The sequence below is a fragment of the Bacillus sp. PS217 genome (assembly GCF_037963535.1).
GTDB classification, from domain to species: domain Bacteria; phylum Bacillota; class Bacilli; order Bacillales; family Bacillaceae; genus Bacillus; species Bacillus subtilis.
Genome location: NZ_CP150157.1, coordinates 35,001 through 92,671, shown reverse-complemented (window position 1 = coordinate 92,671; position 57,671 = coordinate 35,001). Strand labels below are relative to the sequence as shown.

At 43.2% G+C, this 57,671-nt stretch carries 59 protein-coding genes, 2 tRNA genes and 2 rRNA genes (2 of these 63 cut by a window edge); 1 reads left to right on the top strand and 62 read right to left on the bottom strand.

Annotation, left to right across the window (positions count from 1 at the left end; all coding sequences use genetic code 11):
* The 49 genes from NSQ83_RS00490 to metG form a co-directional block, all read right to left on the bottom strand.
* Positions 1 to 970, bottom strand: a 23S ribosomal RNA gene (locus NSQ83_RS00490) (it extends 1,958 nt beyond the left edge of the window).
* A 170-nt stretch (positions 971 to 1,140) separates the two neighbouring features.
* A 16S ribosomal RNA gene (locus NSQ83_RS00485) occupies positions 1,141 to 2,690 on the bottom strand.
* The 16S and 23S rRNA genes sit together here, the layout of an rRNA operon.
* A gap of 309 nt (positions 2,691 to 2,999) precedes the next feature.
* Complete coding sequence (gene lysS / locus NSQ83_RS00480; RefSeq protein ID WP_088467487.1) at positions 3,000 to 4,499, bottom strand: lysine--tRNA ligase; 1,500 nt, start codon at positions 4,497 to 4,499, stop codon at positions 3,000 to 3,002.
* A gap of 91 nt (positions 4,500 to 4,590) precedes the next feature.
* Positions 4,591 to 5,592, bottom strand: a complete 1,002-nt coding sequence (gene dusB, locus NSQ83_RS00475) for a tRNA dihydrouridine synthase DusB (RefSeq protein ID WP_014475588.1) — start codon at positions 5,590 to 5,592, stop codon at positions 4,591 to 4,593.
* Positions 5,593 to 5,615: 23 nt separating this feature from the next.
* On the bottom strand, positions 5,616 to 5,825 hold the full coding sequence (locus NSQ83_RS00470) for a helix-turn-helix transcriptional regulator (protein ID WP_003226678.1): 210 nt from the start codon (positions 5,823 to 5,825) through the stop codon (positions 5,616 to 5,618).
* On the bottom strand, positions 5,777 to 6,280 hold the full coding sequence (folK, locus tag NSQ83_RS00465) for a 2-amino-4-hydroxy-6-hydroxymethyldihydropteridine diphosphokinase (RefSeq protein WP_003242690.1): 504 nt from the start codon (positions 6,278 to 6,280) through the stop codon (positions 5,777 to 5,779). The genes NSQ83_RS00470 and folK overlap by 49 nt, the downstream gene beginning before the upstream one ends.
* Positions 6,277 to 6,639 (bottom strand): dihydroneopterin aldolase, encoded by a 363-nt coding sequence (gene folB / locus NSQ83_RS00460; RefSeq protein ID WP_014478613.1) that lies wholly within the window; start codon positions 6,637 to 6,639, stop codon positions 6,277 to 6,279. Before folB ends, folK begins: the two co-directional genes overlap by 4 nt.
* Positions 6,632 to 7,489 carry a dihydropteroate synthase gene (gene folP, locus NSQ83_RS00455; RefSeq protein ID WP_198879167.1) on the bottom strand — a complete coding sequence of 286 codons (858 nt, stop codon included), beginning with the start codon at positions 7,487 to 7,489 and terminating at the stop codon, positions 6,632 to 6,634. Before folP ends, folB begins: the two co-directional genes overlap by 8 nt.
* A complete protein-coding gene (gene pabC, locus NSQ83_RS00450; RefSeq protein ID WP_198879168.1) occupies positions 7,471 to 8,352 on the bottom strand; it encodes an aminodeoxychorismate lyase in 882 nt (293 codons plus the stop codon). The genes folP and pabC overlap by 19 nt, the downstream gene beginning before the upstream one ends.
* Positions 8,352 to 8,936 (bottom strand): aminodeoxychorismate/anthranilate synthase component II, encoded by a 585-nt coding sequence (gene pabA / locus NSQ83_RS00445; protein WP_044052655.1) that lies wholly within the window; start codon positions 8,934 to 8,936, stop codon positions 8,352 to 8,354. The genes pabC and pabA overlap by 1 nt, the downstream gene beginning before the upstream one ends.
* Before the next feature lie 13 nt (positions 8,937 to 8,949).
* Positions 8,950 to 10,362, bottom strand: a complete 1,413-nt coding sequence (locus tag NSQ83_RS00440) for an anthranilate synthase component I family protein (RefSeq protein ID WP_198879166.1) — start codon at positions 10,360 to 10,362, stop codon at positions 8,950 to 8,952.
* A 165-nt stretch (positions 10,363 to 10,527) separates the two neighbouring features.
* Positions 10,528 to 11,454: a cysteine synthase A gene (gene cysK, locus NSQ83_RS00435; RefSeq protein ID WP_015715109.1), complete on the bottom strand. Its 927-nt coding sequence runs from the start codon at positions 11,452 to 11,454 to the stop codon at positions 10,528 to 10,530.
* Positions 11,455 to 11,529: 75 nt separating this feature from the next.
* On the bottom strand, positions 11,530 to 12,423 hold the full coding sequence (locus NSQ83_RS00430) for a peptidyl-prolyl cis-trans isomerase (protein WP_024571698.1): 894 nt from the start codon (positions 12,421 to 12,423) through the stop codon (positions 11,530 to 11,532).
* A 46-nt stretch (positions 12,424 to 12,469) separates the two neighbouring features.
* The gene (hslO, locus tag NSQ83_RS00425; RefSeq protein ID WP_003226695.1) at positions 12,470 to 13,345 is read right to left on the bottom strand and encodes a redox-regulated molecular chaperone HslO; all 876 of its coding nucleotides are present in this window, start codon (positions 13,343 to 13,345) and stop codon (positions 12,470 to 12,472) included.
* Between the two features lie 11 nt (positions 13,346 to 13,356).
* Positions 13,357 to 14,133 carry a type III pantothenate kinase gene (locus tag NSQ83_RS00420; protein WP_010886388.1) on the bottom strand — a complete coding sequence of 259 codons (777 nt, stop codon included), beginning with the start codon at positions 14,131 to 14,133 and terminating at the stop codon, positions 13,357 to 13,359.
* A gap of 193 nt (positions 14,134 to 14,326) precedes the next feature.
* Positions 14,327 to 16,240: an ATP-dependent zinc metalloprotease FtsH gene (ftsH, locus tag NSQ83_RS00415; protein WP_003243881.1), complete on the bottom strand. Its 1,914-nt coding sequence runs from the start codon at positions 16,238 to 16,240 to the stop codon at positions 14,327 to 14,329.
* 97 nt (positions 16,241 to 16,337) lie between these two features.
* Complete coding sequence (gene hpt / locus NSQ83_RS00410; protein WP_003226700.1) at positions 16,338 to 16,880, bottom strand: hypoxanthine phosphoribosyltransferase; 543 nt, start codon at positions 16,878 to 16,880, stop codon at positions 16,338 to 16,340.
* Positions 16,877 to 18,295, bottom strand: a complete 1,419-nt coding sequence (tilS, locus tag NSQ83_RS00405; RefSeq protein WP_198879165.1) for a tRNA lysidine(34) synthetase TilS — start codon at positions 18,293 to 18,295, stop codon at positions 16,877 to 16,879. The genes hpt and tilS overlap by 4 nt, the downstream gene beginning before the upstream one ends.
* A 103-nt stretch (positions 18,296 to 18,398) precedes the next feature.
* The gene (gene prkT, locus NSQ83_RS00400) at positions 18,399 to 19,415 is read right to left on the bottom strand and encodes a serine/threonine protein kinase PrkT (protein ID WP_019712374.1); all 1,017 of its coding nucleotides are present in this window, start codon (positions 19,413 to 19,415) and stop codon (positions 18,399 to 18,401) included.
* Entirely contained in the window at positions 19,381 to 20,118 is a 738-nt protein-coding gene (locus NSQ83_RS00395) for a VWA domain-containing protein (protein ID WP_003243782.1), read from the bottom strand. The genes prkT and NSQ83_RS00395 overlap by 35 nt, the downstream gene beginning before the upstream one ends.
* An 84-nt stretch (positions 20,119 to 20,202) precedes the next feature.
* Entirely contained in the window at positions 20,203 to 22,686 is a 2,484-nt protein-coding gene (spoIIE, locus tag NSQ83_RS00390) for a stage II sporulation protein E (protein WP_015253002.1), read from the bottom strand.
* Between the two features lie 199 nt (positions 22,687 to 22,885).
* Positions 22,886 to 22,957: transfer RNA gene (locus NSQ83_RS00385), tRNA-Glu, on the bottom strand.
* A gap of 9 nt (positions 22,958 to 22,966) precedes the next feature.
* Positions 22,967 to 23,043 (bottom strand) — tRNA-Met (locus tag NSQ83_RS00380).
* Positions 23,044 to 23,211: 168 nt separating this feature from the next.
* Entirely contained in the window at positions 23,212 to 23,598 is a 387-nt protein-coding gene (locus NSQ83_RS00375; RefSeq protein WP_003218379.1) for a S1 domain-containing RNA-binding protein, read from the bottom strand.
* 80 nt (positions 23,599 to 23,678) lie between these two features.
* A complete protein-coding gene (gene divIC / locus NSQ83_RS00370; protein WP_003243211.1) occupies positions 23,679 to 24,056 on the bottom strand; it encodes a cell division protein DivIC in 378 nt (125 codons plus the stop codon).
* 17 nt (positions 24,057 to 24,073) lie between these two features.
* Positions 24,074 to 24,709: a spore cortex biosynthesis protein YabQ gene (gene yabQ, locus NSQ83_RS00365; RefSeq protein ID WP_014478604.1), complete on the bottom strand. Its 636-nt coding sequence runs from the start codon at positions 24,707 to 24,709 to the stop codon at positions 24,074 to 24,076.
* Entirely contained in the window at positions 24,706 to 25,008 is a 303-nt protein-coding gene (gene yabP / locus NSQ83_RS00360) for a sporulation protein YabP (RefSeq protein ID WP_003226714.1), read from the bottom strand. The genes yabQ and yabP overlap by 4 nt, the downstream gene beginning before the upstream one ends.
* Positions 25,009 to 25,086: 78 nt before the next feature.
* Entirely contained in the window at positions 25,087 to 25,347 is a 261-nt protein-coding gene (locus tag NSQ83_RS00355) for a S4 domain-containing protein (protein ID WP_003226716.1), read from the bottom strand.
* 2 nt (positions 25,348 to 25,349) lie between these two features.
* Positions 25,350 to 26,819: a nucleoside triphosphate pyrophosphohydrolase gene (gene mazG, locus NSQ83_RS00350; protein ID WP_017696371.1), complete on the bottom strand. Its 1,470-nt coding sequence runs from the start codon at positions 26,817 to 26,819 to the stop codon at positions 25,350 to 25,352.
* Positions 26,809 to 28,407, bottom strand: a complete 1,599-nt coding sequence (locus NSQ83_RS00345) for a polysaccharide biosynthesis protein (protein WP_198879164.1) — start codon at positions 28,405 to 28,407, stop codon at positions 26,809 to 26,811. The genes mazG and NSQ83_RS00345 overlap by 11 nt, the downstream gene beginning before the upstream one ends.
* 181 nt (positions 28,408 to 28,588) lie before the next feature.
* Positions 28,589 to 29,125 carry a stage V sporulation protein T gene (gene spoVT, locus NSQ83_RS00340; RefSeq protein ID WP_003218365.1) on the bottom strand — a complete coding sequence of 179 codons (537 nt, stop codon included), beginning with the start codon at positions 29,123 to 29,125 and terminating at the stop codon, positions 28,589 to 28,591.
* 135 nt (positions 29,126 to 29,260) lie between these two features.
* Complete coding sequence (mfd, locus tag NSQ83_RS00335; protein ID WP_198879163.1) at positions 29,261 to 32,794, bottom strand: transcription-repair coupling factor; 3,534 nt, start codon at positions 32,792 to 32,794, stop codon at positions 29,261 to 29,263.
* A gap of 69 nt (positions 32,795 to 32,863) precedes the next feature.
* Positions 32,864 to 33,094 carry an anti-sigma-F factor Fin gene (fin, locus tag NSQ83_RS00330; RefSeq protein ID WP_003243417.1) on the bottom strand — a complete coding sequence of 77 codons (231 nt, stop codon included), beginning with the start codon at positions 33,092 to 33,094 and terminating at the stop codon, positions 32,864 to 32,866.
* Positions 33,095 to 33,153: 59 nt separating this feature from the next.
* Positions 33,154 to 33,720, bottom strand: coding sequence for an aminoacyl-tRNA hydrolase (gene pth, locus NSQ83_RS00325; RefSeq protein ID WP_198879162.1), 567 nt, complete (start codon positions 33,718 to 33,720; stop codon positions 33,154 to 33,156).
* Between the two features lie 106 nt (positions 33,721 to 33,826).
* Positions 33,827 to 34,441, bottom strand: coding sequence for a 50S ribosomal protein L25/general stress protein Ctc (locus NSQ83_RS00320; RefSeq protein WP_003243443.1), 615 nt, complete (start codon positions 34,439 to 34,441; stop codon positions 33,827 to 33,829).
* Positions 34,442 to 34,525: 84 nt separating this feature from the next.
* Positions 34,526 to 35,479 (bottom strand): ribose-phosphate diphosphokinase, encoded by a 954-nt coding sequence (locus tag NSQ83_RS00315; RefSeq protein WP_003218353.1) that lies wholly within the window; start codon positions 35,477 to 35,479, stop codon positions 34,526 to 34,528.
* Between the two features lie 22 nt (positions 35,480 to 35,501).
* Complete coding sequence (gene glmU / locus NSQ83_RS00310) at positions 35,502 to 36,872, bottom strand: bifunctional UDP-N-acetylglucosamine diphosphorylase/glucosamine-1-phosphate N-acetyltransferase GlmU (RefSeq protein WP_015382564.1); 1,371 nt, start codon at positions 36,870 to 36,872, stop codon at positions 35,502 to 35,504.
* Between the two features lie 192 nt (positions 36,873 to 37,064).
* Positions 37,065 to 37,358 carry a septation regulator SpoVG gene (gene spoVG / locus NSQ83_RS00305; protein WP_003218346.1) on the bottom strand — a complete coding sequence of 98 codons (294 nt, stop codon included), beginning with the start codon at positions 37,356 to 37,358 and terminating at the stop codon, positions 37,065 to 37,067.
* A 194-nt stretch (positions 37,359 to 37,552) separates the two neighbouring features.
* On the bottom strand, positions 37,553 to 37,930 hold the full coding sequence (gene ridA / locus NSQ83_RS00300; RefSeq protein ID WP_128441282.1) for a 2-iminobutanoate/2-iminopropanoate deaminase: 378 nt from the start codon (positions 37,928 to 37,930) through the stop codon (positions 37,553 to 37,555).
* Positions 37,927 to 38,784, bottom strand: coding sequence for a pur operon repressor (purR, locus tag NSQ83_RS00295; protein WP_003218342.1), 858 nt, complete (start codon positions 38,782 to 38,784; stop codon positions 37,927 to 37,929). The genes ridA and purR overlap by 4 nt, the downstream gene beginning before the upstream one ends.
* Before the next feature lie 55 nt (positions 38,785 to 38,839).
* Positions 38,840 to 39,709: a 4-(cytidine 5'-diphospho)-2-C-methyl-D-erythritol kinase gene (gene ispE, locus NSQ83_RS00290; RefSeq protein ID WP_003226742.1), complete on the bottom strand. Its 870-nt coding sequence runs from the start codon at positions 39,707 to 39,709 to the stop codon at positions 38,840 to 38,842.
* 147 nt (positions 39,710 to 39,856) lie between these two features.
* Positions 39,857 to 40,042: a small, acid-soluble spore protein, alpha/beta type gene (locus tag NSQ83_RS00285; RefSeq protein ID WP_003218333.1), complete on the bottom strand. Its 186-nt coding sequence runs from the start codon at positions 40,040 to 40,042 to the stop codon at positions 39,857 to 39,859.
* A 159-nt stretch (positions 40,043 to 40,201) separates the two neighbouring features.
* On the bottom strand, positions 40,202 to 40,462 hold the full coding sequence (locus NSQ83_RS00280) for a Veg family protein (protein WP_003218330.1): 261 nt from the start codon (positions 40,460 to 40,462) through the stop codon (positions 40,202 to 40,204).
* Positions 40,463 to 40,672: 210 nt separating this feature from the next.
* Positions 40,673 to 41,545 carry a sporulation-specific protease PrtG gene (prtG, locus tag NSQ83_RS00275; RefSeq protein ID WP_014475574.1) on the bottom strand — a complete coding sequence of 291 codons (873 nt, stop codon included), beginning with the start codon at positions 41,543 to 41,545 and terminating at the stop codon, positions 40,673 to 40,675.
* A gap of 161 nt (positions 41,546 to 41,706) precedes the next feature.
* Complete coding sequence (gene rsmA, locus NSQ83_RS00270; protein WP_339238847.1) at positions 41,707 to 42,585, bottom strand: 16S rRNA (adenine(1518)-N(6)/adenine(1519)-N(6))-dimethyltransferase RsmA; 879 nt, start codon at positions 42,583 to 42,585, stop codon at positions 41,707 to 41,709.
* The gene (rnmV, locus tag NSQ83_RS00265; protein ID WP_015253010.1) at positions 42,578 to 43,138 is read right to left on the bottom strand and encodes a ribonuclease M5; all 561 of its coding nucleotides are present in this window, start codon (positions 43,136 to 43,138) and stop codon (positions 42,578 to 42,580) included. Before rnmV ends, rsmA begins: the two co-directional genes overlap by 8 nt.
* Positions 43,139 to 43,282: 144 nt before the next feature.
* Positions 43,283 to 44,596 carry a ubiquitin-like domain-containing protein gene (locus tag NSQ83_RS00260; RefSeq protein ID WP_029726392.1) on the bottom strand — a complete coding sequence of 438 codons (1,314 nt, stop codon included), beginning with the start codon at positions 44,594 to 44,596 and terminating at the stop codon, positions 43,283 to 43,285.
* Positions 44,597 to 44,751: 155 nt separating this feature from the next.
* A complete protein-coding gene (locus tag NSQ83_RS00255) occupies positions 44,752 to 45,519 on the bottom strand; it encodes a TatD family hydrolase (RefSeq protein ID WP_029726393.1) in 768 nt (255 codons plus the stop codon).
* A 79-nt stretch (positions 45,520 to 45,598) separates the two neighbouring features.
* On the bottom strand, positions 45,599 to 47,593 hold the full coding sequence (gene metG, locus NSQ83_RS00250) for a methionine--tRNA ligase (protein ID WP_014662479.1): 1,995 nt from the start codon (positions 47,591 to 47,593) through the stop codon (positions 45,599 to 45,601).
* Between the two features lie 493 nt (positions 47,594 to 48,086).
* Here metG and abrB point away from each other — a divergent pair, with 493 nt between their 5' ends.
* On the top strand, positions 48,087 to 48,377 hold the full coding sequence (abrB, locus tag NSQ83_RS00245; protein WP_003226760.1) for a transition state genes transcriptional regulator AbrB: 291 nt from the start codon (positions 48,087 to 48,089) through the stop codon (positions 48,375 to 48,377).
* Positions 48,378 to 48,425: 48 nt separating this feature from the next.
* On the opposite strand, the gene rsmI is transcribed toward abrB, so the two are convergent.
* The 13 genes from rsmI to csfB all read right to left on the bottom strand — a co-directional run.
* Complete coding sequence (gene rsmI, locus NSQ83_RS00240; RefSeq protein WP_019712967.1) at positions 48,426 to 49,304, bottom strand: 16S rRNA (cytidine(1402)-2'-O)-methyltransferase; 879 nt, start codon at positions 49,302 to 49,304, stop codon at positions 48,426 to 48,428.
* The gene (locus NSQ83_RS00235; protein WP_014475567.1) at positions 49,279 to 49,578 is read right to left on the bottom strand and encodes a GIY-YIG nuclease family protein; all 300 of its coding nucleotides are present in this window, start codon (positions 49,576 to 49,578) and stop codon (positions 49,279 to 49,281) included. Before NSQ83_RS00235 ends, rsmI begins: the two co-directional genes overlap by 26 nt.
* Positions 49,565 to 50,308 (bottom strand): tRNA1(Val) (adenine(37)-N6)-methyltransferase, encoded by a 744-nt coding sequence (locus NSQ83_RS00230; RefSeq protein ID WP_198879161.1) that lies wholly within the window; start codon positions 50,306 to 50,308, stop codon positions 49,565 to 49,567. Before NSQ83_RS00230 ends, NSQ83_RS00235 begins: the two co-directional genes overlap by 14 nt.
* Positions 50,309 to 50,366: 58 nt before the next feature.
* Positions 50,367 to 50,726, bottom strand: a complete 360-nt coding sequence (gene yabA / locus NSQ83_RS00225) for a replication initiation-control protein YabA (RefSeq protein ID WP_003218308.1) — start codon at positions 50,724 to 50,726, stop codon at positions 50,367 to 50,369.
* A 14-nt stretch (positions 50,727 to 50,740) separates the two neighbouring features.
* A complete protein-coding gene (ricT, locus tag NSQ83_RS00220; protein ID WP_003226767.1) occupies positions 50,741 to 51,568 on the bottom strand; it encodes a competence/sporulation regulator complex protein RicT in 828 nt (275 codons plus the stop codon).
* 2 nt (positions 51,569 to 51,570) lie between these two features.
* On the bottom strand, positions 51,571 to 52,560 hold the full coding sequence (gene holB / locus NSQ83_RS00215; RefSeq protein WP_003226770.1) for a DNA polymerase III subunit delta': 990 nt from the start codon (positions 52,558 to 52,560) through the stop codon (positions 51,571 to 51,573).
* Between the two features lie 11 nt (positions 52,561 to 52,571).
* Positions 52,572 to 53,012: a YaaR family protein gene (locus NSQ83_RS00210; protein ID WP_009966249.1), complete on the bottom strand. Its 441-nt coding sequence runs from the start codon at positions 53,010 to 53,012 to the stop codon at positions 52,572 to 52,574.
* Between the two features lie 12 nt (positions 53,013 to 53,024).
* A complete protein-coding gene (darA, locus tag NSQ83_RS00205) occupies positions 53,025 to 53,354 on the bottom strand; it encodes a cyclic di-AMP receptor DarA (protein ID WP_003242755.1) in 330 nt (109 codons plus the stop codon).
* A 73-nt stretch (positions 53,355 to 53,427) separates the two neighbouring features.
* The gene (tmk, locus tag NSQ83_RS00200; RefSeq protein WP_015715093.1) at positions 53,428 to 54,066 is read right to left on the bottom strand and encodes a dTMP kinase; all 639 of its coding nucleotides are present in this window, start codon (positions 54,064 to 54,066) and stop codon (positions 53,428 to 53,430) included.
* Positions 54,063 to 55,505 (bottom strand): aminotransferase class I/II-fold pyridoxal phosphate-dependent enzyme, encoded by a 1,443-nt coding sequence (locus NSQ83_RS00195; protein ID WP_198879160.1) that lies wholly within the window; start codon positions 55,503 to 55,505, stop codon positions 54,063 to 54,065. The genes tmk and NSQ83_RS00195 overlap by 4 nt, the downstream gene beginning before the upstream one ends.
* A gap of 81 nt (positions 55,506 to 55,586) precedes the next feature.
* Positions 55,587 to 56,747 (bottom strand): toxic anion resistance protein, encoded by a 1,161-nt coding sequence (locus tag NSQ83_RS00190; RefSeq protein WP_198879159.1) that lies wholly within the window; start codon positions 56,745 to 56,747, stop codon positions 55,587 to 55,589.
* Positions 56,748 to 56,765: 18 nt separating this feature from the next.
* The gene (locus NSQ83_RS00185) at positions 56,766 to 57,380 is read right to left on the bottom strand and encodes a 5-bromo-4-chloroindolyl phosphate hydrolysis family protein (RefSeq protein ID WP_198879158.1); all 615 of its coding nucleotides are present in this window, start codon (positions 57,378 to 57,380) and stop codon (positions 56,766 to 56,768) included.
* 119 nt (positions 57,381 to 57,499) lie between these two features.
* Positions 57,500 to 57,671, bottom strand: the 3' portion of a protein-coding gene (csfB, locus tag NSQ83_RS00180; protein WP_015482686.1) for an anti-sigma-G factor. It continues 23 nt past the right edge of the window; 172 of the gene's 195 nt are visible here — the last part of the coding sequence; the start codon falls outside the window, past its right edge; it ends in the stop codon at positions 57,500 to 57,502.

The window sequence follows — 57,671 nt, the reverse complement described above, 5'->3', positions numbered from 1 at the left end:
TGGCATTCGGAGTTTGACTGAATTCGGTAACCCGGTAGGGGCCCCTAGTCCAATCAGTGCTCTACCTCCAAGACTCTTACCTTGAGGCTAGCCCTAAAGCTATTTCGGAGAGAACCAGCTATCTCCAGGTTCGATTGGCATTTCACCCCTACCCACACCTCATCCCCGCACTTTTCAACGTGCGTGGGTTCGGGCCTCCATTCAGTGTTACCTGAACTTCACCCTGGACATGGGTAGATCACCTGGTTTCGGGTCTACGACCACGTACTCATGCGCCCTATTCAGACTCGCTTTCGCTGCGGCTCCGCATCTTCTGCTTAACCTTGCACGGGATCGTAACTCGCCGGTTCATTCTACAAAAGGCACGCCATCACCCGTTAACGGGCTCTGACTACTTGTAGGCACACGGTTTCAGGATCTCTTTCACTCCCCTTCCGGGGTGCTTTTCACCTTTCCCTCACGGTACTGGTTCACTATCGGTCACTAGGGAGTATTTAGCCTTGGGAGATGGTCCTCCCGGATTCCGACGGAATTTCACGTGTTCCGCCGTACTCAGGATCCACTCAGGAGAGAACGAAGTTTTGACTACAGGGCTGTTACCTCCTATGGCGGGCCTTTCCAGACCTCTTCATCTACCTCGTTCTTTTGTAACTCCGTACAGAGTGTCCTACAACCCCAAGAGGCAAGCCTCTTGGTTTGGGCTGATCCCGTTTCGCTCGCCGCTACTCAGGGAATCGCATTTGCTTTCTCTTCCTCCGGGTACTTAGATGTTTCAGTTCCCCGGGTCTGCCTTCTCATATCCTATGAATTCAGATATGGATACCACTCCATTACGAGTGGTGGGTTTCCCCATTCGGAAATCTCCGGATCAAAGCTTGCTTACAGCTCCCCGAAGCATATCGGTGTTCGTCCCGTCCTTCATCGGCTCCTAGTGCCAAGGCATCCACCGTGCGCCCTTTCTAACTTAACCGTTAAAAAGAATCACTATGTGATATCTTGTGTTACTAATTGAATGTGATGTCTACTGTTATCTAGTTTTCAAAGAACACGTTTCGAAGGAATGATCCTTCAAAACTAAACAAGACAGGGAACGTTCTGTTTATAAGACCCAAGGTCTTATATTCCGTATAATATCCTTAGAAAGGAGGTGATCCAGCCGCACCTTCCGATACGGCTACCTTGTTACGACTTCACCCCAATCATCTGTCCCACCTTCGGCGGCTGGCTCCTAAAAGGTTACCTCACCGACTTCGGGTGTTACAAACTCTCGTGGTGTGACGGGCGGTGTGTACAAGGCCCGGGAACGTATTCACCGCGGCATGCTGATCCGCGATTACTAGCGATTCCAGCTTCACGCAGTCGAGTTGCAGACTGCGATCCGAACTGAGAACAGATTTGTGGGATTGGCTTAACCTCGCGGTTTCGCTGCCCTTTGTTCTGTCCATTGTAGCACGTGTGTAGCCCAGGTCATAAGGGGCATGATGATTTGACGTCATCCCCACCTTCCTCCGGTTTGTCACCGGCAGTCACCTTAGAGTGCCCAACTGAATGCTGGCAACTAAGATCAAGGGTTGCGCTCGTTGCGGGACTTAACCCAACATCTCACGACACGAGCTGACGACAACCATGCACCACCTGTCACTCTGCCCCCGAAGGGGACGTCCTATCTCTAGGATTGTCAGAGGATGTCAAGACCTGGTAAGGTTCTTCGCGTTGCTTCGAATTAAACCACATGCTCCACCGCTTGTGCGGGCCCCCGTCAATTCCTTTGAGTTTCAGTCTTGCGACCGTACTCCCCAGGCGGAGTGCTTAATGCGTTAGCTGCAGCACTAAGGGGCGGAAACCCCCTAACACTTAGCACTCATCGTTTACGGCGTGGACTACCAGGGTATCTAATCCTGTTCGCTCCCCACGCTTTCGCTCCTCAGCGTCAGTTACAGACCAGAGAGTCGCCTTCGCCACTGGTGTTCCTCCACATCTCTACGCATTTCACCGCTACACGTGGAATTCCACTCTCCTCTTCTGCACTCAAGTTCCCCAGTTTCCAATGACCCTCCCCGGTTGAGCCGGGGGCTTTCACATCAGACTTAAGAAACCGCCTGCGAGCCCTTTACGCCCAATAATTCCGGACAACGCTTGCCACCTACGTATTACCGCGGCTGCTGGCACGTAGTTAGCCGTGGCTTTCTGGTTAGGTACCGTCAAGGTACCGCCCTATTCGAACGGTACTTGTTCTTCCCTAACAACAGAGCTTTACGATCCGAAAACCTTCATCACTCACGCGGCGTTGCTCCGTCAGACTTTCGTCCATTGCGGAAGATTCCCTACTGCTGCCTCCCGTAGGAGTCTGGGCCGTGTCTCAGTCCCAGTGTGGCCGATCACCCTCTCAGGTCGGCTACGCATCGTTGCCTTGGTGAGCCGTTACCTCACCAACTAGCTAATGCGCCGCGGGTCCATCTGTAAGTGGTAGCCGAAGCCACCTTTTATGTTTGAACCATGCGGTTCAAACAACCATCCGGTATTAGCCCCGGTTTCCCGGAGTTATCCCAGTCTTACAGGCAGGTTACCCACGTGTTACTCACCCGTCCGCCGCTAACATCAGGGAGCAAGCTCCCATCTGTCCGCTCGACTTGCATGTATTAGGCACGCCGCCAGCGTTCGTCCTGAGCCAGGATCAAACTCTCCGATAAAGTAGTTTGACTGACTACGCACATCGCTGTGCGATTTATAAAAATGAATTAACAGGTACGTTTTGTCTTGTTTAGTTTTCAAAGATCATTTTGTTCACTTCGTTCAAGCGACTTTATTATTATAACTCTTTGACTCAGTGAAGTCAATAACTTTTTTTGAAGTTCTTTTTTTCGTTATCGCCTTGTTTAGCGGCAACGAATAATAATATACCACCTAGTAAATAATAGTGCAATAGTTTTTTTGAAGAAATACTAAGGAATTTAAAAAGAGCGGCATCCTTTCCCTATGGAGGATACCGCTCTTCTTTATTAGCGTTGTCTCATTTGCGGGAATAACAGCACATCGCGAATAGAAGGGGCATTCGTCAGCAGCATAACCAGACGGTCGATACCGATGCCTAAACCTCCTGTTGGCGGCATACCGTATTCCAGAGCTTCAACAAAGTCTTCATCCATTAGATGAGCTTCATCATTACCGGCTTCACGCTCTTTTAATTGCGCTTCAAAGCGTTCTCTTTGATCAATAGGATCATTCAGCTCTGTAAACGCGTTGGCATGTTCACGGCCAACGATAAACAGCTCAAAACGGTCTGTAAAACGCGGGTCCTCAGGGTTTTTCTTAGCAAGAGGAGAAATTTCTACAGGATGCCCGTAAATAAACGTTGGCTGAATAAGCGTTTCTTCAATTTTTTGTTCGAAGAATTCGTTGATGATATGCCCTACTGTCATAGAATCTTTAATTTCTACACAATGTTCTTTTGCATATTCACGCGCCTGCTCAACAGTAACCTCTTCCCAGAAATCAACGCCAGTCGCTTCTTTGACTGCGTCAACCATATGGATTCTTTTCCACTCCGGTTTAAGGTCGATTTGCTCTTCCCCGTATTGAATCGTAGTTGTGCCAAGCACTTCTTGGGCGATATGAGCGACAAGGTTTTCAGTTAAGCTCATGATATCTTTATAGTCCGCATATGCTTCATATAACTCAATCATTGTAAATTCAGGGTTATGGCGTGTAGAGACACCTTCGTTACGGAAAACACGGCCAATTTCATATACTTTTTCTAAACCGCCGACAATTAGACGTTTTAGGTGCAGTTCGATAGCAATACGCATATAGAGTGGAATGTCTAACGCGTTGTGGTGAGTGATAAACGGACGTGCAGAAGCTCCCCCAGGAATGCTGTGCATTGTAGGTGTTTCTACTTCTAAGTATCCATGATCATCAAGGTATCTTCTCATAGCTTGAATGATCTTGCTTCGTGTAATGAACGTATGTTTGCTGTCTGGGTTTACGATAAGATCCAGGTAGCGCTGACGGTAGCGCTGCTCAACGTCTTTTAAACCATGGTATTTGTCAGGAAGCGGACGAAGCGCTTTTGTCAGCAATTCAAAGGAAGTTGCTTTAACAGACAATTCGCCTACATTTGTTTTGAAGACTTTTCCGGTTACGCCGATAAGATCACCGAGGTCAGAAGACTTGAAGATTTCATATTGGTCGTCACCGACACTGTCTTTTCTTACGTAGATTTGGATTTGGCCTTCTAAATCCTGAAGATGGGCAAAGCCGGCTTTTCCTTTGCCGCGTTTTGTCATCATGCGGCCTGCGATTGTAACTTCAATCGCTTTTTCTTCTAACTCTTCTTTGGTTAGATCTTGATATGCCGAAATAACTTCTTGAGACTGATGAGTTCTTTCAAAACGTGCGCCGAATGGATCGATGCCGTTATCTCTCAGCTGATTCATTTTATCGCGTCTGACTTGCAGCTGATCATTCAATTCTTCATGGTTATGCTCTTCTTGACTCATTGTTATCACTCCATTACAGATATTGTTTCATGAAAAAAGCAGAAAAACTGCCAGCGTAAAACTAGCAGTGAGCAGCAAATAGAGGTGAGTATTATCCTACTTTTGCATTTTGAAGCTCTTTTGCCTCAACTTCAACCGTAAATGCATCTAAAAGCTGTACAAACTCTTCTCTCGTCTCGCAATGATTGATTTCATTACGAACGTTCGCATTGCCTTTCACGCCTTTCAGATACCATGCAGCGTGCTTTCTCATTTCTCTTACCGCTACGTTTTCACCTTTTAAGTCAATCAGGCGGTCAAGATGCAGTTTGCATACGGCCATTTTTTCGCGTACTTGCGGCTCTTCTTTTAATTCACCTGTTTCAAGATACTGAACCGTACGGTAAATCATCCACGGGTTGCCCAATGCAGCGCGTCCGATCATGACCCCGTCTACTCCTGTCTCATCGAGCATACGCTTAGCATCCTGCGGTGTCTTAACATCGCCGTTTCCGATAACCGGAATCGATACTGATTGTTTTACTTCTTTGATGATATCCCAGTTTGCCGTTCCTTCGTACATCTGCACTCTAGTACGGCCGTGAAGCGCAACTGCTTTACCGCCCGCACGTTCTACAGCCTGTGCATTTTTCACTGCGAAAATGTGGTCTTCATCCCAGCCCATTCTCATTTTCACTGTAACTGGTTTATTAACAGCATCCACTACTGCAGAAACCATTTCGTAAATCTTATCAGGATCGAGAAGCCATTTGGCTCCCGCATCGCATTTTGTAATCTTCGGCACGGGACATCCCATGTTAATGTCAATGATATCAGCAGTTGTGTTTTGGTCTACAAACTTCGCCGCTTCCACAAGGGTTTCCTTTTTTCCTCCGAAAATTTGAAGGCTCAGTGGTTTCTCACGTTCATCAATATAAAGCATACCCATTGTTCTTGCATTGTTGTAAAGGATCGCTTTGTCACTGACCATTTCAGCGCATACCAATCCGGCTCCGAATTCCTTTACAGTCAATCTGAACGCAGAGTTGCAGACACCAGCCATAGGTGCGAGCACAACCCGGTTTTTCAATTGAATATCTCCGATTTTGAACAATTTTTCTCCTCCTTTCATTTGTTCTATTTTTCTGGCGGCGCCAATTCGTCCGCACTTATATTTAAAACATCTGCTGCATCTTGAATGATGGCAGCTGACGGCAATCGGTTTCCGCGTTCAATTTCGCCGAGAATAGAAACTGATATACCTAATGCTTTTGCAAATCCTTCTTGAGTATAACCTTTCAGCTTTCTGAATGCACGAATTCGTCTACCCCAGATTTCTGCTTCCATACTCTTACACCTTCTTGGTCTGTTTCGGCGCTTGTAGCCTCTTTTTCAACCTGCTGGCAAATTTCCGCAAGCGGCGCAAGGACAAACAAACGCTCATACATTCTCGGATGCGGAACAATTAGTTGCTCTGTTTCAATATTTTCACGATTAAATAACAAAATGTCAAGGTCTGCCGTCCGCGGCCCCCATCTTACTTCCCTTGTTCTGCCTAATTCATTTTCTATCTGCTGCGTCAGTTCAAGGAGTTCAAAAGGGTTCAGTGATGTCTTGATTTCAACAGCCATATTCAAAAATTGAGCTTGATCTTCGTATCCGACCGGGTCAGTTTCATAAATAGACGACACTTTAGTGACTGTCACCGCAGCATGCTGATGCAGTAAAGCCACTGCTTGCCTTAAATACGTTTCTCTATCTCCAATATTAGATCCAAGTGCAATATAAGCTATGTTGTTCATGACTTTTTTCTCGTAATTTCAATTGCTACTGATTTATAGTGTCCGGGAATTGGCGGGTCTGGCTTAATCACTTTCACCGTACATTGCTGAACAGGCTGAAATTTTTCGAGAACAGTGCCAGCAATACGTTCCGCCAGCGTTTCTACCAATTTTACAGGCTCCCCTTCCACGATATCTTTACATACGTGATAGAGCTCAGCATAGTTGATCGTTTGCTCAAGGTCGTCTGTTTGTCCGGCTTTGCTTAAATCCAGCTCAGCGGTTAAATCGACTTTAAACCGCTGGCCAAGTTTGTTTTCTTCTTTGAACACACCGTGATATCCGTAAAACTCCATACCTTCTACATAAACTTTATCCATGGTGCACCCCTCCCTTATTCAGCATCGCGTCCATCATTTTCGCCATTCTGGCAATTTGCTTTACATCATGGACCCTGACAATGTCACAGCCTTTTTGAATGCCGAGACACACAGTCGCGCCTGTGCCCTCAGCCCGCTCCTCAGGCGGAAGATCCAGAACACGTCCGATGAATCTTTTTCGGGAGGTTGCCAGAAGAACCGGATACCCCAGTCCGCTCAAAATCTCTAGTTTGTTCATCACTGCCAAGTTATCGTGATAGGTTTTCGCGAAACCGATACCGGGATCAAGAATAATGTTCTTCTCGTCTACTCCGGCCTTAACAGCAATTTTTACACTCTCCATTAAGTCCGTCAGCATATCCGGCAATAAGTCATTGTAGTTTCTTTCAGGGCGGTTATGCATGAGAACAATTGGAACATTATGTTCAGCTGCAACGGAAGCCATCTTCGGATCATGTTTGGCTCCCCAAATATCATTGATAATGGATGCGCCGGCTTTCACTGCTTCATCTGCGACAGAAGCCTTGTACGTATCTACAGAAATAGGAACACCAAGCTCTTTCGTAATCCGCTCAATCACCGGAATGACTCTGGACATCTCCTCATCCTCAGATACGCACTCAGCGCCAGGCCTTGTCGATTCCCCTCCGATATCAATGATATGGGCACCATCATCGATCATCTCTTTCGCGTGCAGCAGCGCCTTGTCCAAGCTGTCATATTTTCCGCCGTCCGAGAAAGAGTCAGGCGTTACGTTTAAAATTCCCATCACCAGCGTCTTCTCTTTATATGATAAAGCGCTGGGCTTAGTGTGGATTACTTGTGTTTGATCTATTGTGTGCTGCGCCATGCTCTTCCTCCCTTTTCATACATCATGTTCTTTATTTCTTTTTTGTATAACAATTGAAGAGCGGAGGTTGCATCTCCGCTTTGGCTTCCATAGTTTACTTCTTCTATTTTAGTAAACGGGATGATTTCAAGAACCGAGTTCGTCATCCACGCTTCGTCAGCTGTCAAGAGAGCTTCTAGCTCATATCGGCCCGTTTTGAGCTCCAGGCCGATATTCTTTGCATTTTCTATGATAAAACGTCTCGTGACGCCGTCCAGAATACCGGTATCAAGCGATGGCGTATAGATACAGCGACCTTTTCTCCAGAAGACATTAGATATGATACCCTCTGCAACAGCTCCATCCTCCGTTAAGAAAATTCCCTCGACACGCGGATCATTTCCAATTTCCCGTTTCGCATACATATTATTTAGATAATGATGAGATTTTAACCGGAACGATCCCTCTGGAGTGTTTCTCCGTATCGATAAAACCTTTCCTTCTTTTTGCAAAGGAAGACTTTCTGGTTTCAGCTGATTCACAAAGCATAAAACGGTGGGCTTATCGTACGTCTGGGCGACAAAGCCTTTATCGCTGATTCCCGCTGATATGTTCAGTCTGACGCGGGCATTGCCATCCTTGATATCATTTAGCTTAAGCAGCTTGTCCAGCATCTCAAGGATCTCATGCTTTGAAACAGTATATTCGATTTGCAGATCCTTAAGCGCGCGTTCAAGCCTCTCTATATGCCAATCAAGCAAAAACGGGCAGCCTTCGTAGAGCCTGAAGGTTTCGAAAACACCGATCCCATATAAAAACCCATGGTCAAAAGGAGAAAGAACTGCATCTTTCTCCTCCATATACCGGCCGTTCACATATATCATCACGCAATAACTTCCTTGCGATATGTCTCAATAAAATTTCTGAGCATTTCTTTCCCAAAGGAGGTCATAATAGACTCTGGGTGAAATTGCACACCCTCTATCGGGAGGTCATTGTGGCGAATAGCCATGATTTCTCCTTCTTTCGTTTGTGCTGTTACTGTAAAACAGCTTGGCAGCGTCTCAGGTTTTACGATCAGCGAATGGTATCGCGTCGCAACAAGGGGGTTTTTCAACCCTTCAAAAATGGTTTTGCCGTCATGCTCAATATCCGAGGTTTTCCCGTGCATAAGCCGTTCTGCCCTAACAACATCACCACCGAACACTTGTGCGATGGACTGATGTCCGAGACATACACCGAAAATAGGAATTTTCCCTGCGAAATGTTTAATTGCTTCGAGGCTGATTCCCGCCTCATCAGGGCTGCACGGTCCGGGAGATATCATCAGAAAGTCCGGAGACAGTTCTTCGATTTCTTCGATTGCGATGCTGTCATTGCGTTTCACAACCAGCTCTTCCCCAAGCTCGCCCAAATACTGTACCAAGTTGTACGTGAATGAATCGTAGTTATCAATCATTAAAATCATTTCTCCGCTCACCTCATCTAATTTTTGTCTCTTCTTTGCTCAGCTCTAATGCTCTTTGCATCGCAAAAGCTTTTTTGAATGATTCCTTGTATTCGTGCTTCGGAACAGAATCAATCACAACTCCTGCGCCGGACTGCATAAACGCCTGCCCTCCGGTTGCATAAATGGTTCGAATGACGATATTAAACTGCAGATCGTGATTATATCCAAACCATCCTATAGATCCAGTATAAAGCCCTCGGCGTGTCGGCTCAAGTTCTTCTATAATTTCCATCGTTCTTACTTTCGGTGCACCAGTAATGGTTCCTCCGGGAAACACAGCATGAATAATATCTACAGCATCATACCCATCCTGCAGTTCACCTTGGACATTAGACACAATGTGCATCACATGCGAGTATTTTTCAATTGCCATGAATTCATTTACGCGCACAGACCCGTAACGTGATACTCTTCCCAGATCATTTCGCTCAAGATCAACCAGCATGACATGTTCCGCTCGTTCTTTTTCATTGTGTATCAATTCGTTTGCAAGCGCCTCGTCTTCTTCATTTGTTTTCCCTCTGGAACGGGTGCCCGCAATCGGTCTTGTCTCTAATAGCTTGCCCTTTTTGCTGACAAGCAGTTCAGGCGATCCGCAAATGATTTGGAAATCAGGTGTTTCTAAATACGCCATATAAGGAGAAGGATTTACTTCTCTCAAGGTTTTGTAAATTTGATATGGGTGGGCAGACAGTGACTGTGACTGCCTTATTGATAGATTGACTTGAAACACATCTCCGCTGGCAATGTATTGTTTGATTTTCTCTACAGCTTGTGAGAACCCATCCTCGGTAAATGGCGCCGCGAAGGAACCATCTGTTTCAGGATTCATCTCTCGCGAAGAGACAGCGGGAAGCTCAGTCAGCCACATCTGCTCTAACTCAGATAGCTTCACATCCGCTGTTTCCTGTTCAGAACCATTAACATGAGTAATCAGCCATAGAGACTCTTCTTGATGGTCATAAACTGCTATATCATCAAAAACAAGAAAATAAATATCTGGTGTTTCTAGATCATCTAATGAGAGCATTTTAAAATTTTCAATGTACCGTGCGTAATCATAGCTGAGAAACCCGATTGCCCCGCCTTGAAAGTCAGGGAACTCATGATTCGTTTCTGTTTCCAGCGTTTTAAACCAGCTGTGGAAGGCCCGTAATGGATCACCTTCTTTAAACAGCATCTCATCACCATGCTTAATTGTAGTTATTCCGTCTTTTCCTTTCACAGTCGCAATTGGATCAAGACCGGCTATACTATATCTGCCGCCTCTTGCACTTTCGAGAAGTACATGATGTTTCCGGGATTGCGCAAGTTTCTCAAATTGTTGTAAGAATGAGTCTTTTTGAAAAGGTATTTTTTTGCCTGCCGGTCTGCGTTGTGCCATTTGTATCATTCCTCTATTTTCTTTTTTACTTGTTTTTAATTGTAAAGCAATGTTGTTAGTGAAAAAAGTGAATTTCTCTTCCAAGAATAACATTCGTCGCAGACATGGCATATTTGATGCACGAAATATAAAAAAACTCCCGGCGGACCGGGAGTTTTGGCTTTTTTAATCGAATTGATACAGCGGCGTGCTTAGATAACGTTCGCCGTTACTTGGAATGATGGCCAATACTTTTTTGCCTTTTCCGAGTTTTTTCGCTACTTGAAGAGCAGCATAAATTGCCGCACCTGATGAGATGCCTCCGAGAATTCCTTCTTCACGTGCAGCTCTGCGGGCATATTCGAATGCTTCTTCATTCTTCACAGGGAAGATTTCATCATATACTTCAGTGTTTAAGATGTCCGGCACGAATCCAGCTCCGATTCCCTGAATTTTGTGGGGGCCTGGTTTTCCTCCTGAAAGCACTGGGGAATCTGACGGTTCAACAGCGTAAATCTTGATGGAAGGGTATGCTTCCTTCAGCACTTCGCCCGCTCCCGTAATCGTTCCGCCCGTTCCGATTCCGGCTACAAATGCGTCAAGCGGGTCATCACCGAATTGCTCAACGATTTCTTTACCCGTTGTTTGGCGGTGAATTTCTGGGTTAGAAGGGTTGTTAAACTGCTGCGGCACAAAGTATCCGTGCTTTTCAGCAAGCTCTTCAGCTTTCTTAATGGCGCCTTTCATGCCTTCCGCACCAGGAGTCAGCACAAGCTCAGCACCGTATGCGCGAAGAAGGTTGCGGCGCTCCATGCTCATTGTATCAGGCATAACCAAAATGGCTTTTAATCCTTTAGCAGCAGCAACCATTGCAAGCCCGATTCCTGTATTTCCGCTTGTCGGTTCAATGATCGTATCACCGGCTTTTAATTTTCCTTCTTTTTCAGCCGCTTCAATCATGGCTAAACCGATACGGTCTTTTACACTGCTTCCAGGGTTCATGTATTCAAGTTTTAGATATACATCCGCACTGTTTTCATCTGCAAGGCGATTTAATTTAACGATTGGCGTATTCCCAATTAATTCAGTAATGGAGTTTGCTACACGTACCATTCTCGACACCTCAATTTCCGACTATTTGTATTGGTATTATGTATATAATCTATCAATTTCAAAATTTTTTGTCAATCACTTAGTACTTTTTTCCCCATAAAACCAAGATACATCGGCTTCTTTCCAAAGTGTCTTAACTGTCGCTTTATCGCCTAGCTGATCCATTGCGATTTGCCGTCTGATCTGGTCCTTTACTTCATCAAATGAGAACGTTCTTGCCTTTAGTTTTTCTTTCAGCTGGATAATGGCATATCCGTTGCTGACCTTTATTGGTTCCTGAGACCATTCATCCTCTTTGAGTGTTTTCGCCTCTTCAATGTATGCTGATGGAATGTTGTCTGATGCCTCTGTGACAAAACCTAAATCTCCGCCGTATGGTGATGTATATCTGTCAGTGGATCTTTCGGCAGCGACAGCTTCAAAGCTTGATCCGCCTTTCAGTTCTTTCAGGACTTCTCTCGCTTCTTCTTCATCTTTTACAACAATGTGCCGAATTCGATACGAATCATCAAACTGATATAGTTCCTTATTTTTATTATAGAATGATTCCAATTCTTTGTTTGAGATATCGATATCCCTTGTTAACAATTCCTCAAGGAGGATATTATAACGAATTTGGTCTTTCCACTCTTTCTCCGTCGTATGTTCATCTTCGTAAAAGGAATTATTGACCGCTTTAATCAGCAAAAACTCACGATCAACTTCGCTTTTGGATATTTTAAGGTTGTTCTTTTTAGCCAGCTGCTCAACAACTCGGACATTGATCATATCTTCAAGCGTTGACTTACCATACTGATCTTCCATTTCTTTCAGCCATTCTTCTCTTGTCACACTCTTGCCCCCGATAGTCGCAATAGACTCACCGGATGACGATGCGCCGGCTTGGGATTTCGTCAGCGTATATGCAACAGCAATACAGCAAACCAACAGCGCCCCTAAAATAATGGTCCAGATTGTTCTTGATTTCAAACCTGCTTTCAGCCCCTTTTCTCAAATTAAAAACCCGCTAAAGAGCTTAGCGGGTAGTTTGGTCACGAAGCCCTTCCAGCTCTTCTTTTGTAAATAAGTACTTTTCATTACAAAAATGGCATACTGCTTCGGCTTGTCCATCTTCTTCTATCATATCTTGAATTTCTTTTTTGCCTAGTCCTAAAATGGCTGTTTCGAACCGTTCTTTTGAACAAGGGCAATGGAATCTGACAGGCATCGTTTCCAAAATCTCAGGTTTCTCGCCTAGGACTTCTTCTAAAATTTCTTCTGGTGTCAGCCCTTTTTGGATGAGCTTAGAAATCGGCTCTACTTGAGATAGACGCTGTTCAATTTTTGTGATTGTTTCATCATCTGTTCCCGGCATCAGCTGAATAATAAAGCCCCCTGCCGCAAGAATGGTATTGTCAGGATTCACGAGCACACCTACGCCCACTGATGAAGGAACCTGCTCAGATGATACAAGATAGTAAGTGAAATCATCTCCTAATTCTCCTGAAACGATTTCTACTTGTCCTGTGAAGAACTCGCGCAAACCTAAATCTTTTACGACACTTAACGTTCCGTTTGTTCCAACCGCACGTCTGACATCAAGCTTGCCTTGTTCATTTAAATCAAAATGAACTTGCGGGTTAGAGACATAGGCTCTGACTTCTCCTTTGGCATTGGCATCAGCTACAATAGCTCCGATCGGACCTCCGCCCTCGATTTTCACGGTCAGCTTATCATCGCCCTTCAGCATAGCGCCGAGCATGAGTGAAGCTGTCATTGTGCGGCCCAATGCAGCGGATGCTGTCGGCCACGTACCATGGCGTCTCTGCCCCTCATTTACCATATCAGTCGTTCTCGCCGCATAAGCCCGAACTTTTCCGTCATACGCAAGTGCTTTTACTAAATAATCCATTACTAAACCTCCTATACACTTCCTACGCGGTTTCTTTCATAAATCAATTCCAGCCCTTTTAGGGTTAAGAATGGATCAACGATGTCTATACAATCTGATTCGTTCGCAATGAGCGGCGCTAGGCCTCCTGTCGCAATGACCTTTGGTTCCTGTTTTGCCTGCCATTTCATTCGCTTAACGATTCCTTCCACTTGGCCGACATAGCCAAATAAAATCCCAGATTGCATCGCGCTAACAGTGTTTTTTCCGATAATATTGTCGGGCCGGGTGATTTCGATACGCGGAAGCTTTGCTGCACGCGAGTAAAGCGCCTCTGTCGAAATTGTAATCCCAGGGGCAATCGCCCCGCCCATGTATTGTTTGTTTTCATCAATATAGCAGTACGTTGTGGCGGTTCCGAAATCGACAACAATTAATGGATTGCCGTATAAGTGTATCGCAGCGACAGCATTTACGATTCTGTCTGCCCCCACTTCTTTCGGATTGTCATATTTTATATTTAAACCGGTTTTCATACCTGGACCAACAATTTGCGGCTCGATATGAAAGTATTTTGTGCACATTCTTTCTAACGCAAACATGATTGGCGGCACTACTGACGAAATAATAATGCCATCTATCTGTTCAAACATAAGCCCGGAGTGATCAAATAAGGAGCGCAAAATCATCCCAAACTCATCTTCTGTTTTATGCCTGCTTGTTTCTATACGCCAGTGATATTCTAATTTTCCATCATGATATACACCAAGTACAGTATTGGTGTTCCCCACATCGATAACCAGTAACAACCTCTATCACCACTTTTGAATAGTTTCTCTACTTTACTTTTACAAACATTCTACAATACCATACACGATCAGCGGCTCATTTGTAAACAAATCGATACCAGATTTGGATGATTGTAAAAGCCGCAGCTGAGCCCATCATTTACATAAAAAAACTGCCAGCTTCAGCCGGCAGTTTTTTTAGAAAGAAAGCGAATTACTCTTTCGTATCGTCTTTCTTTTCTTCTGTTTTTGTCAGAATGTTTACTTTCACATCATCGTTCTTTTCATCATCTGAGAAATTACGCTCAGGTAATGTTCCATGATCGATAAGGTGTTTGATCTGTTCAGCGTCAAGCGTTTCAACTTTCAGAAGCGTTTGGGCAATCAATTCAAGCTTGTCACGATTTTCAGTCAGGATTTGTTTCGCACGCTCATAACATTCTTTGATGATGCGCTGAATTTCCTGATCAATTTCGTAAGCGATTTGATCACTGTAGTTCTGTTCGTTGTTGAAATCACGGCCTAAGAATACCTGACCGCCCTGAGACTGTCCAAATTGCAACGGTCCCAGTTTTTCTGACATACCGAATTCCGTAACCATTCGTCTTGCAATATTCGTCGCACGCTGGAAGTCATTGTGCGCCCCTGTGCTGACTTCACCGAAGATAATCTCTTCAGCAACACGTCCGCCCAAGAGGCCGACAATTTTATCAAGCAGCTCCGGCTTTGTTTGGAAATAACGGTCTTCTCTTGGCAGCATAACAGCATAACCGCCAGCCTGGCCCCGAGGAACAATCGTTACTTTATGAACCATATCTGCCTCATCTAAAACGAGTCCGATAACGGTGTGTCCGCCTTCGTGATAAGCCACGATATTGCGTTCTTTCTTGGAGATAACGCGGCTCTTCTTAGCAGGTCCGGCAATTACACGGTCCGTCGCTTCGTCAATATCACGCGCATCGATTTTTTTCTTGTTTTGACGAGCTGCTACAAGCGCAGCTTCATTCAAGAGGTTTTCTAAGTCAGCGCCCGAGAAGCCTGGTGTTCTCATGGCAATTGATTTTAGGTTAACCGTTTCATCCAGCGGTTTGTTTCTCGCATGGACTTTCAATACAGCTTCACGGCCAATGACATCTGGGCGGTCCACTGTGATTTGACGGTCAAAACGTCCCGGACGAAGTAAGGCTGGGTCCAAGATGTCCGCACGGTTCGTCGCAGCAATGATGATAATTCCTTCATTAGCGCTGAAGCCGTCCATTTCAACAAGCAATTGGTTTAGCGTCTGTTCACGTTCATCGTGTCCACCGCCGAGACCAGCGCCACGCTGGCGTCCGACTGCGTCAATTTCATCAATGAAGATCAAACAAGGCGCATTCTTTTTCGCATTTTCAAACAAGTCACGCACACGGGAAGCACCGACCCCTACAAACATTTCAACGAAATCAGATCCGCTGATGCTGAAGAAAGGTACGCCGGCTTCTCCTGCACAAGCCTTGGCAAGCAATGTTTTACCGGTACCCGGAGGCCCGACTAAAAGCACGCCTTTCGGTATTCTGGCGCCAAGCTCGGCAAACTTGCGGGGATCTTTCAGAAACTCAACAACTTCAACAAGTTCTTGCTTTTCTTCGTCAGCCCCTGCAACGTCTTTAAATTTGACGCGTTTCTTTTCCTCTGTATACAGCTTCGCTTTACTCTTGCCAAAGTTCATGACACGGCTGCCGCCGCCTTGAGCCTGATTGAGCAGGAAGAAAAACAGAATAAAGATAATGACAAATGGGATGATGGTCGTCAGGAACGTCACCCATCCGCTTGTTTCTTGAGCGGGCTCAACCTTTACGTCTGTCTTTTTCAAAGCGTTAAATATCTGGTCTGCTCCCTTTCCTTCAGGAACATGAGTCAAAAAGTATTGATCTTTGTCGTAGTTTTTCAGCTGCCCTTTTACCTCATAAACACCTCTGACAGGCTGAACCGATACGCTATCAACTTTCCCGTCATCCAGGTTTTTGATGAACGTACTGTACGACATATTTTCTGTTTTCGGATTTGAGGTCTGGAAGTAGCTCACAACCCCGATTACTACTAATAAAATAAGTAAATAAAAAATGGTATTACGGAAGACCCGATTCATTCCTTACCTCCTCCCACAGTAAGCACAACTATGTTCAATAGTACCATAGAAAATCATTCCAATACAAACAATAACCATCTCGGAAGCAGGCTGCCGATCAGCTTTCATAAACTGCCGGTTTTAACACTCCGATATAAGGCAGATTGCGATAGCGCTCAGCATAATCAAGTCCGTAACCCACTACAAACGCGTCAGGAACTTCAAAACCGACAAAGTCTGCTTTGATGTCCGCTTTTCTTCCGCTCGGTTTATCCAAAAGGGTAACAATCTTAATTGATTTTGCTTTACGGTATCGGAAGAGCTCTACGAGATAACTTAAGGTTAACCCACTGTCGATGATATCTTCAATAATTAAGATGTCCCGGCCCTCTACAGATGTATCCAAATCTTTAATGATTTTTACTTCTCCAGAAGAAACCGTAGAATTTCCGTAGCTTGATACATCCATGAAATCCATTTCCAAATATGTATCAATATGCTTGATAAGATCCGCCATAAAAGGAAGTGCTCCTTTTAACACACCGATTGCCAACGGAAATGTATCTTGATACTCGCTCGTTAATTCTGCACCTAACTCTTTTACTTTCTTTTGTATCTCTTCCTCTGAGATCAGTACTTTCTCGATATCATGTTTCATCATGATTTTGCTTGCCCCCTACACTTTTCATGCTGTCTATATTGTAATACAATGCGGTCGCTGTTTGGAATCACAAGATCTTCAAAAATTGATTTTTTCAAGCCAGGTATCCAGATAATTTCACCGCTTGCGTCCGTCACAATCGGCCAGTTGTCTCTTTCTTGGAGAGGCAGTTTCTTATCAATAAATATATCCTTTACCTTTTTTGAGCCGTTCATCCCTTTTAGTTTGATCCGGTCTCCAGCTTTTCTCGTCCGGATTGTTAAGGGAAATCGCACCTTTTTTTCACTTGTGATAAAAACAGCATTCCCATGTTCTTCAGGCGAGTCCGCATAATGCCTTGCCTCTATCAGATATCCATTAGGGAGCACTGCCGTTTCATCAGAAGCTCCGCTAATTTGGTATTCAAAGGGAACATTTTTGCACTGCCATTGTTCAAATGTAAACAAACATGTCTGATATGATTTGACCACCTTCAGCCCTTTCGGAAAGTCCAGTACTCCTGAAGGACTGCCATTTTCCGCCCAATCGAGAAACTGCTGAATGTGATGGGCTGAAAAGGATGATGGAACGTTTTCATAAAGATAGTTTAATATTAGTTGAACTCCTCTTCTTTGTAAAGGCATCGGGAGGGCAAGCAATTGAGAGGAATTGATTTCAACTGATGTATTAGACTGGCTTGTGATTACTTTATTCATTTCATCTTTCGTTAATGACTGTAAGAATTGCTCATCTTCCGTCAGTGCTTCACTCACTTTCTGAAACCTTTTATGCACATCCGGAGATTCCTGCTTCAAAAACGGGAGCACTGTTTTTCTGAATCTGTTTCTTGTGTAGTCATCTTTGGCGTTGCTTTCATCCGTCCGGTAGCTCAAGCCGTTTTCACGGCAATAGTGAAGGATCTCTTCCTTTGTAATGGTTAAGAACGGCCTGATGATCCGCCCTGTCCCAAAACGTCTAACCGGCTGCATTCCCGCAAGTCCCGTTCCAAGCGTACCCTTAGCCAGTTTCATAAGCATTGTTTCAACCTGGTCATCACCATGATGCGCAAGAGCCAGATAGTCCGCTTGGTGCTTCGACATGATTTCCTCAAAAAACTGGTAGCGGCAATCGCGTGCTGCAGCCTGCTTATTGAGTCCTTTTTCCTGTGCATATGCGGTTACATTGATTTGAGCCGTTTCGCACACGAGCTGTTCAGCTTTACAATAAGCTTGGACAAAACGCATGTCCTCCTCGGATTCCGCACCTCTGAACCGATGGTCAACGTGAGCTGCAATAACATTCGCTGAACGGCCGCATAACGTATGCAACGCGTGAAGAAGAGCCATTGAGTCCGGACCGCCGGAAACGCCTACAATGATTGTCGCCCCTTTTAACGTAAGATTGTGTTTGTTTAAAAAATCTTTGACACTTTTCACAATGTCCTCCTCACAATGAGCAGGTATTTTAAAGATATTCATATCCTAACACTTTCAACCCCTCCAAGCAAAGAAGAAGCATAGGCTCTGCAGTTTGCGCCATTCAGATTAAGAAAAAGATAATATAGGCGAAATAAAGCGCTAAAACACTGATCACGATAAGCGTTGTTTCAAATAACCCCCCCGACTTAGCCGGTTTCTGTTTTGGGGTATATCGCCTCTTCGTTATTTTTCCTTGGCGCGGTTTTTGCTGTCTTTGTCGTGTGGCAGGCTGCGGTGATGCTTTTATAGGCTGTTTTCTTTGTGCTGCTTTTTGCCCCGCGTCTAGCATATCCTTTTTCATTTCATCTGCGGATTGATAATCTCCGTTCAAGGCTGAAAAAAGCACTTTTTTATACTTATGAAGCAGCGGGTTTCCTTCGATGAGAGACCTAAGCTGTTCTTTGGGCTGGTTCGTTTTCTTAAATTCTTTTTTATGCACACTGTTGATCATAATCATGGCAACTGCGAACAGATCATAGGATGGCTCTGCCTTTCTTGTTCCATACCCCCAATAGCCTCTGTCATAAAACTCCGTATACTCTTTTATCGCCCGGCCTTCCTTTGTCGTGCCGCCCACATCAATGCAGCGGATCCTTGCGGGCGGACCAGTTACGATCAGATTATCAGGTTTAAGATCGCCGAATATCCATCCTTGCTGGTGAAGCACCGATAAGCTGGATAACAGCTGAATCATTAATACCGGTATCCACTCTGCTCCTTTATCACTGACATACTTCAAAAGCAGCGGCCCTTTTATGTATTCCATTGCATAAAATGAAACTTTCGTATTGGTACTGGGAATATAGGCATCATCCGTATCAAAAAAAGAAGGCCCCATCGTAACGGACTGGGCCTTTGAGAAAGATTTCAAGACATTCACTTCAGAAGTAATAGACAGGCTGTCATCACTCACCTTTAAGGCAACATGTCCATCTGATGCTTCTGCCAAATACACAATTCCATTGGCCCCTTTACCAAGCTGTTTACGCAATGTATAAGTGTTTCCATTCCACTTGCCTTTGATTGTCGTACCCGGCTTGAGGCTACATGCCAAACTCGTCAAAGCGTCGTTCATCATCTGCCAGCATGCCCCTTCTTGAGCGTATTTTTTCAAACTGCAGTGTCGCTTCACGAATCGCCGGACCTGTCGGCGTGATGCCGCCTGTCGAAAGCTTTGCAAAGAGTGTGGAAAGAGATTGCAGCTTCGGTGTCCAGTTCAGCACAAGCTCGACCTCTTGTTTTTTCCCGGGAAATATACACATCGCAAATTCGTTATTCCCGATTCGGGAATTGAGGCTTACAGACAAATCAATCAGCGCCTCTTTTACTGTTGGAAGCTTTGGCGCCATACTTGCACTTGTATCAACAAGAACCAAAACCTGAAGATGCACCGTTTCTCCAAGCTCGTCTACCACTTCCATGACTTCGCCGCGTTTTTCCGGAGAAAGCTCTTCCATTTCCACATTCTTTCCGAGAATCTGTTTCAGTTCTTGATTGACTACACCTTGTAAGGTTTGCGTCATCGCTTTTTTTGTTACCATTTGAACAGTTTGTGAAAGCTGAGATGCATAAACGACTTGGTGCACGCCTCCGCCGGCAAGTGCAATCCCTTCGACTTCCTTCATTGCCTCAGGGTCAATTTGATTTTCTTCCATTATACCAATGACATTTACCGTAATCCCCTGCTCTTTAGCAAAAGCAGCCATTGCAAGCGGGTCTTCCCCATGGTTTGAGCAGCCATCCGTTATCAGCAAAATTTGATTTAAATGTCCGTTGTTCACATTCATTCCTCCTGGAGAATACGAGGATTCTCAGATTCATATATTCCCATCTTCGCCAGAAGAAATTTGATTTATACGGAAGCGTTATGAAATTTCTTGTTTGTTTTGAAAGATTGCCGGAACAGGAATGGATGCCCACTTCGGTGTATTGTGATCAATCCGGACGACAACAACAGTCATATCGTCCTCAATTTGGCCGGATCTTGTGCGGATGACTTCTTCCATAAGCAAATCGGCAATCTCCTGCGGGTCATTTGTTTTCAACCCTTTCATTTTACGTTTCATCCATAAGTCGTGATTTTCCACATGCTTAGGCCCCTCAAAAATGCCATCACTCATCATAATTAAGAGGTCACCCGCTTTCAGCTGTTCACTCACAACCTCCACATCAAATTCATTAATAATACCGATTGGCAGATTGCTCGCTTGAACTTTCATGACCTGGTCACCCCGTTTGATAAAGCTAGGCGTCGATCCAACCTTCAAAAATTTACAGCTGGCATCTTGAAGATCGATAATAGATAGGTCAAGCGTGGAATATATTTCGTCAGTTGTCCTTAGAGACAGTATGCTGTTGATCGTTTTAATTGCTATTTTTTCATCAATTCCCGATTCAAGGATTTTTTCAAGAAGCTTGATCGTTTCATTGCTTTCAAAGTGCGCTCTTGCGCCATTGCCCATTCCGTCACTGATTGCTGCAGCATATTTTCTGGCTCCAAGCTCCATCATGCTGTAACTGTCGCCGGAGACAAGGCCGCCGCCCTTCGCAGCGTGAGCAGCTCCCGTGGACACCCTGTATGATTTTGTTGATCCAAAGGCGACATGGCTGTATCCATTCGGATGCGGAGAGTGCTGTTCGGCTTTCACAAGAATTTGTTCTTCCAGAATGTCAGACAGCATAGGGGCAATGATTTTTTCACTTTCTCCATGTCCGCTGAACGGAATGGTCATTTCAATATCTATATTTCCTTGTTCAAGGCTATAGATCTCGACATGCTGAATCTCAATTCCGAAATGTTGAAGCGCCTCTATGATTTGCTCTTCCTGTAGAAAGTGCTGTTCTCGCTCTCTTTTTATTTCCCGAGAAAAGTCGGCCATGACTTCAGAAACGCCTAAAAGCTGTTCAGCAACAAGGCGCCTGCTGTCTTGGACTTTTTTCTTGAGTGTCAAATGGGCATGATGATGTGCGAGCTCATCCTCAATCAGCTCTTCAACCTGCTTGGATTTAGAACAATACTGTTGAAACTCTTTTTTCAGCCTTCGGTTTGATGCATATTCTTTTTCCTCTGTTTCAAGCATAACTTGTTTCATTAAATCATATGTTTTATCAAAGTTCTGTACCCAGCACCTGTTTTTCTTGTAGCACGTCTGACAGGAATGCTCCGTGATTTTGCTTAAGAACAGATCAACTTCGCTGTCATCTGTCTGTTCGTCTGATGCTTGATAAAAGGTTGCAAAGCTTTCAGACAGCGCGTGAAATACATTGGAGAACTGGTCTACCTTCTGAGCAGTGACATCACGGATTTTTCTAGCGTATTGCTGTTGCTCTTGAAGATGCTCGACAGTTCCCGGAATATATCTCGCCACTTTCCTTGTAATAGATTGAGGTGTGAGCAAAAACAGGCCGACTGCGATTAATGACTCATAGAGCGTTGTCATCAGACCGGCAGAGCCTTCACCATATAAAGATATAAGAAGTGAACCAACGATCAGACCGATTGCTGCACCCGCTTTTTTTCCTTCCTTCAGCAAACCGCCCAATAAACCGGAAAAAGCAAGCAGACTCATTTGATATAGGTTTCCGATATTCGCCAAGCCAAGAATCAGGCCGGTCACAACACCAACCGTACAGCCGATGCTTGCTCCGCCAATAAAGGAAAAACTCAATACAACATAACGAGCCAATATATGTTCTGCCTGCATCCCTTGGTAGGACAAGCCGGCCAGCCCCGTTAAAACAGAGGCAATAAGAATCATAAAGCAAATGATTTCCTCTATTTTTAATGATTGTTTCACTTTTTTCACAGTAAAAATCGGAAGGCTCTGAAGGAAAATCAGTGTTAAGATAAACGACAGTCCAGCCTCAACGATAGCCATTACATAATCATAGGTTGTAAATACGCCATTTTGGGCATAAACAAACCCGGCTCTTGCTGCAGCCATCGAGAAGAACACGACAATCGGGAGTGCTTTTACACGATCGTCGGTAATGAAGGCAGCCACTTTAGAAAATACGAAGAATGCCAGCAATGCCGCCAGTATGAGCAATGAGTGCTTTGGAGATATGGTCAGCGCACCTGCAAGCACAGCCAAAACCGCATAAAACGCTTTGTCTCTTCTGATAAGAAGCATCGCTCCAAAGAAAGGAAGTGCGAAAGGAAGCACCTCGGATAATATGAAAGCCCGTCCAAGCAAAAATCCGATGACAACATAAATGAATCCTTTATAGAAAAACAGTGAATGCAAATGATGAGTCACCAGCTTCGTGCCCCTGTTAAAAAACGATTGGAGTTTTTCCAAAGCTTGTCCCGCCATTGGCCCGTTCACTCTTCTTTCTGCTTTTTCCATTCCTCTCATCTCCCACCTGTTATATTCGTTGCCTGTCATTATAGCGAAAGCACAGATAGGATTTTGTCAAAAGAAGGTAACAATACCAAAGAAATCTTCGACGGTTTCTGCCTTGATATTCGTTTATCAAAAGAATTTCCGGAATGTTGTCTAAAAATGAAAAAAATCGGCTTCTGCAAGAGAAACCGATTTTTTAGGATGACCCGTACGGGATTCGAACCCGTGTTACCGCCGTGAAAGGGCGGTGTCTTAACCGCTTGACCAACGGGCCAAACAAATATGGTAGCGGCGGAGGGGATCGAACCCCCGACCTCACGGGTATGAACCGTACGCTCTAGCCAGCTGAGCTACACCGCCATATTGTTTTGTGCTTCTAAGCACAAGTTATATAATACAAAGGTTTGTCTCTTTCGTCAACAGAAACTTTAATGTTGTAATTTTCTGACTCTTAGAGAGGATGAGGATAATAAAAAAGCATCCGTCGGGATGAACGGATGCTTCATTTATTTTATAGAAAGCAGCAAGTTATCCTCTTCTTGCTCCGCGCCCTCCACGTTTTGATTCCGTATTGCGTTTTAAAGATGACAAGCGATCTTCGCTGTCTTTTAAAAACTTATTCATTTTCTGTTCAAAAGATTCTTTCGGACGGAAATCATTTCTAGGTCTGGCTTGCGGACGGTCTTTAGCTTTTTTAATAGATAAACCAATTTTCCCGTCTTTTTCAACGTTGATGACTTTCACTTCAACTTGGTCGCCGACTTTTAAGTGGTCGTTAATGTCTTTGACATAATTATCAGCTACCTCACTAATGTGAACGAGACCGGTTGAGCCTCCAGGCAATTCAACAAATGCTCCAAAATTTGTAATACCTGTAATTTTCCCTTGCAACTTGCTGCCAACTTCAATCGACATAAAAAAAGTGCTCCTCCTTAGGCTTATAAAAAGATCGTTTGCTTAATTATACCTAAATAAAAATTTAAGTGTCAACAAGGCTACTTGCTCTTCTTCTCCACATTGAAGATAATTTCTCCGTCTCCAGACATGAATAAGTCCCTTCTGGCAAGCTCTGTGACGTAATCCTCATCCTTCAATTTGGATATTTCTTCTTTTAAATCCGTTTGTTTTGTCTTTAAACTTTTCAGTTCTTTTTCAAGCTGTTCTTTCTTTTCTTCTTTTGCACTAAGGGAAGATGTTTGGGACCATACAGAGCTTGCCAGCACAATTGCAGTCAGGAATACTAGGGCGCCGAATACAGTTAACCGTCTGTACAGCCCTTTGCGTCTTCGTTTCTTCAGCTGATTTTGCCGTTCTACTTGTTCTTTATAGTCGTTTTGTATTTCAGTTATCGTTCGTTCCCTGGAAAAATTCAAACCAGACGGTCCTCCTTTCATTTCTTCAAAAACCGTGTAATGGTCGTTCTTATGGTTATCAATAGTTTCTTCTTCTTTTTGAGAAATCCTGCACCTTTTTCAAAATAACGTCTAAAAGTTAGACGCATTTTTACAGGAAGAAGTTTCAAACATTGTTTCGCGATAAAACGGATCGGAAAACACAGAACCATGACTATTTTATATAGACACAGCAGGAGAAAACCTATCAGGCTGTATGTTTTCTTGAATAAAAATGCCGCCAGCCAGATGATCGCTCCGCATGTCCACACAATAGGACGAAATAACACGTGCTGAATGAGTTTTTTGAAGAATTGATAAACAGAAACAACAAGGTAAATGACGAATTTCAGTATTTTTATATAGATTCGTTTGCAAAGGCTCTGATACGTCGCAACGCCCAGCAGAACCGCTAAAAAGATGTAAATCCTGAATTCTCCCTCATTTACATGAAGCAAGACATAAAAGAAAAGCAGCCCTTGCACAATCCAGAAAAGAATATCATGAATAAATAATAGCCATCTGGCTGTTTTGGCACGAATGACAAAGAGCCGGTATGTATCAAGCGAAGCACCAAGCCAGAGACCCATACCGGACATCGCCAGCATTGTATAGAATTGTGTCGTCAGCGTCATTTAAACAACTTGCTAAAAAACCCTTTAGCTTTATCCCCTTGTTGTTCGTCTAAGTACACTAAATCAAATACCCTGCCTTTAATCGAAACAATCCCTTTTTCCACATCAAGATTTTTCATCTGCAGGTTTTGGCCTCTGACGGAGAGCATTCCCATCACCGTTTCCAGCAGGAATTCTTCGTTATCAAAACTCTCCACATGCTTAACCCCAGAAATATCTAAATGCTTCCGGCCTTTCATTGTCACATCATGCTGTTCCGGAACAGACGAAGAACCTTTTTGATCATAATATGAATTCATCTATTCAGCCCCCATATCCTCGATACTTTTAGCATTATTACTGCATTGTATGAGGAGGGGGATTTTTTTAGAACAAGCCTATTCGCCGAGTTTTTCTTCTTTTAGAATCGTGTACATGTTTGCAGCTTCTTCTTTTTTCGTCGTGTCTTTCAATTCATTAACTTGAACCGTTACAAGCTTTTGGCCGAAGCGGACCGTTAGTTCATCTCCCGGTTTTACGTCAGAGCTAGCTTTAGCTTGGTTTCCGTTAATAGAGATTCGTCCTTGGTCAGCTACTTCCTTCGCTAGTGTACGCCGTTTGATCAGCCGTGATACTTTCAAAAATTTATCTAATCTCATATCTATGATCTCCTCTCAGTTTCTTTTGCTTCATTCCACAGTTTGTCCATGTCCTCAAGGGACATATCAGCCAACTCGACTCCCTCTTCCTTCGCTGTTTCCTCAATGTACGAGAACCGTCTCCGGAATTTGTCATTAGTCATGGTCAGCGCTTCCTCTGGCTCTATTTTGTAGAAGCGGGCTACATTCACCAGCGCGAACAAAATGTCGCCAAACTCAGCTTTAAGATTGTGTTCGTGAGGAGCTTCAGAAACCTCAGAAGAAAATTCCTTCATTTCCTCACTTACCTTTTCCCAAATATCGCTGACGTCTTCCCAGTCAAAACCGACCTTCGCTGCTTTTTTCTGCAATTTAGCAGCTTTCGAAAGAGCTGGAAGGGTTTTCGGTACGCTGTCTAGTAACGATGATTCAGACGTATTTTTTTCGGCCTTTTTTATATCTTCCCAATTGGCCAAAACATCGTTTTCATCCTGAACCTTAACATCTTTAAACACATGGGGATGTCTTCGGACCATTTTTTCACTGATTCCTTTTATGACATCATCAATTGTGAAATAACCTTCATCTTCACCAATTTGTGCGTGAAGCAAGACCTGAAGCAAAACGTCGCCAAGCTCTTCGATCATATGGTCTGTGTCTTCTTCGTCAATAGCTTCGAGAAGCTCATAACATTCTTCAATCATGTACTGCTTTAATGACTGATGCGTCTGCTTTTTATCCCACGGACATCCATTAGGTCCGCGAAGCTCTCTGATGATGCTTCGGAACGTGGAGAATTCGTGATAAAGCAGCTTCTCTTCTTTAATCGGCGGAATATACACACTTGTTAAGTTGTTCAAGGCGACATTGCGGTCCAGCTCAAATAATGGCACTGTCCTGATCTCCTCGCCACGGCTGCCTGCTGCAGTCACAATGACGACCTCATAATCATCAGGCAGCTTCTCCATCAATGTCAGCTTGACTTCAGAAGCCGTCATTTGGTCGTAAACCTGACATATGATCAGATGATGTCTGAGCTCAAGCTCATCCGCGGACAATGTGCCGGCATCCACAAATTGAAAACCTTCAATCGGGTCAATTTGCAAGGCATTGAATGTAGCATCAAGGAAACTTTGTCCCCCCGCGACTTTCACTTGAACGTTTTCCTTTTCCTGCCGCTCCGTCAGCAGCTGAACTGTTTTTTCTGCGACAAACGGATGTCCCGGAACAGCATAAACCACGTCCTCACGCCGCGCCGCTTCAAAGAGGGTATCCGCAATTTCTTCATATACCGCCTCGAACTGATCATGTTTCTCATATATATCATCAAAGAAACGGATGTTCTTCGTTTCTTTTTCAAGCTCCTCAATTAAAGGATGATCCTTGGTTCTGACATACAGCGTATCTGCCTTCGTCAGCAGCTTGTGTATACCAATTGTCAATTGGTCCATGTCTCCGGCACCAAGTCCGACGACTGTAATTTTACCCGCCATTTTGTTCTCTCCTTCTCATGAATTTGCTTAACTTGCTGCCGAATGGCACACTGTTCAGCTCTTCATCTGTAAATATTCCCAATCTCATCATACAATAAATAAACACCGCGCCACCAATGGCAACAGCAGAAAGACTCTCAATCACAGCCGCTCCTCTTCCTGTTGCAGGAAACAAGAAAGTCCAGAGACGCGTATACGCAAGCAAAACAGCTGACATCAAAAGAGCAGATCCAATAATCGGAATCAAAACGCCTCTAAGCTTATCGAGCCATTCCTTTTGCCGAAGCTGATACAAGTTAAGGCCGGCGACAGCCGCAAAGGAAGCCGCTGTCGCAAGCGATGCGCCTTCAATCCCATAGCGCGGAACCAAAAGTGTGTTTAACACCCATTTCACTGCAACACCCGCGCCCACCGCTATCGCAGGAAAAACTGTGTATCCCGCTCCCTGTAAGACTGCCGCTGCCGTTACCGCCAAGGATGCAAACAAAATGGAGCAGCTAAATACTTGTAACGCACCTGTCCCTTCTCCATTTTGAAACAGCATGATATTTACCGGCTTTAGAATGCAAATCAACCCAGCCGATGCGCCTGTACCGAGCACAAGGCATAGTTTCAAAGATGACGTGATTTTTTCTTTCATGATCTTCAGCTCTTTGTTTTTTACAGCCATAGAAATATACGGAACGAGTGACGTCGCAATGCTTACGGCAAAAACTGAACCGAGCTGCAGCAAGGGTTGCCCCCGATCATAGATCCCCTTTAGGCGTTTTGCTTCTTCGCTTGCCTCACCACCCGAAAGCAATGCATATAAATTCAAAGCATCAACAAGCTGGATAAACAAAAGCAGCAAACTGCTTACACAAATTGTAACCGAATATAAAAGCAGTTTTTTCGTCAATTCTTTTGTTGTGATGACATTTTCGTTTTGCCTATCCGTTTGGTTGTCTCTTTTCGTTTTGAACCAAAAAAACCCCAGTATTATCAATGCAACCAAACTTCCGGCAAGAGAGCCTGAAGCGGCTGCCGCTCCCGCAGTATAAAGCGAGGCTCCCTTTTTCACGAGCCAAAATGATAAACCCAAGAGCACCGCAACACGCAGAAACTGCTCTGTCATCTGTGATAAGGCTGAAGGGAGCATTTCGTGCTGCCCCTGAAAACCGCCTCTAAGCAATGCGACAAATGGGAACAGCAGAAACGCGTACGCGGCCACTTGAATTAACACGGCTAGATGCGAATCCCCCATAAAGAGTGCAATAGGAACAGCACCCAGATATAAACAAAGAAATAATAAAATACCGATTAAAGACAAAAACAACGCAGATATTTTTAATATGGTGTGATGATTTTTTTCACTATAATCATTCATCAGCTTTGAAATAATGACTGGAAATCCTGATGTGGACAGCATGACCGCAATACCAAGAAAGGGATATACCTGCTGATATATATAAAATCCAACATCGCCGACAATATTTTGAAACGGGACTCTGTAAACAGCGCTTAAAATTTTTGTGATGACGCCTGCCAGAATTAAAACAAAAGCCCCCTGCCAAATCCAATGCCGTTTAACGCCTATTGAATCGTCCATCCAAAAGCTCCTTCCCAACGTCAGGGGCAATACGGTTCACGTATTACCGCGGCACAAATAAAAACGAGGTTATTATACCACATCCCAACCCTTGGATACCTTTTTCGGCACGCATGAAAAAGAACAGCGTCCCAAGGAGAGCTGTTCTTTACATACCTATTTTCGAAGAAAGGAATAAGACCTACTGTTCCATTTGACGAGCCAAAAATCCAGCTGCTGTTTCAACGGCTTTATGCTCTACTTCGCCCATTGTCTGATCTTTTGAAAAGATCACCACAGCACCTATCGGATCACCGTTCGCCACAATTGGGCCGACAGTATAAGAATTCATGTCCTCATCAATTCCATTCACAAGCTGTACTGATTTCGCATCACTCTCAAGCACGGAGCTGCGCTGATCCATTGTTCTTTCCAGCATTTCGCTGATTGACTTGTTTAAGTAATCTTTTTTGGAGCTGCCGGACACGGCAATATATACATCACGATCACAAATCAGCACTGAATGGCCGAGGCTGTCGTAAAGCGCGTCTGCATACTCCTTTGCAAAGTCTCCAAGCTCACTGATCGGAGAGTACTTTTTCAAAATCACTTCTCCGTCACGATCTACAAAAATCTCAAGCGGATCGCCTTCCCTGATTCTCAGAGTTCTTCGAATTTCTTTAGGAATCACGACCCGACCTAAGTCATCAATACGACGTACGATACCGGTTGCTTTCATCTCTGGTGCCTCTCTTTCATTTGATGGTATATACATGTGGGAAAGACCTAAAGCAGTTACTTTATGTACCTTCCGCCTCGCTTGAAATTAGTATCCGTCACATCAAATGTAATATACACCAGAGAGTAACAAAATTTACGTTGATGAAATGGTTTGTTTTTTCACATCTTTTAAGCCCTTCAGCATGCCCAGCACGGTGTCGAGCCATTCATCAGCACTACGGCCTTTCGTCTGTATTGAGATTTTGAGTTTTTTCCCTTCCATTCCCAGTCCGATTTGTCTGCCATATTTATTGCCAAGCTCAAACAGCTTCTGTCCGTCAATTTCAGCACTTGCTTCTTCAGAAATCGTCAATCTGACAGCATCTTTATCCTGCTTAATCAGCTCGACACGTTCCTGTCTCGCATAGACTTTCATTTCTGCAACAGTAAACAAGTATTCGACTTCTTTTGGATAGTTTCCAAAGCGGTCGATCATTTCATCTTGAAGCTCATTCTTCTCTTCGATTGTCGCCACAGACCTGAAGCGTTTATACATATCAATTTTCTGTTTGCCGTCTTGAATATAAGTTTCCGGAATATACGCATCAAGCTCGACATCAATTTCTGTTTCAAACTGCTCTGTCTTCGCTGTGTCTCCTTTACGCTCCTCAATGGCCTCCTTCAGCATTTGTGAATAGAGGTCAAATCCGACCGAATCGATGAAGCCATGCTGCTGGGCACCAAGAAGATTCCCAGCTCCGCGAATCGTTAAGTCACGCATTGCGATTTTAAAACCGGAACCTAACTCTGTGAATTCTTTAATAGCCTGCAGCCTTTTTTCAGCCACTTCTGTCAGCACTTTATCCCGGCGATACGTGAAGTACGCATACGCCACACGGTTAGAACGACCGACACGCCCCCGCAGCTGGTAAAGCTGAGAAAGTCCCATCTTGTCGGCGTCAAATACGATCAGCGTATTGACGTTCGGGATGTCCACGCCAGTTTCGATAATGGTTGTGCTGACGAGAACGTCTGATTCTCCTTCAAGGAAACTTAGCATAACGGTTTCTAATTCATTTTCTGTCATTTTCCCATGCGCATATGCTACCTTCGCGTCAGGGACTAGCATTGAAATTTCATCAGCTTTCCGCTCAATGTCCTCTACCCGGTTGTACAAGAAATAGACCTGGCCTCCGCGTGCAAGCTCACGTTCAATCGCCTCTCTGACAAGAGCGCCGTTATATTCCACAACATACGTCTGTACGGGGAAGCGATTTTCCGGCGGAGTCTCGATGACTGAAAGGTCCCTTACGCCAAGCATAGACATATGCAGCGTACGCGGAATCGGCGTTGCTGTTAACGTTAATACATCAACATTGGCTTTTATTTGCTTGATCTTTTCTTTATGGGTTACACCGAAACGCTGCTCTTCATCAATGATGAGGAGCCCTAAGTCTTTATACACGACATCCTTTGATAGCAGCCGATGCGTCCCGATGACGATATCAACCGTTCCGTTTTTCAGCCCTTTGATTGTTTCGTTTGCTTCTTTTCGCGTTCTGAACCTGCTGAGAAGGCCGATATTAATCGGATAGTCCTGGAAGCGCTCTTTTATGGTTTCATAGTGCTGCTGCGCCAAAATTGTTGTCGGAACGAGCAGAGCTACCTGCTTTCCGTCACCGATCGCCTTAAACGCGGCACGTATGGCAACCTCTGTTTTACCGTAGCCCACATCTCCGCACAGCAAGCGGTCCATCGGACGTTCTCTTTCCATGTCTTTTTTGATTTCGTGAATAGAACGGAGCTGATCCTCAGTCTCTTGATAAGGGAAAGCCGATTCGAATTCACGCTGCATCTCATGGTCAGGAGAAAACGCATAGCCCTTGCTCGCTTCTCTTTCGGCATACAGCTTAATTAAGTCATCAGCAATATCCTGAACGGATGTCTCTACTTTTTTCTTGACCCGCTTCCATTCACTTCCGCCTAATTTATACAGCTTTGGCTCTTTTCCTTCGGAGCCGACATATTTTTGGACCTGATCAATTTGTTCTACAGGGACGTAAAGCTTGTCACTGCCCTGATAATGTATATTTAAATAGTCTTTATGAATGCCGTTGATTTCAAGAGTTTCGATCCCCAGGTATTTTCCGATCCCGTGATTAATATGAACGACATAATCTCCAATTTGAAGCTCAGAATAGCTTTTGATGCGCTCTGCATTGGTAAGCTTCTGTTTTCGCGGCTTCTTCTTTACACGGTTTTTGAACAGTTCTTCTTCCGTGATAACGGCAAGCTTCATTAACGGCAGCTCAAATCCCGATTGGAGCTCGCCTTCCATGATATAGACCTGTCCCTGAACAAGCGCTTTTTTGCTGTCTGTCATGGCAGCCTCGATATCATAATCAGCCAAAACAGATGACAATTTCTGTGTACGTTCCTTGTTTGCTCCTAAGAACACAACAGTGAAATTTGATTTTTTAAAACGTTCCATTTCGCCCGCAAGCACGTTCATTTGGCCATGGAAACTCTGCATTTGCCGGCCTGACACATTGACGATATTTTGCGGGCTCGTATGGTGTACATGCCGCAAAAATAAAGAGTAGTACAGCAGAGGCCGTTTTTGCTCAGCCACTATTTTTTGGAAGCTGAATGACAAACGAATGTCATGCAAAATCTTCCCTTCCTCAAGAAGATTTGTGATAAACTCCGCTTCTTCTTTTTGAAGCTGTTCTTCCATCTCATGAATCCGACTGACTTCATCCAAAATCAGAAGTGTATTATCAGGTGTATAATCTAGTAAACTAGCAGGCTTTTCATAGAAATATGAGAGATACTTCACGAGCTCCTGATCTGTCTGGCCTTCAGACAAGCGTTCTTTATCGTGAGAAATATTCGCATGAAGTATTTCTTTTTGTTTGTCAGCCTTTAATTTTTTCAAGCTCGCGGCAAGACCACTATCGATTTTCTCCATCGCCCGCGCTTTTTCTTCCGGTCTGATAATTAATTCCTTCGCGGGACCGATATTGATCGAGGTAAGGGTCTCAATTGACCGCTGATCATCTGAATTAAAGCTGCGGATTGAATCCACCTCGGTGTCAAAAAGTTCAATTCTCACCGGATTCTCTGAAGTCAACGGATAAATGTCAATGATTCCCCCGCGAATACTGAATTCCCCGGGCGCAGAAACCATATCAGACCGCTCATACCCTACCTCTATCAGCCGTGAGGCAAGCTGGTCAGGTTCGATATCATGGCCTACTTGAATGAGCATCTGGCTGCTTTTCCACACCTCAACAGGCGGCAGCATTCTTCTGATTGCCGCTACCGGAGCAACGACAATTGGCGCTTCTCCATTCGTTAGTCTATTAATGACATCTAATCGCTGCGCCCGCAATTCAGGGCTTGCAACTGCGATTTCTGATGAAATGAGTTCATTGACGGGGTACAAAAGGACAGACCGATCCTCTAGAAGTGAAGTCAGATCATCTGTTACTTTCTGGGCTTGATATAAGTTATGGGTGATGAGAAAGATAGGCTTATTCGTTTCATTAGCCAGAGCAGAAGTAAAAACAGAACGCGCGGAACCCGACAGACCCGCGAGCAGCTGTTCCTTCAGGCCCTCGTGTAAACCGTTGATGATGGATTTAAAGTCATCGCTTTCTTTTATAAAGGTTTGAATGTTGTCCATATGGCCCCTCCTCTCTGTTTCCTGCGAGAACAGAAAAACGCTTTGGTCTAGTGTCTACACCAAAGCTTTTTATTGAATAAATGTGTGATATTCGTGGTAATGCGGATTTCGGTCAAGCGCCTCTTGGCAATCTTCACATATCGTCAAAACATGGACATCTCCATTTTCTTTATAAGAAATCATATCGTTTCTTTCCTCATTTGTTAAGTGCTGAAATCCAAGTGAGTCTGTCGATACCATTGAAGATTCGAGACTGCCTACTTTCACTCCGCAATGACGACAATAATAATGCAAAGCCATACAAGGGACCTCCTGATGAAAAAGTCATTTTGGTGTAGTATGGACTTTGTTGTTACATTTTATACCTTTGCGTTAAATTCGTTCATGACTTCTAAAAACGGTTTACTCAAAGAAGCCTCACAAGCCTTCACAGATTTATCAACCGCTTCTTCGATCTCAGGTGCCTCCTCCTTGGTAAAGGAGCCTAACACATAATCAACGACCTTCATGCCGTTTACAGGCCGGCCGATTCCGATGCGGATACGGTCAAACTCGGATGTTCCAAGATGCTGGATCAGTGATTTGATGCCATTGTGCCCTCCGGCGCTTCCTTTCGTTCTTAAACGGATCTTGCCAGTCGGAAGGTCAAGGTCGTCGTAAATGACTGTCAAATCTTCGTTATCGACATCATAGTAGTCCATTAAAGGCCGCAAACATTCTCCTGATAAATTCATATATGTAAGCGGTTTAACAAGTAGAACCTTTTTGCCGGAAACAAATCCGGTTCCGTATAATCCGTTAAATTTATTTTGACTCAGCTCTATATTCCATTCCTTTGCAAGCTGATCTATCACCATAAATCCGACATTATGCCGTGTATTTTCATAGTTCTTCCCCGGGTTTCCGAGACCGGCAATCACAAGCATGGCGAATCCTCCCTTAGTCACATAACTCCCGTCTTCATAAACGGGCTATAATTCTTCTCATTCTAGCACAAAAGACGTAACCGCGGGAGGGTTACGCCTTAAGCTATTATTGTTCGTTTTCACCTTCAGGCTGAGCATCGGCAGATTCCTCTTCATCGACCTCAGCTGCTTCCTGCTGCTGCGGAGGAAGGATTGAAGCCACAACCTCATCTGATTCATGATTAAAGGAGTAGTCACCGCCAGCAGGCAAATCCGCAATCGTCAGTACTTCATTTACATCGAGGCTTGAAATATCAGCCTCAATCGTTTGCGGAATGGCTTTTGGCTTGGCCTTTACAGTAAGTGCATATAACGGCTGCTGCAGTACGCCTCCGTTTTTCACTCCAATGGCTTCTCCGGTCAGATGAATCGGAACTTCCACTTCAATGTCCTCACTCATATTAACTACTTGAAAATCAGCATGAGTGATTTCATTTTTCAGCGGGTCCGTCTGCAGGTCTGTTACCATGACTGAGTGTTTTTCTCCGCTGACCTCAAGCGTAATGACTGCATTTTTGCCTTCGTCCCTCAGCGTTTTGATGAGCTCCACACTGTCTAATGACACAGGTTTGTTACCCGTATCCTTCCCATATATGATACCTGGAACATGTCCTGAAGTACGGATATTCCGAAGAGACGAACGAGTAAAGTCCGTTCTTTCTTTTGCCGTTAAAGTTGCCATATTCAGCACCATCCTATTGTCGTTTTAGTTGTCCTATTACAAACAATACCCATAACGATAAGGATTTAAACCTCGAAAAATGGTTTAGCTGAACAGATAGCTGACTGATTGCTGCTCATGAACGCGAATAATCGCTTCGGCCAGAAGCGGTCCGACTGAAAGCTGCTTAAAGCGTTCAATTTTCTTTTCTTCAGGAAGCTTAATGCTGTTTGTCACAACAAGCTCTTTAATTGTTGAATTATTAATCCGTTCTACCGCAGGGCCTGATAGTACAGGGTGTGTACAGCATGCATATACTTCTTTCGCTCCGTTTTCAACGAGCGCATTAGCAGCAAGTGTAATCGTACCTGCAGTATCAATAATGTCATCGATGAGGATAGCAGTCTTCCCTTCGATGTTACCTACAATATTCATGACTTCCGCCACGTTTGGACGCGGACGGCGTTTATCGATAATCGCAATTGGCGCTTTTAGTCGGTCAGCCAGTTTGCGGGCACGTGTCACACCGCCATGGTCTGGTGAAACAATGACGATATCTTCAAGATTTTTGCCTTCAAAATATTCTCCTAAAATCGGAACACCCATTAAGTGGTCAATCGGTATATCAAAGAATCCTTGAATTTGCGGCGCATGCAGGTCAAGTGCAATCACACGAGTCGCCCCGGCTGTTTCAAGCAGGTTAGCGAAAAGTTTAGCTGTGATTGGCTCACGGGATCTTGCTTTTCTGTCTTGACGCGCATAACCGTAATAAGGAATAACAATGTTAATCGTTTTTGCAGAAGCGCGTTTTAACGCATCTACCATAATCAGCAGTTCCATAATATGCTCGTTAACGGGGTCACTTGTAGACTGGATGATGTAACAATCACATCCGCGAATACTTTCTTCGATATTAATTTGGACTTCCCCGTCACTAAATCTTGTGACAGAACATTTCCCTAATTGAACTCCAACTATATCTGCGATTTCTTTTGCAAGCTCTGGATTCGAATTCAAAGAAAAAATCTTTAAATTCTTATCTCCGTATTGATTAGACATGGATAAACCTCCGAATTTAGGATTATTTTTTATGAATATTTTTCACATAATCGTCTTTATTTACTTGTCTCGCTCTGGCAATAGCAAGTGCTTTTCCAGGTACATCTTCCGTAACAGTTGAACCTGCCGCCACATAAGCGCCTTCTCCGACTGTGACAGGGGCAACCAAGTTGGAATTGCAGCCGATAAACGCGCCATCTTCAATTTTTGTCAAATACTTATTCTTTCCATCATAATTGACAGTAATTGAACCGCAGCCCAGGTTTACATCAGTGCCTACCTCAGCATCGCCGACATAGCTTAGATGAGATGCCTTGCTTCGGTCTCCGAATTGAGTCTTTTTAATTTCTACAAAATTCCCGATCTTCACTTCATTCCCGATGACAGAATCAGGTCTGATGTGAGCAAAAGGTCCTATGTTTACATCATTCCCCACTTTACTGTGATTGACTACCGATTGTTTAATAACCGTACGGCTGCCAATGGCACTATTCATAATCTCCGTATGAGGGCCAATAATCGTATCTTCTCCGATTTGCACCTCACCTTTAATCACAGTTCCAGGGTAAATCACAGTATCGCTTCCGATAACAGCGTCAGGAGAAATATACGTATTCATCGGGTCGATCAACGTCACGCCATTTTGCATATGCCGTTTATTAATGCGCTCTTTCATAAATTGTTCTGCCTGAGAAAGAGCAACTCTATCATTAACTCCGAGCGTTTCTTGGAAATTACCAGTCTGGTAAGCGGCAACAGTTTCGCCTTCATTTTTAAGAATCTCTATGACATCCGGCAAATAATACTCGCCTTGGGCATTATCATTAGACACCTGATCAATAGCCCGAAATAGCGCTTCATTGTCAAAACAATACGTACCGGTGTTGATCTCAGTTACAAGACGTTCTTCTTCAGAGGCGTCCTTATGCTCAACGATTTTTTGAACCGCTCCGTTTTCGCTGCGAATAATGCGGCCGTATCCAGTTGGATCTTCTGCAACCGCAGTTAAAATCGTAGCTTTCGCTTCTCTTTGTGTATGTTCTTTCAGCATCTGTTCCATCGTCTCTGCTGTCAAAAGCGGCGTATCTCCGCAAATGACAATTGTGACGCCTTTTTCGTCAGCAAGAAATGGCTGTGCCTGTTTTACAGCATGAGCAGTGCCAAGCTGTTCTGCTTGAAGCGCGTACTCGCTTTTATCACCAAGCTGCTTTTTCACTTCTTCCGCACCATGTCCGACAATCGTGACAAGCTTTGATAAAGATAATTTTAAGGCTTCGTCCACGACGTGCTCTACCATAGGCTTACCGCAAACTGGATGAAGGACTTTATAAAGCTTCGATTTCATTCTCGTTCCTTGTCCAGCCGCTAAAACAACTGCAAACCGCTTATCCATTTATTGGCCTCCAATATCCCTTTTATCCATAGAAAAATATATCCTAAATATCTTCTGATTTCAAGGAGACTTCATGAAGTGCAAGAATTTTCTATTGAGTGCAACTAAGTTTGAAAAATCAGAATTAAAAAAGGACCGCCGGCAAAAGGCTTATGTCAGCCCTTTCAGCAGTCCTTGCTTTTTGGTTATTTTTTAAGAAGCTCCAGCTTCTTCGAATTCTAATGCTTCAGTGTCACCCAGACGATGATACTCATTTAACACGGCATCTTGAATCTTTCCTCGCGTGCTTGAATTAATAGGATGAGCAATATCGCGGAACTCTCCATCAGGGGTGCGTTTACTCGGCATCGCAACGAAAAGACCATTGTTTCCATCAATCACACGAATATCATGTACAACAAATTCGTGATCCAGCGTGATGGATGCAATCGCTCTCATGCGACCATCGGTATTCACGCGGCGTAATCTTACGTCAGTAACTTCCACAGTAGTTCACCACCTTTTCCCTATATAAAAGCATTAGTGTATCAATTCCACGATTTTTTCTGAAATCCTGCTCGTTTTTAAAATATTTTTTGAAAAAATAGGATATAGTTACACAATTAGGTCATAAAGCTTTCATTTCGGGCATAAGGTAAATAAAAAAGTGATCCCGGGCTCTCCCAGAATCACTTTTCTTATTATTTCACCAGTGCAATAACTTCAATCTCGACTAACGCATCCTTCGGGAGTCTCGCGACTTCAACACAAGATCTCGCCGGTTTGTGAGTGTCAAAGTATTGTCCGTACACGTCGTTTACTTCCGCAAACTGTTCCATATCCGCGATAAATACAGTTGCTTTGACAACTGTTTCAAAAGAAGCACCCGCTTCTTCCAGAACCGCCTTTAAATTGCTGAATACTTGATGAGTCTGCTCCTTAATATCGCCGTTCACCATTTCGCCTGAAGGAGTCAAAGGGATTTGGCCTGAGCTGTAAAACATATTGTTGACGATAATCCCTTGTGAATAAGGCCCGATTGCCGCTGGGGCATGTTTTGTGTGGACTGCTTTTGTCATGATTCTGTCTCTCCATTCTTTAAAAGATTGTCTTTAAAAAAACGCAGAAAATTGCCATTCTGAATTTCAATGGACTTCTCTTTCATGTTGATGGTTGAAAGAGTAAGAAGTGACATATATTCGTCAACAAGACGTTCATCTACTCCTTCGGCTTCAACTAAGACGCCGATTCCCGCCACATTTGCGTTAAACTCATCCAACAGGTTAATCATACCATTAATTGTGCCGCCTGCTTTCATAAAGTCATCAATAATGAGTACGTTTGAACCCGTTTTCATGCTTCTTTTCGCAAGTGACATTGTTTGAATGCGGTTTGAGGAGCCTGAAACGTAATTAATGCTGACTGTGGAGCCCTCTGTTACCTTATTGTCTTTACGAACGATCACAACAGGCACATTCAAATAGCTTGCAGCTGCGTACGCAAGAGGGATGCCTTTCGTGGCAACGGTCATGACAACATCAATTTCGCGCTCTGCAAACACGGAAGCAAACAGCTTCCCTACCTTGGAGAGTACAGATGGCTTTCCTAAGATATCCGTTAAATATACATAACCGCCCGGAAGGATACGCTCAGGATTTGCCAGCGACTGTCCAAGTGTCTGCACAAACTCTTCAGCTTCAGCCTGCTTCATTTTCGGAATATATTTAACGCCTCCGGCAGCTCCGGGAACAGTAAGCAAAGTACCAATCCCCTGCTGTTCAAAGGTTTGTTTAATAATTGTTAAATCTTCACTGATCGATGATTTTGCAGATTCATACCGCTCAGAGAAAAAGGTTAGCGGTATTAACTCGTGCGGATGGGTTAACAAATAATTTGTTAAGTCCACCAATCTGCCGCTGCGACGAAACTTCATGAACTTACCCCCAAAATCCGAATATTTTAAGATCAATATAACTTAACATACGGATTTAATCAAGAGCGTTCTGTTCGCCGATCATTCTCACCGCATAAACTTGATCGCAGAAGCCTCTTAACCCGTTATAAATTCTCTGCACCTTCGACTCATACTGAACCAGTCCAAATACTGTCGGGCCGCTCCCGCTCATTAACACGGCATCTGCACCAAAGCGTTTCATCTGGTTTTTGATCATCGCAACTTCAGGATGCATATCGAGTGTAACAGATTCAAGCACATTGCCTAACCGGCTGCACATCTTCTGAAAACTCTTTTCTTCTATCGCCTCGATCATGCCTTGTACATCGGGATGCTCTATACCATCCAGTTTCAACGCTCTGTACACTTCAGCAGTTGAAACACCGATTGTCGGCTTCGCTAAAATGACCCAGCAGTGCGGAGGCGTGCTGATATGTTTAATTTTCTCGCCGCGCCCTGTTGCTAATGCAGTTCCGCCATAGACACAAAATGAAACGTCAGAGCCAATTTCCGCTCCAAGCTCAGCAAGCGTTTCCGCAGACAGATTTAAATTCCAAAGTCTGTTCAGCCCTCTGAGTGTCGCCGCCGCATCACTGCTTCCGCCGGCAAGACCGGCAGCCACCGGAATTACCTTCGTAATCATGATGGAAACTCCCTTTTTCACGTTGTATCTGTCCTTGATCAGCTTGGCAGCCTGATAAGCTAAGTTTCTTTGGTCATCAGGCACAAATCGGTTGTGGGAGGAAACCCTCACTTCATCCTCTGCAAGCTCCGTCAATTCAATTCGATCAGCTAAATCAATTGTCGTCATGATCATTTCGACTTCATGATAGCCATCCGGGCGTTTTCGGGTGACGTCAAGTGACAGATTGATCTTAGCTGGCGCTTTTTCTAAAATACGCATAGCTTTCACCTACTTCTCCATCTAAACATAAGTATGAACATTGTATCACATTTGAAGTACAGGATGAACATATCCATATTCAGCCCATTATGTATTTATATCCAAAATAAAAAAACCAGGGAACAGCACGTCCCCCGGGTCACATCCTTATCGGTTATTCTGATTCTGAGCCATTTGCTGTTCGGCGATTTCTATAGCGCGCTTTACCATGTTACCGGCATCGCGAGCCCGAATTTCGCCCCAGCCGCCATTTTTTACTGTGTCATAAAAACCAAGGTCTTTAGCAAGCTCATATTTAAACTCATCTGACATAACTCCACGACGTCTGCCCAAACGAAACAACCCCTTTTTTAGAAGTGATAGCCATTCGTGCACGTCACGATAATATGTGACTGTTTTATCTTTTGTTAAATCAGATGGAACTTTCGTTTAAATTACTGGAAACCAAAAAAGGGCAAAACAAAAAGCAGTAAACAAAAGGTTCACTGCCCGTTAAAATGCCACTGAGCTTGCGGCGTCATCATTAAATGTCAGCTCAACAGTCTCAGTCAAAATATCAGCATAACTGTATGAAACTCTTTCAAACGAGTTCTCGTCTTGATCTAGTTGTATCACAAAAACAGAAGGGTACGTCTCAGCTAAAATGCCCGAACGCTCAATCGTTTTTCGGCGGCCACCGTTTGCTTTTAACGTCAGCCTTTTACCTAAATTCCCATCAAGCGATCTTTTAATATCGGACAACGTCTTCGCCATTGCATCCACCTCACTACATTTATTGTACAACACGAGCCCATTTTTGTCAAATAAAATTTAAATTATATCAACGTTAATAAGACGTTGTCAATAAAATTATTTTGACAAAATTCTATGATTCCTCAATTATGTTCCGCAAGTTTCGGTAAATTATGTATCATTATGTAAAATAAAAAACCCGCATAGCTCTCCTATGCAGGTTTTCAACTGTTAATTGGACTTATAAGGCATACCAATTCTCAGAACTCCTCTTGTTTCAATACCTCCAAGCCCTTTCTCTCTTGTCAGCGTATTACGGAGCACTTCCCATACATTAATCCGTTCCATAAACGGCGTAAAGCTGATCTTCGCGACGATATATACCGGATCAAGCGCATGAATATTGACTCTTGACGGTGAACTTGCAAAATTCGCACCCGCTCTGATGAGTGATTCAAAATGGGATTGGCAGGCCCCCGCAAAAATAACAAGCTGATCTAAGTGAGGGATCTTTTTTCGGGCTGTTTGAACAGTTTCAACAAAGTGCTTAGAATGTCTGTACGCATTCAAATCATCAATGCCGCCCTTTTGCTTCGAATACGCATCATGCCCTGTGATCACCAGGATATCAGGTCGATATTTGTCGAGCAATTCTTCAATAGAAGCAGACATTTTCTTTTCATGGCAATGGATGCCATAGACCGGCACTCCAATTTTTTTATAGACATTCAGGCATTTTTTCAGATATGCTTCGTCACCATCCAGATGAAGCACTTTGCCCGGCATATGGAAATAATGCTCCTGATGCTGATATTGGCTTGTCGCATAGTACTCCTGCTTTTCTCTGAGCAGCTTATAATCTTGGCGGAGTAATTCGAGCGACTCATTCATTCTGCTCTCATCTTTCTTTTTCCGCATCATCTGCTCATCCTTTTTCACTGCCACCAGATCAGAAAAATCCGAATCAGCAATCAGCCTGACTTCATCTCCATGCAAAATGGCAATTGAATTTCCTTTGCTTGTTTGCTCTATTCCTATAATTCGAAACAAAACATCCATCTGATAGGATTTTCTGGCTACCATATCCCCTATTTGAAATTGCACGTTCCTCACTCCACACATAGACTAAGCCTCATCATGAAAGAAAGAGCCTTGAGAAAGCGCCTTTTTTCGCTGAGTCCAAGTTTTTTCTTATCATTGAATGAAAGGTCCTTCTCTAGCCTATGTAGCGGCAGTCCATGTGGTGCGCAAAACAAAAAGCCCTTTTAGAAAAGGGCTTTATACAATCCGTTAGACAGCGCTGCGAACTCCTCAATAGACAGGGATTCACCTCGGCGCTTACCGTCAATATTTGTTTCTTCAAGCACTTGCTCAATTGTTGATTTTTGCGCTTTTCCTTCAGGCAGATTGTTAACTAAGTTATTGAGCAGCGTTTTACGACGCTGTGCAAAGCTTGCCTTGATGAGCTGAAAGAAAAAGGATTCGTTTTCCACGTCCACTGCCGGGCCGTCTCGGAGAACCAGACGGATGACTGCGGAATCGACATTAGGCTGAGGAACAAATACGGTTTTCGGAACGCTCATCACCGTTTTGGCTTCTGTATAAAACTGCACCGCGATTGAAAGCGAGCCGTACTCCTTAGATGAAGGATCAGCCGCCATGCGCTCAGCCACTTCTTTTTGCAGCATGACCACAATTCCTTTCAGCGGAAGATGTTCTTCAAGCAGTTTCATGATAATCGGTGTTGTTACGTAATAAGGAAGGTTGGCAACTACCATGATCTCATCACAATCTTGAAATTGTTCTTCAATGACCGATTTGACATCAGCCTTTAACACGTCATGATGAATGACAGTAACATTGTCGTAAGGTGACAGCGTATCCTTCAGAATCGGCAATAATCGCTGATCAATCTCAAATGCCACGACCTTTTTCGCCCGCTTGGCAAGCTGTTCGGTTAAAGCCCCGATTCCCGGGCCGATTTCAATGACACCTGTTTTCTCAGTCACTTCCGCGTGATCAACAATTCTGTTTAAAATGTTCGTATCAATTAAGAAATTCTGTCCTAAGCTCTTTTTAAAAGAAAAACCGTATTTCTTCAGTATCTCTTTCGTTCTAATCGGTGTCGCAATATCTTTATTCATTCTGTTCCTCCCGCATAACGGTATCGAGCGCACTCATAAAATCACTTTTTTTAATTTGAAACATTTGCAGCCGTTTTTGAAGCTGTTTGCCATTTGTATAGCCGATTTTCAACAGATCACCCAGTCGTTCCCGGCGGCGTTTGGCCGCAGGTCCGCCTATTAGTCCGGCATGAATCAAATCCTCAGCTGAAATGTCACTCGGCTGCGCTTCCATCTCCTCATGCACATTTTCTAAACATGCCCTAATGCTTTCAACCGATGCATGCTCCACACCAATTCCCCGCTTGTTTTTAGGTTTGGCAAGATGCTTTGGCAAAAATGCATGCTTACAGCCGGGTACAGCCTCTGAGATGGTTTTGCGAATCTTCTCTCCCGGAAAGTCCGGATCCGTTAAAATAATGACGCCTCTGGTCTTCTGGGCCAAACGGATTTGGTCAATCACATGATCATCGATGGCTGAACCATTTGTTTCAATTGTGTCTGCATCAACAGCCAATTTGATGCGGGCCGTATCGTCACGCCCCTCGACCACAATGATCTCTTTAATTTTCATTATTTCCTCCAAGACAAAATAAAAACTTTTGTATATTCATGAAACTTTTTCTTATATCGAGCGTCTAATAAGCAGAAAATGCACTTTGTCTATTATAACGAAAAAAACAGAGGGCGCAAAACCCTCTGAATACATAAGTATATATTAATTTAAGATTTTAATTTTGACTGTTTTATTTCCCCATCGGTACGCCGATGATTTCTCTGGGAAAAAGACGTCTATTTTGTTCCCTTTAATCGCTGAACCGGTATCTGCAGCAATGGCATATCCATAGCCTTCCACGTGGACTTTGGAGCCTAGCGGAATGACATTTGGATCCACAGCGATGACTTTGGCATTCGGATTATTTTTTAAATTGACGCCTGTCGCTGTATGTCCTGAACAACCGCTGCAGCTTGCCGTATAAGCCGTAGATGATACAGTCATGACTTTGCCTGTTGATTCATTGCTGCGGGACACAACTGTTTTTGAATCACCTGAAGCACTGACCGTTTCAACTTTTGGACTGCTTTGCTTTGTGCCGACAGCAATCACTTTATCTTTGCTTTGTTCAGCTGTTTCTTCTTTTACAAGCTCTCTGGACACTTCTTTACCGTTTTCTTTAACGACTTCGAAATGTTTTTTTAGCTTGCCTTCTTTTCCTTTTTGGACGACCTTTTCTTTCCCTTTTTCAAGAGAAGCGTCTTCTTGCTTTTTCACATCGAACGCAATCTTCTCTTCAACTACATCGGTGACCTTTTCGATACGAGTAATTGTAATATCAGCCTTTCCTTTCGTCAGCTTTGCATCTAACGCAGGCTTGATTTTATCTTCGTCTTTTATGTTCATCTTTTGCTGTTTTAAAAAGTCAGCGACCGTAGTCGAAGTCGTCCAGATCTTCTTTTGTTTCCCTGCATCATTCACAGTAACCTGAAATGCGGGCTCTATGTTAATCTTCATGTCTTTCGAAATATCTGTATCTATTGCGGGATCAATTTGATCTTGGTCTTTCACATCAACATCTTGTTCGTCCAGTAATGCACCGACCGTTTTTGCTGTTGACCATAATGTCTTTTCTTCCCCGTTTATTGTAAGCTTCACAGGTTTTGCAGCCTCATACACAACGTCCATGTCTGCTGTTATCTTTGTCTGTTTAGCAGGTGTGATCTTGTCTTCGTCTCTTGTCTTTATATCAAGCGTCTCCAAAAGATCACCGACTGTATTTGCATGTGTGCGTATATGTTTCTTTTTGCCATTGATAGAAACTGAGACTGATTGTTTCGTCAGCTCATGAGCCGCGTACGCAGTCCCGCTTCCTGCCAAAAGCAAACAAGCAGCAACCAGAATGACTTTGCTTTTGCTAAGCTTTACGGAAAACAGCTTTTTCATTTTTTGTGTGATGAAAAACGCCTCCTTCTCCTCGGAGAGATTATATAGAGTATCTAAAAGGCTGTCAACCCTCCCTTCTCTTTCTCCCAAAAGCTCAGTGTCTTCTTCATTATCCTGAAATACACTGAGAAACGGAAGAAAGACTTGTCGACAAACCTATCCTATGAGGAGAAGAAAGCATGTAGAACTTTTATAGAAAAACGCTGTAAGGGACAAGCTCTTACAAAACCCGCTAGCGTTTTTTGTCAGTTTATACGGAAAAGTCTTTTCGCATTTTCAGTCGTGATGGAAGCAATCTCTTCAAAGTTCATTTCTTTTAATTCGGCGATTTGTTCTGCCACATATTTCACATAGCTTGGCTCATTTCTTTTCCCGCGGAAAGGGTGCGGTGTGAGAAACGGGCAGTCCGTTTCAATCAGCAGCCGGTCATTGGGAATTTCCTTCACTACTTCCTTCGGTTTCTTCGCATTTTTAAATGTCACCGGTCCCCCAAATGATAAATAAAAATTCATTTTCATGCATTCTCTTGCCACTTCCGCACTTCCTGTAAAGCAGTGCATGATTCCGCCCACAGCTTCTGCGCCTTCCTCTTTCAAAATGGTCACGACATCCTCCGTTGCATCACGGTTATGAATGATAATAGGCAAATTGACCTCTTTCGCTAAGGCGATTTGTTTTCTAAACACCTCTTTTTGAATATCTTTAGGTGATTTATCCCAATGATAATCCAGTCCCATTTCCCCTATTGCTACCACTTTCTCATGAGCAGAAAGCTCTTTAATCCACGCTAAGTCTTCCTCTGTCATGTCAATAGCGTCAACAGGGTGCCAGCCAATGGCTGCATAAATAAAATCATATTCCTCAATCATTTCCATCGCACGGGTAATCGTCGGACGGTCAAAACCAACTACGACAATTCGTTCAACTTTTTCAGCTTTTGCCCGTTCAATAACCTCTTCAAGATCAGTATCATATTGTTCTGCATTTAAATGCGCGTGAGTGTCAAACAACATAAGTGAAAAACTCCTTTCTTGTCGAAACACAAAAGGTGTTCGACGAATTGTTACACGTGAAACACCTTTTGTCTTATCATTATTTAATTCTTGTGCCTTTTGGTAACGACTGATCGATAGACACGACCTTTAAAACGCCGTCTGCTTCTCCTGCAAGGATCATACCTTGAGAAAGCTCTCCTCTGAGTTTAACCGGTTTTAGATTTGTTACACAAACGAGTTTTTTTCCAACAAGCTCTTCAGGCGTATAATGCTTCGCAATGCCGGATACCACTTGGCGCTTTTCAAAACCAAGATCAAGCTGCAGCTTCAATAAACGGTCTGCTTTTTTCACTGGCTCTGCCTCAATGACCTCAGCTACGCGAAGCTCTACATCCATAAATTGATCAATCGTAATTTCAGGTAAACGATCGACCTCTTGCGGCTCTTCTTCTTTTGTTTCTTCTTTCGCTGGTGCCGAACCTTGCATTTTCCCTTTGATGTAAGCAATTTCTTCTTCTGCCTCTAAACGAGGGAACAATGGCTCGCCTTTTTGTACTTTTGTATCTTTCAGCTGGCCGAAAGCTGTAATGCTGTCCCAAGCTTTTAGAGATTCATCGGTAATGCCCAGCTGCTCGAACATTTTTTCCGGTGTTTTTGTTAAGAATGGCTGAAGCAGTACCGCTGAAATACGCAATGATTCAGCGAGATGATACATAACGGATCGCAATTCTTCTTCTTTTGCCGGATCTTTCGCAAGCACCCATGGAGCTGTCTCATCAATGTATTTGTTTGTGCGGCTGATGAGCTGCCATAAAGTCGAAAGTGCTACCGAGAACTCCATATTTTCCATTGCTTTCTCATAAGCTTTCACTGTTTCTTCAGCAACCGAAGTGAGCGTTTGGTCAAATTCCGTAACAGCACCTTTGTAAGAACCAATTTGTCCGTCAAAATACTTATTGATCATCGCAACAGTACGATTCAATAGATTTCCTAAATCATTCGCTAAATCATAGTTGATTCGCTCAACAAATCCTTCCGGCGTGAAAACACCGTCAGATCCGAACGGCACTTCACGAAGCAGGTAATAGCGAAGCTCGTCTAAACCATAGCGTTCAATTAATGTAACCGGATCTACAACGTTTCCTTTTGATTTCGACATTTTTCCGTCTTTCATCAAAAGCCAGCCATGCGCGAATACCTGTTTCGGCAGCGGAAGATCCAGAGCCATCAGCATAATTGGCCAGTAAATGGTATGGAACCGTACAATCTCCTTACCGACTAAATGAACATCGGCAGGCCAATATTTTTGATAAAGCTCATCATTTTCTGTATCATAACCAAGTGCCGTTAAATAGTTAAATAGTGCGTCAATCCAAACATATACAACATGCTTTGGATTTTCCGGCACCTTCACGCCCCAATCAAAAGTGGTACGTGATACTGCCAAATCCTCAAGTCCAGGTTTGATAAAGTTATTAATCATTTCGTTTTTGCGTGATTCTGGCTGAATGAATGTCGGGTTTTCTTCATAGTATTTCAGAAGGCGATCCGCGTATTTCCCCATGCGGAAGAAATAAGATTCCTCTTTGATCAATTCAACTGGGTGACCGCTGTCAGGGCTTTTTCCGCCGATGACCTCTCCCTTTTCATTCCGCTCAATATCAACGAGCTGAGTTTCCGTGTAGAACGTTTCATCAGGGATGCTGTACCAGCCTTCATACTCATCAAGATAGATGTCCCCGTTATCAAGAAGCTTTTGAAACACTTTTTCAATGACAACTTTATGCCGTTTTTCTGTCGTGCGGATAAAGTCGTCGTTTGAGATTTCAAGCTGCTTCCACAGTTTTTGAATATCTGCCGCTGCGCGATCCACATACTCCTGAGGTGTAATGTTTTCCTGTTCAGCTTTTTGCTGGATCTTTTGTCCATGCTCGTCCGTTCCCGTTAAATAGCGAACATCGAACCCTTTTAATCTTTTGTAACGTGCCATTGCATCTCCCGCGACTGTCGTATATGCATGGCCGATATGTAATTTTCCGCTCGGATAATAAATCGGTGTTGTAATGTAAAATGTATTGTTTTCTTGCGGCATCTTGAAACCTCCTAATCAGAATGTCAAAAAGCTCCCGCCCAAAGGACGAGAGCGGCGATAAGTGCAAATCATATATGAATATTATTTATATTTATCCTTTATCTATGATACCATCTTAGCCTTTAAGATCAAGAATATATACATACGCCTGAAAAAGAATAATTAAAATTAAAAATCTTTAATGAAAATAAAAAAAGTCTGTTCGTGTCGAATTTTGTCGTATATAATCAAATGAAATAAAAAACTTTGGTTCGAAAGTCTTGATTTAAAAGGATTTTTAGTAGGATAATAGCTTTATTAAATATTTATAAAATGCTGTTATTTCGGTAGTTTCTAAGACATTACTGACTATAAGAACTAATTCTTACAATCAATAGTAAACAAAATGATTGACGATTATTGGAAACCTTGTTATGCTATGAAGGTAAGGATTTTGTCGAATAATGACGAAGAAAAATATAATTTAAACAAATAAGTATCTCTTGGGAGGAGAATGTTTATGAAATCTACTGGTATTGTACGTAAAGTTGATGAATTAGGACGTGTAGTTATTCCTATCGAACTGCGTCGTACTCTTGGAATCGCAGAAAAAGATGCTCTTGAAATCTATGTTGATGATGAAAAAATCATCCTTAAAAAATATAAACCAAACATGACTTGCCAAGTAACTGGTGAAGTTTCTGATGATAACCTTAAACTTGCAGGCGGTAAATTGGTTCTTAGTAAAGAAGGCGCTGAGCAAATCATCAGCGAAATCCAAAACCAGCTTCAAAACCTTAAATAATCATTTCTTGTACAAAAAACGTTCTTGTTATGACACAAGAACGTTTTTTTATTGCTTAATATGGTAAGCATCGTACACTTCACGCTTTGGTACATTGCGATCGACTGCTGCTTTTTTAATGGCTTCTTTAGACGTAGCGCCTTTCGAGATGTAATGCTCGACATGTTCTTTCGCAGTGAGGGTTTCCCACCATTGTTCTTCCTCATCTACCTCTTCATTATTACTTCCTTCTACGACAAGACAAAACTCGCCGCGTATCTGATCCTCGTTTGCCCATCCAATGACCTCAGATATGGTTCCTCGGATAAACTCTTCATATTTCTTAGTGAGTTCACGTGTTACAGCAATTTCCCGATCTCCTAATATCTCTGCCATCGCTGACAAGGTTTCCTTCAATCTGTGAGGCGCTTCATAAAAAATGATCGTTTCCCGCCGTTTTTTAAGGGCTTCAAGCTCCTTCTTCTTTTCTTTTTTCTGTCTGTTGAGAAAACCGTAAAAGAAAAAAGGCTGCGGTACAATACCTGAAGCAATAAGAGCTGTTAATGCAGCATTTGCTCCCGGCAACGGAACAACATAACCGCCTATATCCGTAAAATCCTTTACAATTTCCGCTCCGGGATCAGAAATCGTCGGCAGACCGGCATCACTGACAAGAGCAATGTTTTTTCCCGATTTTAGCCATTCAATAATTTTGTGCCCACTGCTTTCTTTATTGTGTTCGTGATAGCTGACGAGCGGTGTTTCAATTTCATATACATGACAAAGCTTTTTCGTTTGCCTCGTATCTTCCGCAGCAATCGCATCCACTGATTTCAGCGTGTCGATCGCCCGGAATGTCATATCCTCTAGATTTCCGATTGGGGTTGGGACCAAGTAAAGAATCCCCATGTCCGACTTTCCATTAAAGCTCATTTGGCGCCTTAACATATACAGCCTCCTTGGTGTTCCGCTTTTCTTCTATATAAAGCTCTTTTTTCTTCCGAGTTAGTTTTTTGAAATAATATTCCGCCTGCATAGCTTCCCGCTTTGTTGAAAAGCTCTCGGCAAAAATTAATTCAACCGGACGTCTTACTTTTGTGTACTTTGCGCCCTTTCCATCATTGTGTGTTTTCACTCGTTTATGAAGATCGTTGGTATACCCGGCATACCAGCTATTGTCCTTACATTTCACGACGTAGAAGAAATGGTTATTTGTCTCCATATAAAATGGTCCTGATTTCTTTTGTATATTCATTTTGATCATCATAAACGAATAAAGGAGGAAGAATTTTTAAATCCGGGCGCCCGCCTTTGATACCTTCAACCAAAATGGTATTGGCTTCTTTCCCTTGCTTCGGATAGACAAATTGTACACGTTTCGGCTCGATTTGATAAACCTTCATCAGTTCAAAAATCTCCAGAAGCCTTCCCGGCCGGTGAACAAGAGCTGCTTTTCCCCCTTGCTTGAGCAGCTTGCTGCTGACTGAAATGACATCCTCCAGCGTGCAGTGGATTTCATGTCTTGCGATTCGGAGATGCTCGTTCATGTTTTGTTCAGTTTGTTTCGGCGTTTTAAAATACGGCGGATTGCAGGTGACAACATCATATCGATTATGTCCAAGTTTCTCCGGCATGTTTTTCAGGTCATCATGTATGATCTGGATCTGATCGTCCAGCTTATTATACTCCACGCTGCGAACAGCCATATCATGCAGCCTTTCTTGTATTTCGACTCCCAGAATGTCTGCTTTTGATCTTGTACTGAGCAACAGCGGCACAATACCATTGCCGGTGCATAAATCAACAATTTTCCCTTTTTGAATCGGAACGTACGCAAATTTGGACAGAAGCACAGCGTCCAACGAAAAAGCAAACACTGTTGGGCTTTGTATGATTTTCATGTCCTCTGCCAGCAAATAATCTAATCTTTCATCATCATGTAATGAAACCATCTTCTTATCCTTTCAGTACCTTTGAAAAAGGCTCCCGTCTTATGCGGAAGCCTTTTCCCTATTTTTTATTTAAGAATGACAGACAGAAAAGACAATCCTCTTTTCGAACACTTCCATAGTGGACATTGCAGATATGAAATCCTTCTTGATACAGACGTGCCAGATTATCATATCCTTCCCCTATATCAGTTTGCTCTGTCTTCTGTGTTTTTGATTCTTTTTTATCAGCTTTGAACTTTTCAATCTGCTGCGTCGTATCGTCCAGCCGTTTGCGCAAATGCTTGTTTTCAAGCTGTAAATGATGATTTTCCTCAATCATCTCACCGATATGCTGCTTCAAATCCCCCAGCTGCCGGTACAGTGAGCCAATTTGTTCTTCTAAGTTAATGACTGTATCAAATAACTCTTTTTTATCCAAGGTTCCACACCTCGTTAATCTGTGGTTTGTGCGGATACGACGCCCTCTTCCAAGAGCTCTTCCCAAGTATATTCTATCACTTTTTCACGGTTTATCAGTTCCACCTGAAGCACCCGTTCCAGAATATTTAGTCCGACGACCTTCGCGGGACCGTTTGCTGTCGTAATCATTTCTCCTATATCCGGAAGCTGTTCTTTTGCCGTCTCATACTCATCGTTCTCATATTTTAGACAGCACATCAATCGTCCGCAAAGGCCCGAAATCTTCGTAGGATTTAAAGACAAGTTCTGATCCTTGGCCATTTTAATGGAAACGGGTTCAAAATCTCCAAGGAACGTTGAACAGCAAAGCATTCTTCCGCAAGGACCGATTCCTCCGAGCATTTTTGCCTCATCCCTTACTCCGATTTGGCGCAGCTCAATTCTTGTCTTAAAGATAGAAGCCAAATCCTTTACAAGCTCTCTAAAGTCGACTCGGCCGTCAGCAGTGAAGTAAAAAATGACTTTATTGCGATCAAACGTGAATTCAACATCGACCAGCTTCATATCCAAGCCATGCTCAATCACTTTCTTTTGGCAGATATCAAATGCTGATAGTGCTTCCTGTTTATTTTCTTCTACAATGAGAAGATCGCGTTCGTCAGCCACACGTATCACTTTTCGAAGGGGAAGCACCACATCATGCTCATCCACCTGTTTATTTGCAATTACGACCTGGCCGTACTCAACGCCTCTGACAGTTTCTACAATTACGCAGCTGTCATGTTCTATATGAAATCCATTCGGATCAAAATAATATATTTTACCCGCTTTCTTAAAGCGGACACCAATTACATTGTACAAGCTTATCCCTCCTGCAACATTAACACCAAGTGCTCCATTAATCCTTGTACATTCACATTGGAATGAAGCCGTTTCTTTGCTTCTAAAACAGCAAGTATCTGATTCGTAACGCTTTGTTGTGTTGATTGTAGCGCATGCTGTTTTATTGATTGGAATAAGTCTTGATAAATCAATTTATCTTCATTTCCTATTTGGATGGACAACACATCACGATATATCAATAAGAGCATATCAAGACCCATTTCTTGATGGGTTTTTTCTTTGAAAAAGGGCATCCATTGATCTTGAATAAAGAAAAAAGCATGTCCTTTCCGCTGGTGTAGGACTTCATACAATTTTATCACTTTCGCTCTAGACTCTGCAAACTCATCATTTCGACTTAATTCGACTGCTTCTGCTACATTATTGGTCATGTTGGCCAGAAGCCTTGCCATATGAGGCGAGACGTCCTGTTCGATCAGTCTATCTTCAATTGCTTTCGGTTGCAAAGGCTGAAAAGGAAGGGTTTGGCATCTTGAAATGATGGTATCCAATAACCTTTGGGGCTGCTCAGTGATGAGGACGGCCATTGTGTCTTTGTTCGGTTCTTCTAAAAATTTCAGCAGGCTGTTCGCCGCATTTGCTGTCATTTGATCTGCGTGCGAAATAATATACAGCTTTTTATGCGATTCAAGTCCTGTCTTAGAAAACTCTTCTTGGAGCGCTTGAATTTGCGCCTTTTTGATTGATAAGCCATCAGGCTGAACAAGATGGAGATCAGGATGGTTCCCTGACTCTATCCGTTTACAGTTTCGGCAGCTCTCACAAGGCTCCGCGCCATCCTCCAGACAAAAGAAGCTTTTTGCAAGAAGCAGCGCGGCATCAAGCTTGCCTGTTCCTTTTTTCCCCTCAAACAAATAAGCGTGTGATAGTCTGTCCTTCTCAATACTATTATATAAAAGCTTCATCACTCTGGGCTGAAGCTCGTTCATTTCCTTCCAGGATATTGCCATTGTATCACTCTCTATGTGTAAAGGTTAATTAATAAACCTTTTATTTCGCCAATACGCTCCAGCAAATCAATTGCCGGTTTTTCCTGATCCATCATCTCTTCCGTAAGCTGTATCAATTTGTCATCTATTTCTTTCACAAGTCCCAGCGTTCTGCTGTTCCCGTAAAGGTCAAAGCTTTTCGATGTTTCATGTGAAAGGCCGCTGTCCACAGCTTCCTTGACAAAACGTTTCACAAGTCCTTTAAATCTCGCTAAGTCTTTAAAATTCCGAGATTTCGTTAGCCTTTTTCCGAATGCTTCTATATCAGATAACAGCCTGGTAAGCTGATCAAGCTTCATTTTGCTGCTTTGGTTTTCCATTGATGTTTTAAACGATGCTGTGATCTCAGATGTTTTCACAGAGGGAATCTGCTTATTATCTATAAATGTACGTATATCTTTATTAATTTTCACAGTTTCAGATCCTTAAAATTGATGAAATTCATCGACTGGAAGGACAAATACTGTCGCTCCGCCAACTTCAACTTCGACTGGATAAGGGACATAGGAATCAGCATTTCCGCCCATTGGAGATACAGGGGCAATCATCTGATCACGTTTCTGCCCGTTTTCTTTAATGAGACTCAACGCTTTATTGACGCGTATATCCTCGACACCGATCATAAACGTTGTATTGCCTGATTTAAGAAATCCTCCTGTCGTCGCAAGCTTTGTGACTCTGAAGTTGTGATCCGTTAAGGTTTTCAAAAGTCTGTTGCTGTCCTGATCTTGTACAACTGCCACTATCAATTTCATCTGTGAAGGCCTCCTTTAGATTGGAAACAACGTGATCTCGTTTACATTATTATATCAACTATTGGGAAACAGGTCACAATTGAATTTTTTTCAACGCTTCATCGATCACCTTTAGAACATCCTGAACGACGAGGTCTTTGGATTGCCCGGCATCAACTGAATGAAATCTTTCCGGAAATCTCTTCATCAGCTCTTGATAACCCTCCTGTACCTTTGTATGAAAGTCCAGTTTCTCTAAATCGAGCCTGTTTTTCTCCCGTGAGCCGTTTGCGTAAATACGCTTCAGTCCTTCTTCCGGATCGATTGAAAAATAAACCGTTACATGGGGCATCATATCTCCAATGGCAAATTCATTAATGGACAGAACCTCATCAATTCCAAGTCCTCTTGCATATCCTTGATACGCAAGAGAACTGTCTATGAATCTGTCGCAAAGAACGATAAACCCCTGTTCTAAAGCAGGTTTTACTTTTTCAACTAAATGCTGGCGTCTTGCAGCCGCATATAAGAGAGCTTCTGTTTTTGGGTCCATTAATGTATTGTTCTCATTCAGAATAACCTCTCGAATTTGTTCTGCAATATCTATTCCGCCTGGCTCTCGAGTTGCCGTAACCTGAAGGCCTTCTGCTGTCAGTATGTTTTTGATTTCCTGCAGAACAGTCGTTTTTCCTGCACCTTCAGGACCTTCGAATGTAATAAATAAACCGCTCATGATTTCTCCTCTTCTATATAAACAAGTAGTTGTTTCTCTTTGATTTTCATATTCCCTTGAACATGCGTTTTCATGCTGATCAAGCGGCTGAGCTTTTGCACACTTTCTTTTGTTATTCTTTCTCCCGCCATAATCATCGGGATACCCGGAGGATAAGGGATGATATCTTCTGCATTCAGCCGGCCAGCTGCTTCCTCAAAGTCCACATATTCTTTCTTAAACGAATGTAAGACCTTTTTTGGATAAGGCAAGACAGTAACAGGCTGCACACCCCATTCTGCAGAAACAAACGTCTGATCCGGAGGCGTTTTCTCAATCTCTTCATCAATGCTTCTAATGGTTTCAGCGTTTATTCTCCGTTTTCCTCCCAATGGGAGAACGAGCAGAACTTGATTTTCATCAGCAAGCTCAGTGAATATGTTGGCACGCTCTAATATGCTTTGCAGCGTATAGCCAGAATGCCCGCGTTTTGAACGAATTGTGAGCTTTAGCGGATCCGTGATGATCAGTGGATTAGCAGGGTTAACAGCTTCTGCATTTGTAAGTGAATCAAACGTTTGTTTAAGTGTTTCTATCCGCTGCAGAATGTCAGAAAGCTTTTGTTCTTCTATAATATGCTGTACATAAGCGCGGGCAATATCTAACGAAGCCATAATCGGATAAGACGGGCTGCTGCTTTGTAATCGGTTTAAATACTCTGCCACCCGATCCCTGTTAATCCTGCAGCTGCTGTTGAGATGCAAATAAGAACCCATCGTCATGGCTGGCAACGTTTTGTGGGCCGACTGAACAACAATATCTGCCCCCATTTTTAAAGCTGTGACCGGAAAAGGCTCACCTAAAATAAAATGTGCGCCATGCGCTTCATCGACCAAAACAGGAATCCCGTAATGATGGGCTTCAGTAATGATCTCAGTCAAATCAGCACTATGTCCGTAATATGTCGGATTGGTCAGTACCAAGCCTTTTGCATCTGGATATGCTGCCAGGGCCTCTTTAATTGTTCCAAGCGGAACATGCGTAGGCACATGCATCGCTGAATCAACGTCAGGTGCAAGATAAACCGGCTCAGCACCGGCCAAATCAACAGCATGAAATACAGACTTATGACAGTTTCTTTGAACCAGAATTGTATCACCAGGTTCACAAACAGATAAAATCATCGCTAAGTTTCCGACAGTCGTACCATTTACCAGAAAAAAACTTTCCGCCGATCCATATAATTGACTGACAAGCTCTTGAGCTTCTTTAATCACCCCGGAAGGATGATGGAGATCATCCAGTCCTGCCAGTTCAGTTACATCAATGGTGAGAAGCGGATCGAATATTGACTTAGCGTCATCAAAAAAGACATCTCCATTGTGATGTCCCGGAACATGAAATGAATGAGAATTTCTTCTCGCATGTTGAATTAATGCTTTATATAAAGGTGTGTTCATGAAAACAATCCTTTGAATGTGTCTTCTTACACCTTATTATATCGTGCCTCTGACAGAACTTAAAGCCAGACTTACTGGTAACTATCTTTCCTTTATTGTAAGCAGCTTTTGCTTTAGGTCGCCTTCCATCATCATCAGCTCTTCTTCTGCCTGACGGCGTTTGATTCGTCCTTCTTCTTGTATAGTCAGTGTTTCTTCAAGCGTGCTTATTAAGCTTTCCTGCACCTTCTTCAAGGTATCTATATCAACAAGGCCTCTTTCATTTGCCCGTGCAGTTTCAATTGTATTGGTTTTTAAAAGCTCCGCATTTTTCAGCAAAAGCTCATTGGTTGTATCAGATACTTTCTGTTGTGCATCCACTGCATTGCGCTGCCTTAAAAGCGTCAGTGCAATGGCAACTTGATTTTTCCATAGCGGAATCGCTGTCACAATGGATGACTGAATCTTTTCAGCTAACGCTTGGTTTGTATTTTGAATCAGCCTGATTTGCGGTGCACTTTGGATTGTAATTTGCCTGCTCAGCAGCAAATCATGCACCCTTTTATCTAACCGGTCAGCAAATTGAATTAAATCATTCACCTCTTGAACGGCCATTTGGTTATGATCACTCGATTCAGCCTGTTGCTTCAGTTCAGGAATTGTTTTCGTTTTTAATTCCTCCAGCTTCAGTTCTCCTGCAGCAATATAAACATTCAGCGCGGCAAAATATTCTTTATTTTTTTCATATAACTGCTCTAACAGCTTGTTGTCACTGATTAAAGCATTTTTAGAGTGCTCCAGCTTCAAGCTGATTTTGTCTATCTGCACACTGGTCTTTTGGTATTTAGACAGCACCTCTTGAAGAGAACTTGATACTCTTCCAAACATGCGTGCCAAAAAACCCTTTTTCTTAGATTGGAGATCATCAGGATTTACTTGCTCCAGCTTTTTCATCAGCTCTCCAAGTATTTCGCCAATCTCCCCGACATCCTTCTTTTGAACATGATTAATCATATCATGAGAAAAGTTCAGCAGTTTAGATTGAGCTTGTGAACCGTATAAGACAATGCTTTGCATATTTTTATGATCAATCTGTCCAGCAAGCTGAATTGCTTTTTCCTTGTTTTCCTCAGAAAGAACATCAACAAGCCGTACTTGCTCTTTCTCTGCTTTTACAGCCTCCGAACCTGGTATCTCTATGTTACCACCAAAAGGATCTGCCAATAATTCATCTATATGAAGGTCGCTTTGGTCTCGGTTCATCGCTCTTACCCTCTTCCCTTATTTCTTTAATGAATGTTTTGCTGCATCTAATTCAAACTGCAATTCGTCAATTTCATCACCCATTGCTTGAGTTAAATCTTCCTCTAAACGCTTGGTCAATTCAGTAAGAGTGATGCGTGTCTCACTTAACGACATCGACAGTTCTTTGCTTTTTTTTGGGTGAGATGATAGAAAAGCATACTTCTCTGTCAATTCAACAACCGAATCGAGAGTTTGATAAAAAAATCGTTCTGCCTGATAAAACCGCTTTGGCTCTTTTTTGGTGAGGAGATAAATCCTTCTCACAATCCTTAGCATTTCTGCATTTTGCTTAAACATTTGAATGCTTTTAGCCTGAAACAAGGCTTTCCTAAGACGGATCATTTTCCGCCTTGCTTCCTCTAAGTTTTTCTTAATGTAAGCATACTCTCTTCCTGTCAATTCATGCTTTTTAAGAAATAACCGTCTTGCATTCCAGATGCCAGCTATATATACGGCTGCTCCAGAAGCAAGCCCATAAACAAAAGATAAAAAAAGCGACTGGTTTAAACCGAAAAAGCTCAATATTCCTATGAAAACAAAAGTCGCACTGCTAGTTAAACTCCACATCAAAAAGCGAAAAAATCTCTGCATGAGATAATCGACTCCTGTGTCTATACTCAGTTTTAATATTATTATCTACTACGTTCAATCCTTAAACAAGTTTCATCTTCTTTTTATTATTAAGAGTACAAAAAAAGACCTTTTCAGGTCTATGAATATAATGGCGGTGTATGAATGCTTTTTAATTTTTTTACGTAAAAGGCATAGTCAGGATCAGAAGTTGATGTAGAAATTACTTTTCTCTCACAATCTAAGCATATAAATTTCGTATAAAGATGAATGCCTCTATTCTTCTCTTGATCACAAATCACACATGTATGA

Coding starts and splice junctions, on each gene's coding strand:
- lysS (WP_088467487.1), bottom strand. CDS start 4,499: ATGAGTCAAGAAGAGCATAACCATGAAGAATTGAATGATCAGCTGCAA.
- NSQ83_RS00470 (WP_003226678.1), bottom strand. CDS start 5,825: ATGGAAGCAGAAATCTGGGGTAGACGAATTCGTGCATTCAGAAAGCTG.
- folK (WP_003242690.1), bottom strand. CDS start 6,280: ATGAACAACATAGCTTATATTGCACTTGGATCTAATATTGGAGATAGA.
- folB (WP_014478613.1), bottom strand. CDS start 6,639: ATGGATAAAGTTTATGTAGAAGGTATGGAGTTTTACGGATATCACGGT.
- folP (WP_198879167.1), bottom strand. CDS start 7,489: ATGGCGCAGCACACAATAGATCAAACACAAGTAATCCACACTAAGCCC.
- pabC (WP_198879168.1), bottom strand. CDS start 8,352: ATGATATATGTGAACGGCCGGTATATGGAGGAGAAAGATGCAGTTCTT.
- pabA (WP_044052655.1), bottom strand. CDS start 8,936: ATGATTTTAATGATTGATAACTACGATTCATTCACGTACAACTTGGTA.
- NSQ83_RS00440 (WP_198879166.1), bottom strand. CDS start 10,362: ATGGCACAACGCAGACCGGCAGGCAAAAAAATACCTTTTCAAAAAGAC.
- cysK (WP_015715109.1), bottom strand. CDS start 11,454: ATGGTACGTGTAGCAAACTCCATTACTGAATTAATTGGGAATACGCCA.
- hslO (WP_003226695.1), bottom strand. CDS start 13,345: ATGGATTATTTAGTAAAAGCACTTGCGTATGACGGAAAAGTTCGGGCT.
- ftsH (WP_003243881.1), bottom strand. CDS start 16,240: ATGAATCGGGTCTTCCGTAATACCATTTTTTATTTACTTATTTTATTA.
- hpt (WP_003226700.1), bottom strand. CDS start 16,880: ATGATGAAACATGATATCGAGAAAGTACTGATCTCAGAGGAAGAGATA.
- prkT (WP_019712374.1), bottom strand. CDS start 19,415: ATGATGAACGACGCTTTGACGAGTTTGGCATGTAGCCTCAAGCCGGGT.
- spoIIE (WP_015253002.1), bottom strand. CDS start 22,686: ATGGAAAAAGCAGAAAGAAGAGTGAACGGGCCAATGGCGGGACAAGCT.
- NSQ83_RS00375 (WP_003218379.1), bottom strand. CDS start 23,598: ATGTCGATTGAAGTTGGCAGCAAGTTGCAAGGGAAAATTACAGGTATT.
- yabQ (WP_014478604.1), bottom strand. CDS start 24,709: ATGACGCTGACGACACAATTCTATACAATGCTGGCGATGTCCGGTATG.
- yabP (WP_003226714.1), bottom strand. CDS start 25,008: ATGAATTCATATTATGATCAAAAAGGTTCTTCGTCTGTTCCGGAACAG.
- NSQ83_RS00355 (WP_003226716.1), bottom strand. CDS start 25,347: ATGAGATTAGATAAATTTTTGAAAGTATCACGGCTGATCAAACGGCGT.
- mazG (WP_017696371.1), bottom strand. CDS start 26,819: ATGGCGGGTAAAATTACAGTCGTCGGACTTGGTGCCGGAGACATGGAC.
- NSQ83_RS00345 (WP_198879164.1), bottom strand. CDS start 28,407: ATGGACGATTCAATAGGCGTTAAACGGCATTGGATTTGGCAGGGGGCT.
- spoVT (WP_003218365.1), bottom strand. CDS start 29,125: ATGAAAGCAACCGGTATCGTACGTCGTATTGATGACTTAGGTCGGGTC.
- mfd (WP_198879163.1), bottom strand. CDS start 32,794: ATGGACAACATTCAAACCTTTATAAAAGAAAGCGATGACTTTAAATCC.
- fin (WP_003243417.1), bottom strand. CDS start 33,094: ATGGCTTTGCATTATTATTGTCGTCATTGCGGAGTGAAAGTAGGCAGT.
- pth (WP_198879162.1), bottom strand. CDS start 33,720: ATGCTTGTGATTGCCGGTCTCGGAAACCCGGGGAAGAACTATGAAAAT.
- NSQ83_RS00320 (WP_003243443.1), bottom strand. CDS start 34,441: ATGGCAACTTTAACGGCAAAAGAAAGAACGGACTTTACTCGTTCGTCT.
- NSQ83_RS00315 (WP_003218353.1), bottom strand. CDS start 35,479: ATGTCTAATCAATACGGAGATAAGAATTTAAAGATTTTTTCTTTGAAT.
- glmU (WP_015382564.1), bottom strand. CDS start 36,872: ATGGATAAGCGGTTTGCAGTTGTTTTAGCGGCTGGACAAGGAACGAGA.
- ridA (WP_128441282.1), bottom strand. CDS start 37,930: ATGACAAAAGCAGTCCACACAAAACATGCCCCAGCGGCAATCGGGCCT.
- purR (WP_003218342.1), bottom strand. CDS start 38,784: ATGAAGTTTCGTCGCAGCGGCAGATTGGTGGACTTAACAAATTATTTG.
- ispE (WP_003226742.1), bottom strand. CDS start 39,709: ATGCGTATTTTAGAAAAAGCGCCAGCTAAGATCAATCTGTCACTTGAC.
- NSQ83_RS00280 (WP_003218330.1), bottom strand. CDS start 40,462: ATGGCGAAGACGTTGTCCGATATTAAAAGATCGCTTGATGGGAATTTA.
- rsmA (WP_339238847.1), bottom strand. CDS start 42,585: ATGAATAAAGATATTGCGACACCGATTAGAACGAAAGAGATACTGAAG.
- rnmV (WP_015253010.1), bottom strand. CDS start 43,138: ATGAAAATTAAAGAGATCATTGTGGTCGAGGGGCGTGACGATACGGCC.
- NSQ83_RS00255 (WP_029726393.1), bottom strand. CDS start 45,519: ATGTTGTTTGACACTCACGCGCATTTAAATGCAGAACAATATGATACT.
- metG (WP_014662479.1), bottom strand. CDS start 47,593: ATGCCGCAAGAAAACAATACATTTTACATTACAACACCGATTTATTAT.
- abrB (WP_003226760.1), top strand. CDS start 48,087: ATGTTTATGAAATCTACTGGTATTGTACGTAAAGTTGATGAATTAGGA.
- rsmI (WP_019712967.1), bottom strand. CDS start 49,304: ATGTTAAGGCGCCAAATGAGCTTTAATGGAAAGTCGGACATGGGGATT.
- NSQ83_RS00235 (WP_014475567.1), bottom strand. CDS start 49,578: ATGGAGACAAATAACCATTTCTTCTACGTCGTGAAATGTAAGGACAAT.
- NSQ83_RS00230 (WP_198879161.1), bottom strand. CDS start 50,308: ATGGTTTCATTACATGATGATGAAAGATTAGATTATTTGCTGGCAGAG.
- holB (WP_003226770.1), bottom strand. CDS start 52,560: ATGGCAATATCCTGGAAGGAAATGAACGAGCTTCAGCCCAGAGTGATG.
- darA (WP_003242755.1), bottom strand. CDS start 53,354: ATGAAATTGATAGTGGCAGTTGTACAAGATCAGGACAGCAACAGACTT.
- tmk (WP_015715093.1), bottom strand. CDS start 54,066: ATGAGCGGTTTATTTATTACATTCGAAGGTCCTGAAGGTGCAGGAAAA.
- NSQ83_RS00195 (WP_198879160.1), bottom strand. CDS start 55,505: ATGAACACACCTTTATATAAAGCATTAATTCAACATGCGAGAAGAAAT.
- NSQ83_RS00190 (WP_198879159.1), bottom strand. CDS start 56,747: ATGAACCGAGACCAAAGCGACCTTCATATAGATGAATTATTGGCAGAT.
- NSQ83_RS00185 (WP_198879158.1), bottom strand. CDS start 57,380: ATGCAGAGATTTTTTCGCTTTTTGATGTGGAGTTTAACTAGCAGTGCG.